Origin of the sequence: Variovorax sp. 679 (assembly GCF_003952185.1) — a bacterium.
Taxonomy (GTDB): Bacteria; Pseudomonadota; Gammaproteobacteria; order Burkholderiales; family Burkholderiaceae_C; genus Variovorax.
Genome location: NZ_RXFS01000006.1, coordinates 1 through 55,373, shown reverse-complemented (window position 1 = coordinate 55,373; position 55,373 = coordinate 1). Strand labels below are relative to the sequence as shown.

The following is a 55,373-nucleotide window of genomic DNA, read 5'->3' as shown; positions in this document are numbered from 1 at the left end:
CCTGCTCCTGCTGCACGGCTTTCCCGCCTCGTCCTTCATGTACCGCGGGCTGATCGAGCGGCTGGCCCATCGCTTCCACGTCATCGCGCCGGACTACCCCGGCTTCGGGCACAGCGACGCGCCCTCGGTCGTGGAGTTCAGCTACACCTTCGACCATCTCGCCGACATCGTCGGGAAATTCACTGGCCAGCTCGGCCTCGAGCGCTACGGCCTCTACATGCAGGACTTCGGCGGCCCGGTGGGATTCCGGCTGGCCAGCCGCCACCCCGAAAAGGTCGACTTCCTCGTGGTGCAGAACGCCAACGCCTACGAGGAAGGCCTGCCGGACGACTTCTGGGGCCTCGCCCGCGAGCTGTGGCGCGACCCGTCGCCGGCCAACTACGCGCGCATCCGCGAGGCTGCGATGTCCGACGAGGCACTGGCGTGGAACTACACCCACGGCGTGAAGGACGTGGAGCGCATCGACCCCGACAGCTGGCTGCTGCAGCGCGCCCTGCTCGCGCGCCCCGGCAACAAGGACGCGATGGCCGCGCTGCTGTACGACTACGGAAGCAACCTCTCGCTCTACCCCTCCTGGCAGGCCTACTTCAGGCAGCACCAGCCGCCGATGCTGATCGTCTGGGGCGCCAACGATGTGATCTTTCCGCCCTCGGGCGCCTATCCCTACCAGCGCGACCTCAGGCAGGTCGACTTCAAGCTGCTCGACACCGGCCATTTCGCGCTCGAGGAGCTGGGCGAGGTGATCGCCACCCACATCGAGCATTTCCACGATGCACTGAGCGCCTGAGGGCCGTCATGGAGTTGAACGTCGATGCGGCCGGGGCGCGGCCATGCCCCGAGCCGTCGATATCGGGCGCCCTGGCGCTGCTGTTCGCAGTCGCCTGCGGGCTCGCGGTGGCCAATGTCTACTACGCCCAGCCGCTGCTGGACACGCTGGCCGACACCTTCGGCATCCGGCCCGCCACGGTCGGCATCGTCATCACCATCACCCAGATCGGCTACGGCCTCGGGCTGCTGCTGGTGGTTCCGCTGGGTGACCTCGTCGACCGGCGGCGGCTGATCGTCGGGCAGTCGCTGCTGTCGGTGGTCGCGCTGCTGGCCGTGGCGCTGGCGCCCCGTGCGTCGATCCTGCTGCCGGCGATGGCCGCCGTGGGCGTGCTGGCCGTCGTCACGCAGGTGCTGGTCGCCTACGCCGCGAGCATGGCCGCGCCGGGCGAACGCGGCCGCGTGGTGGGCACAGTCACCAGCGGCATCATCATCGGCATCCTGCTGGCGCGCGCGGTCTCGGGGACGTTGTCGGATCTCTTCGGCTGGCGCTCGGTGTACCTTGCGTCGGCGGCGGCCACGCTGGTGGTCTCCGCCCTGCTGTGGATGGTGCTTCCGGCAAACACGCGGCCCGCGCCCGGCATCCCGTACCTGCAACTGATCCGCTCGGTGTTCGCGCTCTTCGCGCAGGAGCCCGTGCTGCGCATCCGCGCGGTGCTCGCGATGCTGATCTTCATGGCCGTCACCATGCTGCTGACGCCGATGGTGCTGCCGCTGACGGCGCCGCCCTTCTCGCTGTCGCACACGCAGGTGGGGCTGTTCGGCCTCGCGGGCGCGGCCGGTGCTCTAGGCGCCGCGCGCGCCGGCCGCCAGTCGGACCGTGGTCGCGCCCAGCGCACCACCTGCATCGGCCTGGTCGTGATGCTGCTGTCGTGGGCGCTCATCGCGATGTTGCCGTGGTCCATCTGGGCGATGGTGGCCGGCGTGGTCGCCATCGACTTCGGCCTGCAGTCGGTGCACGTGGCCAACCAGAGCCTGATCTACCGCGTGCGCCCCGAGGCGCAGAGCCGGTTGACCGCCGGGTACATGATCTTTTATTCCATCGGGTCGGCCACCGGCTCGATGGCCTCGACGATGGTGTACGCCCATGCGGGCTGGAACGGCGTCTGCATTGCCGGAGCCTTCGTCAGCGCCGTGGCGCTGGTGTTCTGGGCGCTGACCCGGCACCTGACGCCGCAGGACGCGAGTCCGTGATGCCCAAGACGCAGGCTCAGGCCGTCGTGACGAGCGGCGTGTTCTGCGCGGTGCGCAAGCCGAAGCGGTCCTGCGCCTGCTGCCGGTAGGCCGAGGGCGTCATGCCCTTTAGCTGGAGAAAGCGGCGGTTGAAGTTCGCGAGGTTCGCGAAACCCACCTCGTAGCAGATGTCGCTCACCAGCCGGTCGGACACCTGCAGCATCTCGCAGGCCTTGGCCACGCGCAGCCGCGTGACGAAGTCGGTGAAGGTGGCGCCCATGTGCCTGTGGAACCAGCGCGAGAAGCTGCTCTCGGCCATGTTGGCCACGGCGCAGACGGCCGGCAGGGAGAGCTCCTCCGTCAGGTGCCGGTCGAGGTAGTCGAGCACGCGGCGCATGCGGGTGTTGGCGCTCGGGTCTTCCCCGGCCGGGTCGGCGGTGCTGGAAATCTGGCGCCAGTCGGGCCAGCGGGCCAACTCGTGCAGCAGGCCGATGAACTCCGCCAGCCGGGCCATGCCCTCCTGCGCCTGCACGCGCAGGAAACGTTCGCGCACCAGCGAATGGATGCCGAAGAACTCGATGCCCAGTTTCGCCCGGTCGAGCATCGGCAGCACCGCGTTCAGCTCGGGGAACAGGTCGGTGCCCTTTCGCAGCGGCTCGTCGCGGAAGTGGATGACCATGCTGCGCTCTGTGATGCCCTCGGGCGGCACGTCGTGCGAGATCCAGGTGTGGGGCAGCCGGGCGCCCACCAGCGCCACGTAGCCGGGCTCGAAGCGGCCGATGTGGTCTCCCACGAAAGCGTCGCCGCTGCTGCGGTTGATGCACTGCAGCTCGTATTCGTCGTGGTAGTGCCAGCAGTCGAAGGGCCACGGCACGCCGTGCTGGAGGCAGCGCACCGAACTGCCGCCCGCGGGCTCGAAGCCCAGCCGCGGGTCGCGCATCAGTTCGTGCTCGAGTTCCGGTTTTCGCGCTGCGTTGTGCCTCATGGTTCGACAAGCCCTCGCGCGGTAGCCGGCGGCAATGGCCTCAGGGCCTCAGGCGCCGGCGACCTTCATGCGGTTCACCAGGACCGATCCGGTGGTCTTGGCGCCGAAAGTGTAGGCATCCGCCCCGATGGCTTCAATACCCAGCAGCATGTCCTTCAGGTTGCCGGCGATGGTGATCTCCTGCACCGGGAAGGCGATCTTGCCCTTCTCGACCCAGAAGCCGCTGGCGCCGCGCGAGTAGTCGCCGGTCACGTAGTTCACGCCCTGGCCCATCAGCTCGATCACGAACAGGCCCGTGCCCAGCTTGGCGAGCATGGCGTCGAGGTCGTCGGTGTGCTTCGTCAGGCGCGAGCTGAGCGTGAGGTTGTGCGAGCCGCCGGCGTTGCCGGTGGTCTTCATGCCCAGCTTGCGGGCCGAATAGGTCGAGAGGAAATAGCCTTCGAGGCGGCCGGCATCGACCACCTTGCGCGCCCGGGTGGTCACGCCTTCGTCGTCGAAGGGGGCGCTGCCCTTGCCGCGCAGGACGTGCGGATCTTCGGCCACGTCGACGTGCGCGGGCAGCACGGGCTTGCCCAGCGAATCGAGCAGGAAGCTGCTCTTGCGGTAGAGCGACCCGCCGCTCACGGCCTGCACCAGCGAGCCCAGCAGGCCCACGGCCAGCGGCGACTCGAACAGCACCGGGCATTCGGTGGTCTTGATCTTGCGCGACTTCAGGCGGCTGAGCGCGCGCTCGGCGGCGTAGCGGCCCACGGCCTGCGGGCTGGCCAGTTCGTCGGCCGAGCGCATCGAGCTGTACCAGGCGTCGCGCTGCATGTCGTCGCCCTTGCCGGCGATGGGCGCCACCGAAATGGAGTGCCGCGAACTGGCATAGCCGCCGCGAAAACCGTGCGTGTGGGCACTGAAGAAGTGGCTCTGCTGGGCCGAGACGCCCGCGCCCTCGCTGTTGGTGATGCGCTTGTCGGTCGAAAGCGCCGCCTCTTCGCACTCCAGGGCCAGTTTGGCGGCCTGCTCGCTGGTCACGTCCCAGGGGTGGAACAGGTCCAGCTCGGGGTGTTCCTTGGCGATGTCTTCCTCGTCCGGCAGGCCGCTGACGGGGTCTTCGGCGGTGAAGCGGGCGATGTCGTAGGCCGCCTGCACCGTCTGGGCGATGGCCGCCTCGGAGAAATCGGAGGTACTGGCGTTGCCGCGGCGATGGCCCACGTAGACCGTGACGCCCAGCGACTTGTCGCGGTTGCGCTCGACGTTCTCCAGCTCGCCCTTGCGCACCGAGACGCTCAGGCCGCAGCCCTCGGAGGCCTCGGCCCCGGCGTCGGTGGCACCGAGCTTCCTGGCGTGCGCCAGGGCCGTGTCGACCAGGTTTTCGAAGAAGGATCGGCTGTAGGCGAAGCCGGAATCGGCGCGCGAGGAGGATGTCGTCATGTGGTGGCTATGATACTTGCGCCCCCCATTTCCGGTTTTCCCCCCAGCTTCCCGCCGCGCGTTGCAACGCTGCACGGCGCGGCCCAGAATCCATCCCATGTCCCGCAAACCCAAAAAAGGCTATTACGTCCGCGGCCATTTCGTGGCCGAAGGCAGCGAGCTCGACCTCGAGCTCAAGCGCGAGCTCAAGGGCTCCGACGACGCCAGCCGCACCGATCTCAAGCGCGAAAGCGAAGAACTGCAGAAGCTGGGCGCCGAGCTGCTCACGCTGCGCGCCGGCCTGTTCGACGCGCTCCAGCTCGACGAGAAGCTGGTCGAGGCCATCGCCGAAGCCAAGCGCATCACCAATTTCGAGGGCAAGCGCCGCCAGATGCAGTTCGTCGGCAAGCTCATGCGCAAGCTGGAGCCCGAGGTGCTCGAAGCCGTGAAACAGGCCCTGTCCGAGCAGAACACCGTGCCCGCGGCCGAAGTCGCCGCCCTGCACGAGGCCGAGCGCTGGCGCGACCGGCTGATTGCCGACGACGACGCCCTCGGCGGCTGGATCGAAACCCATCCCGCCACCGACTCCCAGCAGCTGCGCGCCCTGGTGCGGCAGGCCCGCAAGGACATGAAGGCCGGCCCAGCCGGCGAAGCGCCGCGCCAGGGCAAGGCCTACCGCGAGGTGTTCCAGCTGGTGCGCGCCCAACTGGCGGTGCACGGCGGCGCCGACCACGCAGCGGCCGCAGCCGCTCAAGACCGGGAAGAAGACGCATGAGCGGCGAAGGTGCGTTCGATCCGGTCCGCATCGGCATCGTCTCCATCAGCGACCGCGCCTCCAGCGGCACCTACGAGGACAAGGGCCTGCCCTCGCTGAAAGAATGGCTCGGCCGGGCGCTGAAGAACCCCATCGAGTTCGAACCCCGCCTCATCCCCGACGAGGCGGAGCGCATCAGCGCCACGCTGATCGAGCTGGTCGACGCCGGCTGCTCGCTGGTGCTGACTACCGGCGGCACCGGCCCCGCCCTGCGCGACGTGACGCCCGAAGCCACGCTGGCCGTGGCGCACAAGGAAATGCCGGGCTTCGGCGAGCAGATGCGCCAGATCAGCCTGCGCTTCGTGCCCACTGCGATCCTCTCGCGGCAGGTGGCGGTGATCCGCGACAGGAGCCTCATCATCAACCTGCCCGGTCAGCCCAAATCGATCGCCGAGACGCTCGAGGGGCTGAAGGACACCGAAGGCGTGCAGGTGGTGCCGGGCATCTTCGCGGCCGTGCCCTATTGCATCGACCTGATCGGCGGGCCTTATCTGGAGACCGACGACTCGGTCTGCAAGGCATTCCGGCCGAAGTCGGCCATCCGCGCCCGCTGAAACTGCCCTCTACGGGGCTTGGTGCCCCTTGGCTTCCACGTCCTTCAGGCAGGCATTGATCGCCGCGTTCGACGCCAGGTCGTAGCAGCGTACGGCGGCCGCGCGCATCGCCTTCTGCTGCTCGTGGCGTTCCTGCGCGCTGTCGATCTGGTAGTTCATGAGCCACTTCATGGCAAACGCCAGCACGATGCCGAAGCCGATCGCCGCACCCACCACCGTCGAGCGCCATGTCCGGGTCCGGACCTGGGGCACAGCAGGCGCCGCAACCGCGCCGATGTCGAACGCCATGGGCGCCCGCGAGGACGATCCTCCATGGATCGCGCGCCGCCTGGGCTCGCGAGCCTCGGCCGTTCGGGTCGATGCGGAAGAAGACTTGGAGTGGCTGCTCATCGATCTGCGTGTCTTGAATCGCGCAGATTGTCCGACATCGGCGCCGCGCGACCGCAGCGCCCCTCCCCCTCGGGGTTCGGACTCAGGCCGGGGTCGGTCCGAACCCGTGGCTGTCCGCAGCCTGCTCGCAGGGCACCCGCTCGACCTGCACGGTCGAGTGGTGGATGTCGAAGCGCTCGGCCAGCATCGCGCGCAACTGTTGCGTCAAAGGCGCCATGTCGCCGGTCTCCGGCGTGCACACCACGTGCACGCTCAGGCTCACCTTGCCGCTGGACAGCGCCCACACATGCAGGTCGTGCAGGCTCGCGACGCCTTCGCTGCCCAGGAGCGCGCCTTCGACGGCGGGCAGGTCCACCTCGTCGGGCACGCCTTCGAGCAGCACGTTGAGGCTCTCGCGCAAAAGGCGCCAGGTGCGCGGCAGCACCCACAAACCGATGGCCACGGCGATCACCGAATCGACCCAGCCCCAGCCCGTGTAGCGGATCACGATGGCCCCGACGATCACGCCCACCGAGCCCAGCATGTCGGCCCACACCTCCAGGTACGCGCCCTTCACGTTGAGGCTCTCGTCCTTGCCGGAGGCCAGCAGCCGCATGCCGATGAGGTTGACGATCAGCCCGCCGGTGGCCACCAGCAGCATCATGGTCGACTGGATCTCGGCCGGCGCCGAAATGCGCCGGTAGGCCTCGTACAGCACGTAGATCGCCACGAAGAACAGCAGCACCGCATTCAACACCGCCGCCAGGATCTCGAAGCGGTAGTAGCCGAAGGTGCGCCGTCTGTCGGCCGGCCGCTTGCCGATCCAGATGGCGGCCAGCGAGATCGCCAGCGCCACCGTGTCGGTGAACATGTGCGCGGCATCGGACAGCAGCGCGAGGCTGCCCGACACCAGCCCGCCCACCACCTCGGCGACGAGATAGACCGAAGTCAGCAGCAGCGCCCAGCGCAGTGCCTTCTCGTTGCCGCCGGTGGCGTGCGAATGCTCATGTGCCATGGGAACCCCGGAGTGAAGGATCTGAAGGATCGAGCGGCGCGCCGTGGCTCTGCTGCTCCTTGCCCGGCTCCTCCACTTCGTCTTCGTCGCGACGGTGCGCGATGCGGTAGAGCAGCGGGAGCACCAGCAGCGTCAGCGCGGTGGACGACAGGATACCGCCGATCACCACCGTGGCCAGCGGCCGCTGCACCTCGGCGCCTGTGCCGGTGGCGATGGCCATCGGCACGAAGCCCAGCGATGCGACCAGCGCCGTCATCAGCACCGGCCGCAGGCGCGTGAGCGCGCCTTCCCGTATCGCTTCGTCCAGCGGCAGGCCGCCCTCGCGCAGGTTGCGGATGAACGAGATCATCACCAGCCCGTTGAGCACCGCCACGCCCGACAGCGCGATGAAGCCCACCGCCGCCGAGATCGACAGCGGAATGCCGCGCATCCACAGCGCCACGATGCCGCCCGTGAGCGCGAACGGAATGCCGGTGAACACCAGCAGGCCGTCCTTGATGTTGCCGAACATCGCGAACAGCAGCGTGAACACCAGCAGCAGCGACACCGGCACCACGATCTGCAGCCGCTGCGTGGCCGAGGCGAGGTTCTCATACTGCCCGCCCCACACGGTCCAGTAGCCGGTGGGGATCTTCACGTTGCGCATGGCATCTTCAGCCTCGGCCACGAAGGAGCCCAGGTCGCGGCCGCGAACGTTGGCGCTGACCACGATGCGGCGCTTTCCGTCCTCGCGGCTCACCTGGTTGGGGCCCGGTGCGATGTCGAGCGTGGCCACCTCGCCCAGCGGGATGAAGCTGGTGCGCAGTCCTTCGGCGCCCGCACCCTTGGGCAGGGCCACGGGCAGTCGCTTGATCGCTTCGAGGTCGGTGCGCAGGTTCTCGGGCAGGCGCACGATGATGTCGAAGCGCCGGTCGCCGTCGAACAGCGTGCCTGCCTCGCGCCCACCGACGGCGGCCGAGATCGCGTCCTGCACGTCGCCCACGTTGAGGCCGTAGCGCGCGGTCTTGCTGCGGTCGATGTTCACGGTGAGCATCGGCAGGCCGGTGGTCTGCTCGACCTTCACCTCGGCCGCGCCGGCGATCTTGCCCAGCACGCCGGACACTTCCGCCGCCGTCTTGTTCAGCACGTCCATGTCATCGCCGAAGATCTTCACCGCCACGTCGCTGCGCACGCCCGAGATCAGCTCGTTGAAGCGCAGCTGGATGGGCTGCGAGAACTCGTAGTTGTTGCCCGGCAGCTTCTCGACTTCTTCCTGCACCGCCGCGAGCACCTCGGCGCGCGTGCGGCGCGGCTTGGGCCATTCGCTCTCGGGCTTGAGCATGATGTAGCCGTCGGAGATGTTCGGCGGCATCGGGTCCGAAGCGATCTCGGCCGTGCCGGTGCGCGCGAACACGCGCTCGATCTCCGGAAACTTCGCCTTCAGCGTGCTTTCGAGCTGCTTCTGCATCTCGACCGACTGCGTGAGGCTGGTGCCCGGAATGCGCAGCGCCTGGATGGCGAAGTCGCCTTCGCTCAGGCTCGGCACGAACTCGGTGCCCAGCCGCGTGGCCAGCAGGCCCGACAGCACCACCGCAACGGCCGCGAAGGTGATGACCAGCGGCTTGGCGGACATGACGCGCGCCAGCAGCGGCTCGTAGCCGCGCTTGGCCCATGCCATCAGGCGGTTTTCCTTCTCGCTGACCTTGTTGCCGATGAACAGCGCCACTGCCGCCGGGATGAAGGTGATCGACAGGATCATCGCGCCCAGCAGCGCGATCACCACGGTGAAAGCCATCGGGTGGAACAGCTTGCCCTCGACGCCCGTGAGCGCAAAGATCGGCAGGTACACGATCATGATGATCAGCTGGCCGAACAACAGCGGCCGGCGCGCCTCCTGCGAGGCCGCGAACACTTCGTGGAAGCGCTCGCTGCGCGTCAGCGGACGGCCCTTGTGGGCCTGCGCGTGGGCCAGCCTTCGCACGCAGTTCTCCACGATCACCACCGCACCGTCGATGATGATGCCGAAGTCCAGAGCGCCAAGGCTCATGAGGTTGGCGCTGACCTTCTGGTTCACCATGCCGGTGAAGGTGAAGAGCATCGACAGCGGGATCACCAGCGCGGTGATGATGGCCGCGCGGATGTTGCCCAGGAACAGGAACAGGATCGCGATGACCAGCACCGCGCCCTCGAACAGGTTCTTCTTCACCGTGGCGATGGCCTTGTCGACCAGCACCGTGCGGTCGTACACCGTCACCGCCTTCACGCCGGCGGGCAGCGTGCGGTTGATTTCCTGCATCTTTTTATCGACGGCCTGCGACACGGTGCGGCTGTTCTCGCCGATCAGCATGAACACCGTGCCCAGCACCACTTCGCGCCCGTTGTCGGTGGCCGCGCCCGTGCGCAGCTCCTTGCCGATGCCGACCTCGGCCACGTCCTGCACGCGCAGCGGAATGCCGTTGGCGTTGCCCAGGATGACGTTGCCGATGTCCTCGGCCGACTTCACCTGCCCCGGCGCGCGAATGAGGTACTGCTCGCCGCGCTTCTCGATGTAGCCCGCGCCTACGTTGGCGTTGTTGCGCTCCAGCGCGAGCACGATGTCGCCCATGGTCAGGCCGTGGGCCAGCAGCTTGGCCGGGTCGGGTGCGATCTGGAACTCCTTGGCGAAGCCGCCGATGGAGTTGATCTCTGTCACGCCCGGCACGTTGCGCAGCTGCGGCTTGATGATCCAGTCCTGTATCTCGCGCAGGTCGGTGGGCGAGTACGGCTTGCCGTCGGCCTTCTTCGCGCCATCCTCGGCCTCGACGGTCCAGAGGTAGATCTCGCCCAGGCCGGTGGAAATCGGCCCTATCGCCGGCGAGATGCCGCGGGGCATGCTCTCCCGCGCGGACTGTATGCGCTCGTTGACGAGCTGCCGCGCGAAGTAGATGTCGGTGCCGTCCTTGAAGATCACCGTGACCTGCGAGAGGCCGTAGCGCGACAGCGAACGCGTCTGCTGCAGGCCCGGCAAGCCGGCCATGACGGTCTCGATCGGGTAGGTCACGCGCTGCTCGGTCTCCAGCGGGGAGTAGCCGGGCGCGGCGGTGTTGATCTGCACCTGCACGTTGGTGATGTCGGGCACGGCGTCGATGGGCAGCTTCTGGTAGCTGAAGATGCCGAGCGCCGCCATGCCGAACACGGCGAGCAGGACCAGCCAGCGCTGCTCGATGGAGAAGCGGATGATTCGTTCGAACATGCGGGCTTCCTCAGTGGGTGTGCGTGGCCGAGCTCTTGCCCTGCTGCGACTTCACGACGAAGCTGCCGCTGGCGGCATAGGCCGCGCCGGGCTTCAGCCCGCCGACGATCTCGATGCGCTTGCCGTCGCTGCGTCCGGTCTGAACATGCTGCGGCAGGAAGCCGCCGGGCACGCGCAGGAACACGGTGGGCTTCTCTTCCACGGTCTGCACCGCATCGGCCGCGACGGTCACGGGCGCCTCCGTCTCGGAGGCCACCAGCTCGACGTTCACGAAGAGGCCCGGGCGCCAGATGCCCTGCGGATTGGTCAGCGTGACGCGCGCGGTGGCAGTGCGCGTCTGCGCACCGATCAGCGAGCCCACGTACGAGACCTTGCCGGTGGCAGTCTGGTCGAAGGCGCTGGAGCGGATCTTCACCTGCTCGCCGATGCGCACCAGGTTCAGGTTGTTGGCGGCCACGCTGATCTCGGCCCACACGGTCGACAGGTCGGAGATGGTGAAGACGTTGACGGCCTCGCCCACCGATTCGCCGAGCGAGATGTGCTTTTCGACCACCATGCCGTCGAAGGGCGCGCGCAGCTCGTAGCGGCCCAGTGCCGACGAGCCGGGCGTGGCGCCCAGCGCCAGCAGCTTCTGGTTGGCGTTGGCCACCGCGATCTGCGCTTCCTGCATGGCCTGCTGGGCCTGCAGGTAGTCCTGCTGCGGCGAGATCTTTTCCTCCCACAGCTTCTTCTCGCGCTCGTAGGTGGAGCGGGCCAGCTCCAGCCGGCGCTGCGCCGACTGCAACCCGCTGCGCTGCTCGGAAAGCCCCGGGCTCGACAGCACCGCGAGCACTTCGCCGCGCTTGACCTGCTGGCCGAGGTTGGCCGACACGCTGTCGACCACGCCCGCCACGCGCGGCACCACGTGGGCCGTGCGGTCTTCGTTGAACTTGATCTCGCCGGGCAGCTGCAGCGACAGCTTGATGCGCGCGGGGCCGGCGTTCTCGATGGCGATGTCGGAAGTCTTGATCTGCTCGTCGGTGAAGGCGATCTTCTCCTCGTCTTCCTTGTGCGCAGCGGACTCCTTCTTCGCCGCATCCGCCGCCGCGGTCTTTTCGCCGCCCGTCTCCTTGGCTTCTTCCTTGCCCTTGCCTTCCTCGTGGTGCTCGTTGTCGGCATGGCCCTTGGCTTCGCCATGGCTGTGGTCGTGGTCCTTGCCCTCTTCCTTGCCTTGCTTGCCACCCTCTTCCTCGTGGTGCTCGCCGTCGCCATGGCCGGCAGCCTCCGAATGGCCGGCCGCCTCGGGCTTGGCGGGCGATGTGCGCAGGATCATCGCGCCGGCCCCCACGCCGAGCACGAGCACGGCCGCGATGGCGATCAACTGCTTCTTGCCGACACGCTCGGCGAAGGTCTTGCGTTCTTCTGTGTTCATGATCTGTGGAATTCCTTGCTTGCTTTTCAGCGCGCGACGGGCGCCGCCGCGGGAGAGATTTCGTCGCCTTCGTTGCCCAGCAGCCGGTCGAGGTCGCCGGCCGCGCGGTGCGCGTCGGCCAGCGCGAGCAGGTATTGCGCGCGCACCTGGAACAGCGTGCGCTGCGCATCGAGCGCTTCGAGGAAGCTGAACTTGCCGAGCTCGAAGCCCTTGGTGGCGGCCTTGTAGGCGCTCTCGGCACCAGGCAGCGCGTCCCGCTGCAGCGTCTCTGCAGTGGCATGCGCCGAGCGCAGGCGCTCGGTGGCCTGGGCCACGTCGGTGCCCAGCTGCAGCTCGGCAACGGCGAGGTCGTCGCGCGCCTTTTCCTCGCGACTCAGCGCCTCGGCGACGTTGCCCCGATTGGTGTCGAAGATCGGCAGCGGCACGGAGAGGCCGACAACCACCTGGTTGCGCCGGCTGCTGCTGGTCTCGCCATCGGAGGCCGGCACGCGCTTGGCGCCGAGCGAGACGGTCACGTCGGGAATGCGGCGGGCCCGCTCTAGGTCGGACAGCGCCTTGCGCCGCTCGACCTCGAGCCTCGCCTGCCGCACCACCGGCGCCTCGGCCATGCGGCTGGCCACGTCCTGCGCCGAAGCCATCGCCGGCAGCTGGTCGACCGCGCCATCCACCTGCGTGAAGCGCGGCGCCGGGTTGCCCCACAGCGCGGCCAGCTGCTGGCGCGCCGAACGCAGCGTGCCCTCGGCCTGCATGAGCTCGACCCGGATGCCTGCCTCGGCCACGCGCGCCTTGGTTTCCTCCAGAGGCGATACCTTGCCGGCCGCAACACGGTTGGTCGCCGCGCGCGTGGCCGTCTGCGCGAGGCCCACGGAGTCCTGCGCGAGCCGCAGGCGCTCCTGCGCGGTCAGCACGTCGAAAAAGGCGGTGACGGTGGCCGCGCGGATCTCGGCGCGGCGACCGGCCAGCGCCGACGTGGCCTGGTCGCGGGCGCGCTCGGCCGCCGTCACCCGGGCCGTGCGCTTGCCGCCCAGCTCGATGGGCTGGCTCAGCTGCAGCGTGGTGGTGCGGTTGTCGCGGCGCAGGTCTTCGAGCTGCGCGCCGAGCGTGGGGTTGGGCCAGGCGCCGGCCTGGACGATGGCGGCCTCGGTGGCCTCCTGCTCGCGCAATGCGGAAGACAGGCCGGGGTTGGCCTGCAGCGCCATCGAGACGGCATTGCGCAGCGTCAGCGGGCCGGCCGGCTCCAGCACGCGGGCGGCCGGGCCGGATTGCGCCGGTTGCGCCGGTTGCGCGGGTTGCGCGGGTTGTGAATATCGGGAACCGGCGGAGGCCTGGGCGACCTGCGAAAAAGCCGGGGGCGCCGCCATGGCCAAGACGGCCAGCGGCACGAAGAGCGTGCGCATCGAATTCTCCTGGGTTGCAAAACAACGGACGGACGAATTCGGCGAGAGCTCGGCTAGCTGATGGTGGGTATCAGGAAGGGGTTGTGTTCTCTCGCCGAATCAGGAGGCGAGAGACCAGTCGGGACGGACCGGAACGTCGGAGACATGCGAGGCGAAACGCTCGTCGGGCGTCGCGCGCAACGGCTGGGCCGCACGCGCCACGGACTCCACCGGCTCGCTCAGCGCATCGGCGTGCTGGGCGTGGCCGAAATGGCAGACCGCGCAGTCGCCGACCACGGCGTTGGGCTGGGTGCTGGAGTTCTTCTGCGCGCCCTCGCCGCTGTGGCTGCGGTCGGTGCCGCGGGTTTCGCTTTCGTGGTGGCCCCAGTGATCGGGCCGGCTGTCTCGCTCATGCTGGCAATACGCCGATGCCGACGCCCAGCTGAACTGGAACGGCAGCAGGACGAGCATGAAGATGAGGAACCAGCGGCGCATGGAGGCAAAAAGTATATCGACGGTGTGTGCCGGGCTTTCCGGCAATGGCCCTGCGAACTGCAGGCCCGGCGCACTGTATGACACCCGGGCGGGGCTTTGTCCGTCAATAGGATTACCAAAACGTAACCCGCGTATGGAAAGTGCTTCGCTACCATCTGGCAATGCGAATCCTTGTCATCGAAGACGAGCCCAAGCTGGGCGACTACCTCAAAAAAGGCCTGGAGGAGAACGGTTACGTCGTGGACATCGCCCGCGACGGCATCGAAGGCAAGTACCTCGCCACGGAGGGCGATTACGCATTGATCCTGCTCGACGTGATGCTCCCCGGCATCGACGGCTTCGCCGTGCTGCAGGCCATCCGACGCACCAAGAACGTGCCTGTGCTGGTGCTCACGGCGCGCGACAAGGTCGAAGACCGCGTGCAGGGCCTGCAGCAGGGCGCCGACGATTACCTCGTCAAGCCCTTCTCCTTCTCCGAGCTGCTGGCGCGCGTGCAGGCGCTGCTGCGCCGGGGCAAGCCGCAGGAATCCACCGTGCTGCGGCTGGCCGACCTGGAGGTCGACCTCGTCAGCCGCAAGTGCATCCGCAACCGCACGCGGCTTGACCTGACGGCCAAGGAATTCACGCTGCTGCTGGTGCTGCTGCGCCGGCGCGGGCAGATCCTCTCGCGCACCACGCTCGCCGAGCAGGTGTGGGACATGAACTTCGACAGCGACACCAACGTGGTGGAAGTGGCCATCCGTCGCCTGCGCAGCAAGCTCGACGACCCGTTCGAGGTGAAGCTGCTGCACACGGTGCGCGGCATGGGCTACGTGCTGGAAGACCGCTCCTGGTCATGAGCTGTCCTCCAGGCTTGCCCGCTTCGTGTGGCCTCCTTCCTCCTCGCCGGGGGCGATGCGCGCAGCCCGGCAAAGCCGGTTCCGCGGCATTCCACGAATGAGCCCCCGGCCCCAATCCCTCCAAAGCCGACTATCGCTCTGGTTCGCCGCGCAGACCCTGTTCGGGCTCAGCGTGATCTGCTTCGCCATCTACCTCGTCACGGCCTGGAACTTCGGGCAGAAGCAGGAGGAAGAGCTCGACCACAAGGCAGTGCTCGTGCAGCACCTGCTGACCGAGGCCGAGAAAGGCGGTGACCTCGCCTTCCTGCGGCACAAGCTCGAAGACTTCTTCTCCATGCAGGACGACGTGAGGCTGTCGATCTCGGCCGGCGGCAGGCAGCTCTTCGAATCGAGGCCCGCCGAGGGCGGCCGCTGGATGCTGCGCGACGTGGAAATACCCTGGACGCAGGCCGGCGCCACCACGCAGCTCTCGGTGCGCATCGGCGTGAACACCGCGCAGGAGATGCAGCTGCTGCGCCGGCTGGCCTGGACGCTGCTGGGTGCCGTGGTGCTGGGCACGGCGCTGGTGTCGCTCACGGGCATGTGGCTGGTAAGGCGGGGCCTGAAACCGCTGAAGACGCTCACCGAGCGCACAGCGGCCATGGCGCCCGACAAGGCCAACCAGCCCATCGACGCCGCGGCCTTCGCGGAAGAGCTTCGCCCCTGGATCACACAGTTCAACGCGCTGCTGCTGCGCGTGCAGCGCGCCTACGTGCAGCTCGAATCCTTCAACGCCGACGTGGCGCACGAGCTGCGCACGCCGCTGGCCAACCTGATCGGCTCCACCGAACTCGCGCTCACGCGGCCGCGCAGCAACGAGGAGCTGCAGACCGTGCTCGCGTCCAATCTCGAAGAGGTCGGGCGGCTCTCGGGCATCGTCACCGACATGCTGTTTCTCTCGCAGGCCGAGCGCGGCGCGCCGATGCGTAAGCGGGCGGTGACCAGCCTGGCGGCGCAGGCCGCCGACGTGATCGACTTCTACGACGCGATGCTGGAAGAAGCCGGCCTGCGCGCCGAGGTGCGCGGCGACGCCATGGCCGACGTCGATGCGGCACTGGTCCGGCGTGCGCTCTTCAACCTGCTGGGCAACGCGATCCGCTTCGCCGAGCCGGCTTCGACTATTCGCATCGAGATCGGAGAGGAAAACAGCGAAGAGTTCACCGTCGCGGTCGTCAACCGTGGCGCGCCGATCGACCCTGCCGCCCTGCCCCGCCTGTTCGAGCGTTTCTACCGCGCGGCGCAGGCCCGCGACGGCTCGACCCGGCACCACGGCCTGGGTTTGTCCATCGTGGAAGCCATCGCGCGCATGCACGGCGGGCGTGTGTTCGCGGCCAGCCACGGCGGCGAGACACGCATCGGCTTCACCGTGCGCAACAGCAACAACGGCGGCTAGGGCTTGGCGTGCGCGGCGTCGGCCGCGACTACCGCCTTGCGGCCGATGAAGAGATTGATCAGCGGCCCCGTCATGGCCGTGGTCACGAGCGCCATCACCAGCAGCATCGTGAACAGCTCGGGGCCGATCAGTCCTGCGTCGAGGCCGATCTTCATGACGATGAGCTCCATCAGCCCGCGCGCATTCATGAGCGAGCCGGTGGCCAGGCTGTCGCGCCAGCCGTAGCCCGCCATGCGCGCGCCGACCGCGCCGCCGGCGATCTTGCCCACGGTGGCGACGCCCACGATCAACAGCATTGCACCAAGGCTGGCGCCCGAGAAGGCATTGGCGGTGGTGCCCAGCCCCGCCAGCGCGAAGAAGAGCGGCATCAGCACGACGATGGAAATCGGCTCGATGCGCTCCGTGAGCGACTTCAGCAGCCGGTCGTCGCGCGGCAGGCAGGCGCCGAACAGGAAGGCGCCGAACACCGCGTGCAGGTGCAGCCACTCGGTGACCAGCGCCGTTGCCAGCAGGCCGAGCATCAGCGCCGCCATCACGGTGGTCGTGGGCTCGCCTTCGGGCGCCTTGGCGCGCAGCAGCCGTGCGAAGGCCGGCTTGAGCCCGAAGAACAGCGCCAGCAGCACCACCGCCATGCCCAGCGTGGTCTTCAGCAGGCCCTGGTAGCCCTCGCCCGCACCGACCAGCGCGACCACGAAGGCCAGGAGGATCCAGGCGAACACATCGACCACGGCCGCCGCACCCAGCGACAGCTGTCCGAAGGGCGTGCGCGTCATGCCTCGGTCCTTCAGGATGCGCGCCATCACGGGAAAGGCCGTGATCGACAGCGCCGCCGCGATGAACAGCGCGAAGGGCCAGAAGCCGACGCCTGCCGGCGCCAGCGTGGGATGCAGCGCCGGCGCAATGGCGATGCCCAGCGCCATCGGCACGACCACGCTCAGCACACCCACGTAGCCCGCCGAGCGAAGCTGCTCGCGCACGCCCTGCGAGGCCCGGAGTTCCAGGCCGACCACGAACATGAACAGCACCAGCCCCAGCGTCGAGAGCGAAGAGAGCCCCTGCAGCGACTCCTTCGAGAAGAGCTGCGCATGCAGCGAGGGAAACAGAGCGCCCATCACGACCGGCCCGAGCATCAGCCCCGCCGCCATCTCGCCGACCACGCCGGGCTGGCCCACATGCCGCAGCACCCATCCACACAGGCGCGCGGTCGCGAGGATCACGATGAGCTGCAGCAGGAGCGAAGTGACGGACATCTGGCAACGGGTCGGAGAGGAAATGCGGCCGATGTTAGTTTGAAGCAGCGTCACCGAGCCAGCGGTTCGCCCACTGGTTCAGAGGCGTGAGGCGCTTGACCAGCTCGCCGCCCGACTCGGTGAGCGCATAGCCCGCGTCGCCGAGCTCGACCACGCCGGCCGCGCGCAGCTCCTTGAGCCGGTCGTTCAACACCGAGGGCGACATGTCGTCCGTGCTCACGCGCAGCGCCCTGAAGCTCTGCGGCATGCCGTCGCGCAGCTCCCAGACGATGCGCAGCGTGCCCTTGCGGCCGAGCTGCTCCAGCAGCCGCATGATGGGTCGGCGCGATGCAGTGGGTTGTGCTTCTTCCATGCGTTGTCTCTCGGGTGATCGATGGCCGAGTGTACGCGCTTGCGCTACGCATTTCGTAGCGATAGACTCCGTTCGATCGCTACGCTTTCCGTAGCGATTTCAGTCCCCAGGTTTCAAGCCTTTCATCGAAGGAGCATCCCTTGATCGACGCAACCCCGACCCGCACGCCGCGAATCCCCCCGCTCGAAGCCCCCTACCCCGAGCCCATCGGCGGACTGCTCCAGCGCATGACGCCACCGCAGGCGCCCGAAATGCTGGCCCTGTTCCGCGTGATGGCGGTGAACCCGGGGCTGGCCGAGGCCACGCTCGGCCTGGGCCGCCACCTGCTGGGCCGCAAGGCGAGCATCAACCTGCGCGAACGCGAGATCGTGATCCTGCGCGTCTGCGCCCGCTGCGGCGCCGAATACGAATGGGGCGTGCACTGGACCGCCTTCGCCGACGCAGCCGGCCTGGGCGAGACGGAGCGGCGCGTGACGGCATCAGCGGACGGCGACCTCGCCCTGCTCGCACCGCGTGACCGGCTGCTGGTGTCGATGGTCGACCAGCTCCACGACACCGGCGACGTGGACGACACCCTTTGGGAGGCACTGAACGCACACTGGAGCCACGCCCAGCTGATCGAGCTGATGATGCTCGCGGGCTGGTATCACTCGGTGAGCTATGTGTGCAATGCGGCGCGCGTGCCGCTGGAGAAATGGGCTGCACGCTGGTGAAACAACGGCACATCGCGATGCGCTAACCTCCGCCAGTGGCGGGCATGCCCGCCGCGCGCAGAGGTCTCATTCGCCAAGCTACATACCCAAGGAGGGACATGCAGACACTTCTCAATATCGCGATCGGCTGGGCGCCGATGCTGCTCCTCATTGCCGTTTGGCTCTACCTCGTGCGCCGCACCGGCGGCATGAAGCAGTCGCAGTACTTCGACGAAATGCGCAACTACATGACAGCGCATATCGCCGAGACGAAGCGACTGAACGCCAACCTCGAACGCATTGCCTCCGTCCTCGAGGCCACCGCCGCAAAGCCCGGCAGCAACAACGGCTAGCAACTCACTTCGGCACGCGCATCAACCGCAACCCGTTCGCCACCACCAGCAGGCTGGCCCCCATGTCGGCGAACACCGCCATCCACATCGTCGCGCTGCCGAACACGGCGAGCACGAAGAACACGCCCTTGATACCGAGTGCCAGCGTGATGTTCTGCCACAGCACCGCATGCGCGCGGCGCGACAGGCGGATGGTTTCGGGAATGCGGCGCAGGTCGTCGTTCATGATGACCACGTCGGCCGCTTCCATCGCGGTGTCGGTGCCGGCGCCGCCCATCGCGAAGCCGATGTCGGCCTGCGCGAGCGCGGGGGCGTCGTTGATGCCGTCGCCGGTCATCGCGGCGGCGCCATAGCGCTGCTGCATCGCCTTGACGGCGTCGAGCTTCTCCTCGGGCAGCAGGTTGCCGCGCACGTCCTCGATGCCGGCGTGGGCGCCGATGGTCCTGGCGGTGGCGGTGTTGTCGCCGGTGAGCATCACGGGCACCACGCCTAGCGCCCGCAGTTCCGCCACTGCCGCCTGCGACGACTCCTTGATGGTGTCGGCAACCGCGAACAGCGCGAGCACGGCCTTTTCCGATGCCAGCAGCGTGACGGTGCGGCCCGCTTCCTCATGGCGCTTGAGCTCGGCTTCGAGCGACGGCGTGCACAGGCCACGCTCCTCGATCAGGCGGTGGTTGCCCAGCACATAGGACTGCCCCGCGTGCGTGGCCTGCACGCCGCGCCCGGGCAGCGCGGTGAAGTCGGCAACTTCGTCCTGTCCGCCCTTCAGACCTTCGGCGATGGCCTTCGACACGGGGTGGTCGGAGCGGCCCGCGATGCTGGCGGCAACGGCAAACACGGCCGCTTCATTGTTTGCATCGCCGATCAGCGACGACTCCACCAGCTTCGGCTTGCCTTCGGTGATGGTGCCAGTCTTGTCGAGCGCGACGGCCTTGAGCTTGCGCGCCTCCTCCAGGTACGTGCCGCCCTTGATCAGAATGCCGCGCCGCGCGGCCGAGGCCAGCGCGCTCACCACCGTGACCGGCGTGGAGATCACCAGCGCACACGGGCAGGCGATGACCAGCAACACCAGCGCCTTGTAGATGGACTGCATCCATGTCCAGTCCATGAAGAACGGCGCGAACACTGCGATGGCCAGTGCCAGCACGAACACGGTGGGCGTGTAGATGGAAGCGAACTTGTCGACGAAACGCTGCGTGGGCGCGCGCGAGCCCTGGGCCTCCTCGACCGCATGGATGATGCGCGCGAGCGTGGTGTTGGACGCCACGGCCGTCACGCGGAACTCCAGCGCGGCGGTCTGGTTGATGGTGCCCGCGAACACCGGGTCGCCGATGGTCTTGTCGACCGGAATGCTCTCGCCCGTGACTGGCGCCTGGTCGATGGCGCTGGTGCCTTCGGTGACGACGCCGTCCAGCGGCACGCGCTCGCCGGGGCGGATGCGTGCGACGGCGCCCAGTTCGACCGCGTTGGCCATCACGGTCTTCCAGCTGCCGTCGGCCTGCTTGACTTCAGCCTGCTCGGGCGCGAGCGCCAGCAGGCTCTGGATGGCGTTGCGCGCGCGGTCCACGGCGCGGGCTTCGATGAGCTCGGCGATCGCGTAGAGCGCCATCACCATCGCGGCCTCCGGCCACTGGCCGATGATGAAGGCGCCGGTGACGGCCACGGCCATCAGGGCGTTGATGTTCAGGCGCCCGCGCACCAGCGCCGCAAAGCCCTTCTTGTAGGTGTCGAGGCCCGCGAGGCCGATGGCGCCCAGCGCCAGCAGCATGCCGGCCGCCATGAAGCCCTTGCCCTCGAGCCCCATGAAGGAGATCGACTCGGCCGCGATGGCCAGCACCAGCGCGGCGACCAGCCGGGCCAGGCCCGTGCTCATGCCCGCGATGCGCGCGGGTGCGGCGGCAGCTTGGGCGCCTGCGGTGTCGCCCAGGGGTTCAGGCTTGAAGCCGGCCTTGCGGATGGCGGCAAGCGCCTCGGGCAGCGCGCCTTCGTCGGTAGTGATGGCCATGGTGCGCTCGCCGAGCCGGAAGCGCAGGGCCTTGACGCCCGCGACGGGCTCGAGCGCGCGGCGGATTTCCGATTCTTCGGTCGCGCAGTCCATGGTGGGAATGCGAAAGAGCAAGGCGCCCTTGGGCACATCGCCAAGGTCGGGCGCCAGCGGGATCGCGCCGTGGCTGCTGCTGCACCCGCAGCACGCGTCGGCGGCCTCGGCCTTCGGCTGCTCGTGCGCATGGTCGTGGCCGTGTCCCTCTTCGTGCGCATGCGAATGCGGGTGCGGATGGGAGTGCCCATGCGCGTGCGGCACGGGCTGCTTCAGGGCGTTCTGGTTCGTCATGGAATCGATTGGAAACCCTGAAGCAGGTGTAGAGTCAAACGCTTATTTCCACTCGTTCATTTGCCGCATCATGAAAATCGGTGAACTGGCCAAGGTCGCGAACACGCCTGTCGAAACCATCCGGTACTACGAGCGCGAGCAACTGCTGCCCGAGCCCGCGCGCACCGACGGCAACTACCGCATCTACGACGAAGACCATGCCCAGCGCCTGGGTTTCATCCGCCGCTGCCGCTCGCTGGACATGACGCTCGACGAGATCCGCAGCCTGCTGAAATTCCGCGACGCGCCCCAGGAAGACTGCGGCGAGGTCAACCAGCTGCTGGACGACCACATCGGCCACGTGGCCGCGCGCATCGCCGAGCTGAAGACGCTCGAGAAGCAATTGAAGGCGCTGCGCCAGCAATGCTGCGGCCCCGAATCGGCGAATGCCTGCGGCATCCTGCAGGAGCTGGACACCACCGCTCTCGCGCCCGAAACCTTCGGCCAGCACGCGGGCCACGTGCATGGCTCGCTGCACGGTACCGGAGCAAAACGCTCGGCCTGACTGAAAGACCGAAAGACACCGCGCAGGCACGACGCTACACTCCCTGCCCGATATGGCCCGCCGGCATTCCCTCCATCGCTGCCTGACCGCGTTTCTCGTGGTCATGTCTCTGCTGTTCTCGCAGCTGGCATTGGCGAGCTATGTCTGCCCGAGCCTGCCGGACACGAACTCGATGGCCGAAATGATGGCAACGGGCGCCCCATGCGAAGGCATGGACATGGCCCAGCCGGTACTGTGCTTCCAGCACGCTGCCGACATGTCGCTCTCCTTCGAGCCCGTGAAGCTGGCCACTCCCTCGTTGCCCGCCATCGTGCAGGTCGTGGTCATGCCGCTGGTGCTGGCATCGGAAGGCCATGCCGTTCCACGGCAGGCCGTGCCCGAGCGGCAGCATCCGCCGCCCGATCCCGTCTTTCTCTCCACGCTCAGACTCCGAGTCTGAAATCTCCGTCGACTGACTGGTGCTGGCGCGGCTCGTCCGCCTGCCAGCGATCACCTCGTTCGTCTGCGGAGTTTTCATGTCCATTCTTTTCCCGCGCGCGGCCGTGCTGGCCGTCGCGCTGCTGCCGTACCTTGCGACGGCGGCCCCCCTGTCCCTTGAAGAAGCGCTGGCCATTGCGGTCAAGCGCTCCGAATCCACCCGTGCCGCCCGTGCCGGCGCCTTGAGCGCCACAGAGGCGGCCCATTCCGCCGCCCAGCTTCCCGACCCCACGCTGCGCGTCGGCATCGACAACCTGCCCGCGACCGGCCCCGACCGCTTTCGCACGACTCGCGACTCGATGACGATGAAGCGCATCGGCATCAGCCAGGAATGGCTGTCCGCCGACAAGCGCGCCGCACGGCAGGCCGCTGCCGATGCGGCGGTCGGCCGCGAGACGGTGCTGGTGCAAGCGGCAGCGGCCGACACCCGCCGGCAGACCGCGCTCGCCTACATCGACGCCTTCTATGCCAATGAAAGCCTGAAGCTCGCCAAGCTCATGGAGCACCATGCGCACGAAGAGCTGGAGGCATCGCGTGCGCGCCTGTCCTCGGCCACGGGGAACAGCCAGGAGGCGCTGGCGCTGGCCAGCGCGAGAGGCACGTCCGAGGACGAGACGGCCGACGTCCTGCAGCAGCAAGGCGCGGCAGGCGCCGCCTTCCAGCGGTGGGTCGGCGTTATGCCCGACGAGCTGCAGCCGCCCGGCGCCATCGCACTGCCGACTGAAGAGGCCTACGTGGCCGCGCACCCCACTGTCTCAGCGATGCAGCGCGATCTCGAAGTGGCAAGGCGGACAGCGGCCGTCACCGCGTCCGACCGCAAGCCCAACTGGACCTGGGAGATCGCCTACGGCCAGCGCACCGGCTATTCCGACATGGTGTCGGTGGGCGTGAGCATTCCCCTGCCCGTCGCGCCCGGCGAACGGCAGGACCGCGACACGGCAGCCAAGCTGGCGCTGGTCGAGAAGGCCGAAGCCGATCTGGCCGAAGCGAGCCGGGCAGCGACCGCCGAGTACCGATCACTGCGCAGCGACGCGCAACGCCTGGAGCAGCGCATCGACCGCTACCGCACCGGCGTCGTCGTGCCTGCAGGCCAGAGAACGGCCGCGGCGACGGCTTCCTATAGCTCCGGCCAGGGCAGCCTCGTCTCCCTGTTCGAGGCGCGCCACGCCGAAGTCGAGGCGCAACGCAAGCTGCTGACGCTGCAGCGCGACCTTGCCAAGACCCAAATCCAACTGGCCTTCCGGCCGCTCACTGCCGAGGTGGCGCAATGAACAGAACCCGCATGATCGGCACCTCGCTGCTGGCCGCCCTGCTGCTCGCCACGAGCGCCTTCTACCTGGGCCGCAAGACGGTGCAGCCCGCCGATACGGCAGCCACCACATCGGCGGCCGACGGCCGCAAGGTCCTCTACTGGCACGACCCCATGGTGCCCGGCCAGCGCTTCGACAAGCCCGGCAAGTCGCCGTTCATGGACATGCAGCTTGTGCCCATGTATGCGGACAGCGCCACTGGCGCGGCCAACGGGGGCGGCGTACAGGTGAGCCCCACGGTCCAGCAGAACCTCGGCATCCGGTATGCCAACGTGCGACGGGCGGAAACTTCCACGTCCTTCGACGCGGTCGGCACCGTTCAATTCGACGAGCGGCTCAACGTCGCCGTGCAGACGCGCGTCGCCGGCTATGTCGAGCGCCTGTCGGTACGCGCGCCCATGGAGCGCGTGCGCAAGGGCCAGGCACTGGCGACCGTGTTCGCGCCGGAGTGGCTTGGGCCGCAGAACGAGTTTCTCGCGCTCAGGCGATCGGGCGTGGCCCCGGAACTCGTCGCGGCGGCTCGTGACCGCATGCGTGCCATGTCCATTCCCGACGAACTCGTCCGCCGCAGCGAGGAAAGCGGCACGGCGCAGGCGCGCTATGTGCTCTCCGCACCGTCCGACGGCGTGGTGGCCGAACTGGGCGTGCGCGAAGGCGTCGCCGTCACGCCGGGCATGACGCTGTTCCGCATCGCGGGCCTGGAGAAGGTGTGGGCCGTGGCCGAGATTCCGGAAGCACAAGCAGTGCGGCTCGTGCGCGGCCAGAAGGTGAAGGCGATGCTCCAGGCTGACGCGGCCCGCTCCTTCAATGGAACGCTCGACGAGATCCTTCCCGAGGTGAGCGGCTCGACGCGCACGTTGAAGGCCCGCTTCGAAGTCGACAACAAGAACGGCGGGCTCACGCCCGGCATGCTGCTGCGACTGCAGGTGGCCGGCCCCACGAGTACACGCCTGGTCGTACCGTCCGAAGCCGTCATCCGCACCGGCAAGCGCGCCGTCGTCATCGTGCGCAAGGCCGATGGCACATTTGAGCCACGCGACGTGTCGCTGGGCGCAGACCAGGGCGACGACACCGAAGTCGTCTCGGGCCTGAGCGAAGGCGACCAGGTCGTCGCCAGCGGCCAGTTCCTGATCGACTCGGAAGCCCGGCTGCGCTCGGTGCTCGGCAACATGGCGGCTTCGGAACCCGCAGCCACGCCGGCCGCGACGCTCCACAAGGCGGAAGGCAAGGTCGAGAGCGTGGCGCCCGATGGCATCACGATCTCGCACGGGCCCGTCGCAACGCTGAAGTGGCCGTCCATGACGATGGGCTTCGCGAAGGCGTCGCCGGATGCCTTCGCGGACATCAAGCCCGGCGACCGGGTCCGCTTCGAGTTCAAGGAAGGCGGCCCCACGGGCTATGAGCTGGTCTCCATCGAACGTGCGGAACGGGGCGCCAAGCAATGATCGCCGCCCTCATCCGCTGGTCGGTCGGCAACCGCTTCCTGGTGCTGATCGCGACCGTGTTCCTCGTGGCCGCGGGCTGGTGGTCCGTCGCCCGCACGCCGCTCGACGCGCTGCCCGATCTGTCGGACACGCAGGTCATCATCCGCACGCCTTTCCCCGGCAAGGCACCGCAGGTGGTCGAGGACCTCGTCACCTATCCGCTGACCACCACCATGCTCAGCGTGCCGGGCGCGAAGACGGTGCGCGGCTACTCGTTCTTCGGCGATTCCTTCGTCTACGTGCTGTTCGACGACAAGACCGACCCGTACTGGGCGCGCTCCCGGGTCGTCGAATATCTCAACCAGGTGCAGAGCAGGCTTCCCGCCGGCGCGAATGCCTCGCTGGGCCCCGATGCAACCGGCGTGGGATGGGTCTACGAGTACGCGCTGGTCGACCGCTCCGGCGCGCGCGACATCGGCCAGCTGCGCGCGCTGAACGACTGGTTCCTCAAGTTCGAGCTCAAGACGGTGCCCGACGTGGCCGAGGTCGCCAGCATCGGCGGCATGGTCCGCCAGTACCAGGTGGTGCTCGATCCCGACCGTATGCGCGCGCTCGGCATCACGCAGCAGACGGTGGTGGAGGCGCTGCAGAAGGCCAACCAGGCTTCGGGCGGCTCGGTCGTCGAGTTCGCCGAGGCCGAGTACATGGTGCGCTCGCGCGGCTACCTGCGTTCGCTGGAAGACTTCCGCAGCATTCCGCTTTCTGTGACGGGCGCCACGCCCGTGCTGCTGCGCGACGTGGCTACGGTGCAAGTCGGCCCCGAGATGCGCCGCGGCATCGCCGAGCTGGACGGTGAAGGCGAAGTGGCCGGCGGCGTGATCGTCATGCGCTCCGGCAAGAACGCCCGCTCGACCATCGAGGCCGTCAAGGCCAAGCTCGAAACGCTCAAGCCCAGCCTGCCGCCGGGCGTGGAGATCGTGCCCACCTACGACCGCTCGCTGCTGATCGACCGTGCCGTGGAAAACCTGCGCGGCAAGCTGGTCGAGGAGTTCGTCGTGGTGGCGCTGGTCTGCGCGGTCTTCCTGTTCCACCTGCGCTCGGCGCTCGTGGCGGTGGTGGCGTTGCCGGTCGGCGTGCTTGCGGCGTTCATCGTCATGCATTGGCAGGGCGTCAACGCCAACATCATGTCGCTGGGCGGCATCGCGATCGCCATCGGCGCGATGGTGGACGGTGCCATCGTGATGGTCGAGAACGTGCACAAGCACATCGAGGCTTTCGAGACGACGCAGGGCCGGCAGCCCACGGCAACGGAGCGGTGGCGACTGGTCGCCGACGCGTCGGTGGAAGTGGGGCCGGCGCTCTTCTTCTCGCTGCTGGTGATCACGCTGTCCTTCGTGCCGGTGTTCTCGCTCGAGGCGCAGGAGGGCCGGCTGTTCTCGCCGTTGGCCTTCACCAAGACCTACGCGATGGCGGCTGCGGCCGGCCTCTCGGTGACGCTGATCCCGGTGCTCATGGGCTACCTGATACGCGGGCGCATCCCGCACGAGGAGACCAACCCGGTCAACCGCTTCCTGATGGCGGCGTACCGGCCGGCGCTGGAACTGGTGCTGCGCTTTCCCAAGGGAACGCTCGCCGTTGCCGCGCTGCTGCTCGCGCTGACCGCCGTGCCACTGAGCCGGCTCGGCGGCGAATTCATGCCGCCGCTGGACGAAGGCGACCTGCTCTACATGCCGTCCGCGCTACCGGGGCTGTCGGTGTCGAAGGCCTCCCAGCTACTGCAGCAGACAGATCGGCTGATCAAGACCGTGCCGGAAGTCGCCCGCGTTTTCGGCAAGGCTGGCCGCGCCGACACCGCGACCGACCCTGCGCCGCTGGAGATGTTCGAGACCACCATCCAGTTCAAGCCCAGGTCGCAATGGCGCGAGGGCATGACGCCGGACAGGCTGGTCGAGGAACTGGACCGCGCCGTCAAGGTGCCGGGCCTCACCAACGTGTGGGTGCCGCCCATCCGCAATCGCATCGACATGCTGGCCACGGGCATCAAGAGCCCGGTGGGCATCAAGGTGGCGGGTGCGGACCTGGCCACCATCGATTCGCTGACCACGCGGATCGAGGCGGCGGTCAAGGGCGTGCCCGGCGTTTCGTCGGCGCTGGCGGAGCGGCTCACGGGCGGGCGCTACATCGACGTCGATGTCGACCGGCTCGCGGCGGCGCGCTACGGACTCTCGGTGGCGGACGTGCAGGCCGTGGTGTCGACGGCCATCGGCGGCGACAACGTCGGCGAGGTCATCCAGGGCCGCGAGCGCTACCCGATCAACGTGCGCTACCCGCGCGAGATCCGCGATTCGCTGGAGCGGCTGCGGCAGCTGCCCTTCGTGACCGACAAGGGCGCCCAACTGCTGCTGGGCGACGTCGCGCGCATCGCCGTCGTGGACGGCCCGCCGATGCTGCGCAGCGAGAACGCGCGGCTGTCGGGCTGGATCTACGTCGACGTGCGCGGCCGCGACCTGCGCTCGGCCGTCAACGACATGCAGGCGGCGGTCGACAAGGCCGTGAAGATGCCCGCGGGCTATGCGGTGTCGTGGTCAGGCCAGTTCGAGTACCTGGAGCGCGCGACCGAGCGGCTGAAGCTGGTGGTGCCGGTCACGCTGGCGGTGATCTTCGTGCTGCTGTACCTGCTCTTCAGGTCGTTCGTCGACGCGGCCCTCGTCATGGCTGCCGTGCCGTTCTCTCTCATCGGCGGCTTCTGGCTGATCTGGGCGCTGGGCCACTCGATCTCGGTGGCCACTGCGGTCGGCTTCATCGCGCTGGCCGGCGTGGCGGCCGAGTTCGGCGTGGTGATGCTGGTCTACCTGAAGAACGCGCTGGCGCGGCGCCTCGAGTCCGGCGAGCCGATGAACGACGAAACCCTGCTTGCTGCGATCCGCGAAGGCGCGGTGCTGCGCGTGCGGCCCAAGGCCATGACCGTGGCCGTCGTGATGGCCGGGCTGCTGCCCATCCTGTGGGGCAGCGGCACGGGCTCGGAGGTGATGACCCGCATCGCCGCGCCCATGGTGGGCGGCATGGTCACCGCGCCGCTGCTGAGCATGCTCGTCGTTCCCGCCGCCTGGTACCTGCTGCGCCGCCGTGGCCGTGCGGCGCGGCCTCTTGTTTCCCCAACCCCCAACCAAGGAGCTACCCAATGAAACCCGTGCATTCCCTCGTATTCGTGCTGCTCGCCGCATCGGCCGCCGTCGCGCAGGCGCAGATGTCGAAGGACGACATGTCGTCCATGAAGATGCCTGCGCCAAGCCAGCAGGCGGGCGTCATGATGACCGATGCGGTCGTCCAGAAGATCGACCCCGCCAAGGGCCTGGTCGTGCTCAAGCACGGCGACATCCCCAACCTCGCCATGCCGGCCATGACCATGGGCTTCGACGTGGCCGACAGGAAAATGCTCGACGCGCTGAAGCCCGGCGACAAGGTCCGGTTCCATGTGGAGGTCGTGAAGGGCAAGCCGACCGTGACGCAGATGGAAACAGCCCGCTGAGGCCCGCCGAGGGGGCCGTCCGCTACTTGCCGATGAGCTGCGTGAGCTTGTCGGCCTCGAAGCTCTCGTCGCGAGCGGCGTCGCCCGGCACGCAGTCCTTGCTGCCGGGCTGGGCCGACAGCTTCTCGATGGCCTGCCACAGCAGCGCGATCTGGTGTTCCTGGCCCGAGGCGTTGTCGATCAGGCCGCGCAGCGCCTGGCTCAGCGGGTCGTCGTTCTGCGTCACGCCGTAGGCCGAGAAGCCCATGCGCGAGGCGGTTTCCTCGCGCCGCGCGGCCGCTTCGGCCTCGATGATGCGCGCCGGGTTGCCCACCGCCGTGGCGCCCGCGGGCACCGGCTTGGTGACCACCGCGTTCGAGCCCACCTTGGCGCCGTCGCCCACCACGAAGCCGCCGAGCACCTTGGCGCCCGCGCCAACCACCACGTTGCGCCCCAGCGTCGGGTGCCGCTTCTCGCCCTTGTAGAGCGAGGTGCCGCCCAGCGTCACGCCCTGGTAGATGGTGCAGCCGTCGCCGATCTCGGCCGTCTCGCCCACGACGACGCCCATGGCGTGGTCGAAGAACACGCGCTCGCCGATCTTGGCCGCGGGGTGGATCTCGATGCCGGTGAGCCAGCGGGCCCAGTGCGCGATGAAGCGGGCGGGCCACTTGAAGCCATGGGTCCAACAGGCGTGCGCCCAGCGATGCAGCACCACGGCATGGAAGCCGGGGTAGACCGTGATCACTTCCCAGGCGCTGCGGGCGGCCGGGTCGCGTTCGAGGATGCACCGGATGTCGGCGCGCAGTCTGGAGAACATCGCTGCCTTATGCCTTCTGTCTGTTGTCGTTATATCGATAGGGGCCGGGCAGTCTAAAGCCGGGTGTCTTCGCGTACGGACGATGGGGTTTTAGTCAATCCGTCAGGAGCCAGCGCCGCCCTTGGGCGGACGCGTGGCATCGCTCATGGCCTTGGCAATCCCGCGCAGGATGTGGATTTCCTCCGGCGTGGGCTGCGCCCGGTTGAAGAGCTGCTGCAGCCTCGGCATGAGCTTCTTGGGCGCCTCGGGATCGAGGAAGCCGATTTCCACCAGGGAACGCTCCCAGTGGTCGAGCATGCCGGCCACGGCCTGCGCATCGGCCGCCTGCACGGGGTTGATGGCCTCGCGAACCTCGTAGCCGCCGAGCGCCAGCCGCCATTCGTAGGCGATCACCTGGATCGCCGCGCCCAGGTTGAGCGAGCCGAACTTCGGGTCGGTGGGGATGCTCAGGGCCACGTTGCAGCGGTAGACGTCCTCGTTCCGCATGCCGAAACGCTCGGAACCGAACAGGAATGCCACGTGCTGGTCGCCTTGCTTTACCAGGGGTTCCAGGTGCTCCCGCGGCGTGCGGGTGGGCGGGCCGAAGTCGCGCGGGATCATGGCCGTGGCGCACATGTGGGTCACGCCGTCGAGGGCCTCGTCGAGCGTCTCGACGATGCGGGCGTTGGCCAGCACGTCGAGCGCGCCGCTCGCGCGCTGGATGGTTTCCTCCCGCCGCAGCACGTTGGCCCAGCGCGGCGCCACCAGCACCAGGTCGGAAAAACCCATGGTCTTCATGGCGCGGGCGGCGGCGCCCACATTGCCGGCGTGGCTGGTCTGGATCAGGATGAAACGGGTGCGCATGAGGGGTTTGGAGACACTAACGGGCGGAGCCGGTAAAATCCCCCGATTCTCGCCGCCCGCATCGCCGGGCCGTCTCCGGGGCCTTCCCCACCGTTCTTCCCACAATCCAATGTCGTCCCCCAACCTGCATCCCATGCTCAACGTGGCCGTCAAGGCCGCACGCGCCGCCGGCGCAATCATCAATCGTGCCGCCCTCGACGTCGAGGCCGTGCGCATCTCCCAGAAGCAGGTCAACGACTTCGTCACCGAAGTCGATCACGCCAGCGAGCAAGCGATCATCGAGACGCTGCTCGGCGCGTACCCGGGGCACGGCATCCTGGCGGAAGAATCCGGCACCCAGTACGGCGCCAAGGACTCCGACTACGTCTGGATCATCGATCCGCTCGACGGCACCACCAATTTCATCCACGGCTTCCCGGTCTACTGCGTGTCCATCGCGCTGTCGGTGCGCGGCAAGATCGAGCAGGCCGTGGTCTACGACCCCACCCGCAACGACCTGTTCACCGCCACCAAGGGCCGCGGCGCCTACATGAACGAGCGCCGCATCCGCGTCTCGAAGCGCACGCGCCTCAACGAGTGCCTGATCTCCACCGGCTTCCCCTTCCGCACCGGCGACAACTTCAAGCAGTACCTGGCCATCATGGCGGACATGATGCCCCGCGCCGCCGGCCTGCGCCGCCCCGGCGCCGCCGCGCTCGACCTGGCCTACGTGGCTGCCGGCTTCACCGACGCCTTCTTCGAGACCGGCCTGAACCCCTGGGACGTGGCCGCCGGCTCGCTGCTGGTCACCGAGGCCGGCGGCCTGATCGGCAACTTCACGGGCGAGCCCGAGTTCATCGACCAGCGCGAATGCCTGGCCGGCGCCCCGCGCGTATACGGCCAGCTGGTGCCGCTGCTCGCCAAGTACTCCAAGTTCGCCAACGTGGACGACAAGCTGCGCGCCAGCGACCGCGTGCGCGCCGTGTCGGCGTCCACCAAGTCGAGCGCGGCCGACGCCTCGGTCGATCTCTACGCGCGCAGCACGGTGGTCGACTTCGCCGACGAAACGGCCGAAGGCGCCGCTCCCGCCGTGGCCGCGGCTCCCGCCCCCCGCAAGCTCACGCGCGTGCGCCGCGAAGCGCCCACCAACGGCATGCCCCCCGAGGGCAACTCCTCCGCCAAGTGACGATGCTGGGGCCCAGCAACGCAGCGCCCCGGGTCCGTGCCGCTCTGCGCATCGCGCTGAGCCACTACGTCGCGAGCGGGCTCACCGTCGCGCTGGGCCTGCTGTTCATCTCGGGCGGGGTCCATCTCTGGCTGGGCACCCTCGCGGCCTCGGCCGCCGCCACCGGCGTGATCGTCACCGCGCCGCCCGACCTGCCCGGCCCGCGCCGCGGCAAGTTCTTCCAGATGCTGCCGGCGCCGCTCATCGGCCTGCCGCTCTTCTTCGCCGTGCAGATGCTGCACAGCGCACCGATCCGCCTCGGGCTGCTGCTGGTGCCGGCCACCTTCGTCGCCTTCCTGGCCATGGCCTGGGGCAAGCGGGGCATCCCGATCGCCATCGCGGTGATGTTCTCGATGGTGTTCTCCATGGCCACGCCGCCGCCCTCCGGCATGGCCGACGCGATCGAGCGCACCTGGCACTTCGGCATTGGCGCGGGCCTGTACGTGATCTGGGCCACGCTCGCCAACCTGGCGCTCAACGGGCGCTTCCGCACCCAGTCGGTGGCCGACGTGCTGTATTCGCTAGCTGCGCTCATGCGCACCGAGGCCAGCCAGTTCCTGCCGCAGGACGAGACCCGCGACGTGCGCGACACCCCCGCGCCCATGCTCGGCCAGCTGCTGCGCGAGCAGGCTGCGCTGGCCGACCAGCTGCAGGCCACGCGCGACATCGTGCTCGAATCGCCGCGCACGCCACGCCGCCAGCGCCTGGCCGCCATGCTGGTGATCGTGCTCGAGATGCGCGACCAGCTGCTGGCCAGCGAGCTCGACCTCGACACCCTGCGCGCCCACCCCGCGCATGCCGACGCGCTCATCGAGATGCGCCGAGTGCTTGAAGAGCTTTCCGACGAGACCATCGCGCTTGCCGACGCCCTCATGATGGGCCGCCACCCCGACGCCGTGGCCGATCGCCGTCCGCGCCTCGCGGCCATCCACGTCTCGGCGGACGACAGCACCGCCAGCGGCGGCCACATCGGCCCCACCGCCGCCATGCTCGCGCGCGGGCTGGCCAGCCGCATCGGCCACATCAACGACGAGGTGCTGCGCCTGTCGGCCATGGCACGCGGCGACGCCGAGCCCAACCTCGCCGTGGTGCGCGCCAACTGGCAGCTCTTCGTGAGCCCCACCGACTGGTCGCTGCGCCCCTTCTTCACGCTGTGGAGCTGGGACCAGCCGCCGCTGCGCCACGCCATCCGCGCCGCGCTGGCCATCGCGGCCGGCTACGCCATCGCGGTGTCGATGCCCTGGGGCTCGCACGACTACTGGATCCTGCTGACCATCGTGGTCGTTCTGCGCGGCAGCCTCTCGCAGACGCTGGAGCGGCGCAACGCGCGCGTGGCCGGCACGCTGCTGGGCTGCGTGCTCGCGGTGGGGCTGCTGTCGGCGCACCCGTCGGCGCTGGCGCTGCTGGTCATCGTGACGGTGGCGCAGGCCATCGCGCACAGCTTCGCGGTGCGGCGCTACCTCATCACCGCAGTGGCCGCCACCGTGCTCGGCCTGGTGCAGGCCCACATGCTGAACGTGGGCGTGGCGCCGATCTTCGCGCTGTTCGAGCGCATCGCCGACACGCTGATCGGCGCGGCGCTGGCCTGGGGCTTCTGCTACGTGCTGCCCTCGTGGGAGCGTACGCAGATCCCGGCGCTGGTCTCGCGCGTGCTCACCGCGCAGGCACGGCATGCGCGGCTCGCACTCGGCCTCGGCCAGCTCAAGGCCATCGACAGCAGCCCCGAGCTCGAATGGCGCCTCGCGCGCCGCGAGGCCTACGACAGCCTCTCGGCGCTGGTGCAGGCGACGCAGCGCTCGCTCTCGGAGCCGCGCGCGGTGCAGCCGCCGCTGGAGCCGCTCGAGCACCTGCAGGCCCACAGCTACCAGCTTCTCGCGCAGCTCAGCGCCGTGAAGTCGATGCTGGTGCTGCGCCGAGACCGCCTCACGCCGGCTGAGGTCGAAGGCCCCATCAGCCGCACCGCGCAACGCATCGAGGCGGCCATCGGAACTATTCCCACCACCGGTCCCTCCCACCCCGAGAGCGCCGGTTCGACCACGGTCGGCGGCCCGATCCCCCTGCCCGACCCGTTCGACAACGACATCAGCCCCTGGCTGCTTCGCAGGCTCGACCTGGCAACGGCACTCGCCACGCAGCTGCGCGACGACGCGGCGCGCATTCTTCAACCTCTGAACGAGACAACAGAACAAGCGAAGACGACCACCGCCTGATGACCAAAGAGATACTCGCCCACCCCTGGTTCGGCACATGGGTTGCCATCCTCGTCGCCATTCCGCTCGCTCTCCTGGCTCACCGCATCGGCGGCCTTGTGCTGAAGCGCATCACCCGTCCCGCGCCCGCGGTGCACGCGATGGTGCTCAACTGCAATGCGCCGGCGCGGCTGGTACTGCCGCTGGTGGCGCTGCTGCTCATCCTCCAGGCCGCGCCGGAAGACCTGCGCTTCATCGGCAACTTGCGCCATCTGAACGGCCTGCTGCTCATCGCAGCCACCACCTGGCTCACGGTGAAGGCCATCAGCGGTTTCGCCGACGGCGTGCTCGCGCAGAACCCTTCCGACATCGCCGACAACCTGCAGGCCCGCCGCGTGCTCACGCAGACCCGCGTGCTGGCGCGCACCGCCATGTCGGTGGTCATCGTGGCCGGCGGCGCGATGATGCTCATGACCTTTCCGGGCGCGCGCCAGGTGGGCGCAAGCCTGCTGGCTTCGGCGGGCGTGATCGGCATCGTGGCCGGTCTCGCGGCCAAGCCGGTGTTCAGCAACCTCATCGCCGGCCTGCAGATCGCGCTGGCGCAGCCGATCCGCATCGACGACGTGCTGGTGGTCGAGGGCGAATGGGGCCGCGTCGAGGAAATCACCGGCACCTTCGTGGTCGTGAAGATCTGGGACGAGCGCCGGCTGATCCTGCCGCTCACCTACTTCATCGAGAAGCCGTTCCAGAACTGGACGCGGCATTCGGCACAGCTGCTGGGCGCCGTGTTCATCTACGTCGACTACGGCATGCCGCTCGCGCCACTGCGCGAGGAAGTCGAGCGCATCGTGAAGGCCGCGCCCGAGTGGGACGGCCGCTTCTTCAACCTGCGGGTCACCGACGCGACAGAGCGCACCATGCAGATCCGCGTGCTGTGCACGGCCGCCACCTCGGGCCTGACCTTCGACCTGCGCTGCAGCGTGCGCGAAGGGCTCATCGACTTCATGCAGCGCGAGTACCCGCAATTCCTGCCGAAGATGCGCATCTCGGCCGACAACTTCGCGGAACGCGAGCTGCAGCACCAACCGCAAGGGCAGGCCCCGGCCTGACGCGGCCTTGAAGCCAGTCCCCGGCCCACGCCACTCCGCGCTCACCCGGGGCCTGCTGTACGCCTTCGCGCTGCTGTGCCTGGTGCTGGGGCTCATCGGCGTGGTCGTGCCGGGCATGCCGACCACGGTGTTCATCCTGATGGCCGCCTGGGCCGCGGCGCGCAGCTCGCCCAGGCTGCACGCCTGGCTGCTGAACCACCGCCTCTTCGGCCCGCTGCTGCACAACTGGGCCAACGGCCGCACCGTGAGCCGCCGCGCCAAGTGGAGCGCGACCATCACGATGGCGGCATGCGCCGTGATCGTGTCGTTCACCGCGCACCGCGCATGGCTCGCCTCGCTGGCCATCGGGTGCATGGCCTGCGTGCTGGCGTGGCTGTGGTCGCGGCCGCTGCCTCCGCCGCCTTAAGCCTGGCGTTCCGGGTCAGGCGCGGTCACGGCGCGCGCCGGAATCGGCACCGACATCACGATCGAAGTGCGTGTCTCGCCCAGGTGGTTGATGCTGCTCACGAAGGCTTCGAGGTGCTCGATGTCGCGCGCCACCACCTTCAGCACGTACGAGTCCTGCCCCGTCACGTGGAAGCATTCGAGCACCTCGCTCCTGCCCTCGAGCAGCTTCAGCAGCCGCGCCTTGTCGGGCTGCGGCGTGGTCATGCCGACCAGCGCCATCACCGTGTAGCCCGCCTTGCGCGGCGGCACCACTGCGCGATAGCCGGCCAGCACGCCGGATTCTTCCAGCCGCTTCATGCGCTCCGAGGTCGAGGGCACCGACAGGCCCACCTGCCGCGCCAGGGCGGTGAGCGAGGTGCGCGCATCGGCCTGGAGCACTTCGAGGATCTGCCAGTTCTTGCTGTCGATTTCCATGGATTTCAGGCTCCGGCGATTGATTCGCCTTGAATTTCAGGCAAGAGGTGCATTCCGCCTGAGCTTCGCCATTTTCTTCAGGCGAAGAGGTAAAGACAATTTACAAATGGACTCTACCCTCTTCCTCAAGGCCCTCGTCATCGGCCTCTCCATTGCCGCGCCGGTCGGCCCCATCGGCCTGCTTTGCATCCAGCGCACCCTCGCGCACGGCCGCACCATCGGCTTTCTCAGCGGGCTGGGCGCCGCGCTGGCCGACGCCTGCTATGGCGCCATCGGCGCGCTGGGCGTGTCTGCCGTCATCGCGTCGATGGTGGCGGCACGGGTGCCGCTGGCGCTGGCCGGCGCGGCCTTCCTGGCATGGATGGGCGTTCAGCTGCTTCGCGCGCCGGTCGCCACGCAGGCCCGTCAGGCCGCGGACGCCACCACGCCGCTGAAGGCCACGCTGTCGGTCTTCCTGCTGACGCTGGCGAACCCGATGACGATCCTGTCCTTCGTCGCGGTGTTCGCCACCATCTCGACCGGCCACACCGGCGGCGGTATTCCGGCCGCGACGATGGTGCTCGGCGTGTTCCTTGGCTCCGCGCTGTGGTGGCTCGGGCTCTCGACGCTGGTGTCGTCGGTGCGGCACAAGCTGAGCGCCAAGACCATGCAGTCGATCAACCGGCTCTCGGGCGCGATCCTGCTGGCCTTCGCCGTCTATCAGCTCTCGACGCTGCTGCCGCGCTGAGCCTGTGCGGCCGGCTTGCGGCGCATCGGCGGAAGCTCCAGGTTCGTGAACGCGCGCAGCAGCCATTCGACCGGCCCGTAGACGAAACGGCCCAGCCACCAGCGGCTCAGCACGAGCTGCGCCGCGAAGATGACGAAAGCTATGCCCGTGGCGGCGAGCGGCCCCATGGTGCCGATCCAGCGCAGTCCGTAGGCCAGGAAGAGCCAAGCGCAAATCAGCGACTGCATCAGGTAGTTGGTCAGCGCCATGCGGCCCGCCGGCGCCAGCACGCCTTCGAGCACGCGACCGCGCGGCGTCATCATCAGCAGCACGAGCCCGGCCGCATAGGCTGCCGTAAGGAACGGTGCCGTCAGCAACGTAGCCGCGAGCCCGTAGAGCTCCCTGACCGTGTTGTCCAGCCGGATCGACGGGAAGGCATACACGGCCGCTCCCGGTACCCCGATGACCAGTCCCCACAGCAACATGCGCCGGAACAGCGGCCGGTACGCATCGGCATTCACGAAAAGCTCGCGCCGCCCCGCGATGAAGCCCGCGAAGAACATCGCCAGCGCGGTAGGCGCCTGCACCAGCCCGGTGATCCACCAGATCTGCGACAGCTCGCGCAGGTGCTGCACGATCACCGTGAGTGGCGTTCCCCGGTACGCAGCCAGCGCGGCGACCGCGTCCGCATAGGCGGTGCGCGTATCCGACGGAATGCCCGCCTTCTCCAGCAGAAGGCCGATGCCCGCCCACAGCAGCGAAGTGGCCAGCACCAGCCCGATGGCGCAGCGCGCCATGAAAACATCGCCGCGCCGCCGCAGCACAAGCAGCACCGCACCCAGCACCGCGTAGGTGGTGAGGATGTCGCCGTGGTACAGCACCACGGCATGCACCAGCCCCAGCACCCACAACCCCACCAGCCGCCGCCCCATGCGCGGCGCGAAAGCCTTGCCTTCGCGCTCGGCCGATTGCATCTGCAGCGTGAAGCTGTAGCCGAAGAGGAACGAGAACAGCAGGTAGAACTTGGTCTCGAAGACCAGCGTGCGCACGAGCAAGGCGGCACGCTCGAGCACCGACTGCGCCATCGGGTCCGGGATGCCCACGCCGTAGTAGGTCGAGGAAAAGCTCGCGATGTTCACCACGAGGATGCCGAGCAGCGCGAAGCCGCGCAGGGCATCGACCAGCGACTGGCGCTCGCGGCCTCGCGCGGCTCCGGGCTGCGCCGGGAGATTCGGTAACGACGACATGTTTTCTTTCTGCATGCCCTGCATGCGTCAGGCGGCGGTCAAGCCGCCGTCGATGACGAGCTCGCTGCCGGTCACGTAGCGCGACTCGTCGCTGGCGAGATAGAGGATGGCGTTGGCAACGTCGAGCACCGTGCCGGCATGGCCGAGCGGCACCGCGTTGCGCCCCGCCGCGCCGAGGACCGCGCGGCGCCAGAGTCTTTTCAAACCGCACGCCACGCCGCCGCCTTGCTGTTGCTGCTGCGCGCGGGCATTCGTGCTCCAGATCGGCGTGTCGATCACACCCGGGTGCAGCGAGTTGACCCGCACGCCGTTGCGCGCGCGGGCGCACTCCAGCGCCACCGACTTGGAGAGCATGCGCACGCCGCCCTTGCTGGCCGAGTAGGCCGACAGCCCCGCGTTGCCGACCAGGCCGGCAGTCGACGACATGTTGACGACAGAGCCTCCGCCCGAACTCGACATCAGCGGCACGCCATGCTTCAGGCCCAGGAACACGCCGTCGAGATTCACCGCGAGCTGGCGGCGCCAGTCTTCCACGCTCATCTCGAAGGTGCTGCCCGCGAGCGCGATGCCGGCGTTGTTCACGAGCACGTGCAACGCACCATGGGCGGCGACGACCACGTCGATCACCTCCTTCCACGCGACCTCGCTGCTCACGTCGTGCGCGACGAACATGGCGCGCCCGCCCGTGGCGCGCGCAAGGCTGGCGGTTTCCTCGCCGCCCTTCTCGTCGATGTCGGTGGCAACGACGGTCGCGCCCTCGGCGGCCAGCCGCAGCACGGCCGCGCGCCCGATGCCCGAAGCCGCGCCCGTCACCAGCGCCACCTTGCCGAACACTCGGCCGTTGGCGCGGTCCCAGGCGGGGCGCTGCGCCGGTGCGTATGCATGGAGGGACACCGGCGCAGAAGCGAAGGCGCTCATCGGGCGCTCCCGGCCTTCAGGAAGCGGCTCACCACGAGCCGCAGCATCGGAGCCTCGCGCTGCGGATCGAACCCCGCGTCCATGGCGAGGCGCGAGAACACGCCATCGATCAGCGCGACGATCCAGCTCGCGGCCTGTTCGGGGTCGAGGCTTGCGTCGACCTGCCCGCGCGCCATGGCGCCGCGCAGCAGCCTGGCGATGTCGGCGCGAGTCTGCGCGTCGCCGGCTGCCATCTGGGTGTTGATGGCCGGGTTGCGCGTCGCTTCTGCGGCGATTTCGAGCGCCAGCCGGGCGTAGGTCTTGTCGGCCGCGAAGGCCATTACCGCATCGAGAAAGTCGAGCAGCGCCTCCAGCAGGTCGGAAGACTCGTCGAGCGCAGCGAAGTACGCGGCGGTGTCGGCGCGCTCCTCTTCGACGATGGCCTCGACGATGGCGCTCTTGCTGTCGAAATAGTGGAAGAGGTTGCCGGGGCTCATGCCGGCCTCGGCGCAGATCTCGGCGGTGGTGGTGGCATGGAAGCCGCGCCGCGCGAAGCAATTGCCTGCGGCCTCCATGATCTGGCGGCGCTTGGCCTGCTGGCGTTCGGGGTCGATCTTTCTCATGGCGCTGACTTGGGGTGTGCGGTCATGCGCCAATTATTAGACTAACTAGTCGATCTATTTATTAAGAACCCCTGAAGCCTTCGGGGCAACCGGGTTCTTCCGCGCAGCCGCCACCTCGCGGATTGCCTCGATCAGCAGCCGCGCGCCCTCGCCCGGCGCGTCGCTGCGCCGCACGGTCAGCCCCACCGGCCCTTCGGTGCTCGTGGTGTCGATGGCCAGCCGCTTGAGTTCCCCGCGCGCGATCAGCTCTTCGACCGCGCCCTGCGGCGCGAACCACACGGCGTCGGAGCGCCGCAGCAGCCCCAGCACGAAGCTGGTGTCGGTGGCCTCTACCAGCCGGCCGGGCAGCGCCATGCCCTGCGCGATGAGGAAGGCATCGGCCGTGTGCCGTATCAGCGTGCCCGACACCGGCAGCACCAGCGGATGGCTTGCCAGCGCATCGAGCGGCGGCTTGCGCCGCGCCGCCAGCGGGTGCCCGGGCCGCGCCACCAGCAACAACGGTTCGCTGTAAAGCTGCTCGAAGGCCAGGTCGGCCATGGCCGAGGCCTGCGCGAGGCGGCCCAGCACCAGGTCGATTTCACCCTGGCGCAGCTGCGTCATCAGCTGCGCGTTGGTGCCGCTCACCACGCGCACCCGCAGCGCGGGCTGCGAGGCATGCAGCGTGGCGACCACCTCCGGCAGCAGGTTGGCCACCATGTTCGGCAGCGCGCCGACGGCCACGCGAAGCTGGTCGGCCTCGGGCTGGTCCATGGCCAGTCCCATCCCTTCGCGCAGCCCGCGCAACGCCGAGACGGCATGGCGCACCAGCACCTCGGCGGCCGGCGTGAGCTCCACGCCCCGGCGGCGGCGCAGCAGCAGCTGGCGGCCGACGATCTCCTCCAGCTCCGCAACCGTCTTGGAAACGGCCGGCTGCGTGAGCGACAGCGCCTTGGCGGCGCGCACGAGGTTTCGCTCCTGCGCCACCATCACGAGGCATTGCAGGTGGCGCATCTTCAGGCGCGCAAAGTTCATGGCTGACACGGCGTTTCCTTGGGAGAGTGGCTGCTTCAATATAACCAGCCGGAATAGCTGGCAGAAGAGCTTTCAGTTGTGCCGCCTCCGTCGCCCACCTAGAGTCGGCCGGATAACGGAGACAAGACGACATGACGACCACCGGTTCGCCCAGCACCTTCTTCGGCGGCACCCGCCGCCGCCTCGCCATTGCCGCAGCCTGCGCGGCGCTCGCTTTTGGAGCCACCGCCACCAGCGCCTTCGCGGCCGATGCGCCCTACCCCACCAAGCCGGTGAAGCTGCTCACCAACTTCCCGGCGGGCGGCCCCATCGACATCCTCGCCCGCGCGCTGGCCGACGCGCTGCAGAAGGACCTGAAGCAGCCCTTCATCGTCGACAACCGGCCCGGCGCGGGCGGCAACATCGGCGCCGACTTCGTCGCCAAGGCCCCGGCCGACGGCTACACGGTGCTGATGGGCATCGACAGCACCTTCACCATCAACCCGCACCTGTACGCCTCGATGCCCTTCGGGGCCAAGGACCTGAAGCCGCTGATGATCTTCAGCTCCTCGGGCCTGGCCTTCGGCGTGGCGCAGGGCGTTAAGGCCAAGACGCTGCCCGAGTTCATCACCCAGGCCAAGGCCGAGCCCGCCACCTTCAGCTCGGCCGGCAACGGCAGCCCAGGCCACATCGCCGCCGAAATCTTCGCCACCGAGACGGGCGCCAAGATCACCCACGTGCCCTACAAGGGCAACGCGCCGGCCGTGCTGGCGCTGATGGGCGACGAGGTGCAGGCCGGCATCCTGGCCACGCCGGGCCTGCTGCCGCAGATCCAGGCGGGCAAGCTGCGCGCGCTGGCCGTGACCGGAAAGCAACGCTCGCCGCTGTTGCCGCAAGTGCCCACCGTGGGTGAGCTGGGCCTGAAGGGACTGGAATTCGAGGTGCTCTACCTCGCCATGGTGCCCGCCGCCACGCCCGAGCCGGTGATGCAGACGCTGCGCGCCTCGCTGCAGAAGGCGATGGTGCTGCCCGAGATCAAGTCGCGACTTTCCTCCCTGGACATGGTGCCGCTCAGCGAAACCGGCAGTGCCGCCAGCGAGCACCTTGCGGCCAGCCAGGCGCGCTACGGGCGCATCGTCAAGGCCACGGGCATGAAGGTCGACTGAGCGGCGGGCGACGGCAATCGGGAGCGTTCGAGGGTTAGCCCGGGTGATGGTTGATTTGAACAATCGAGCAACGCGTCTTCAGAATCGTCCGCAACTGCGGATCCCGCGGCCATACTCGATTGCAATCGATCGCCATCGCCTGAACGACGAAGACAAGGACCTGCTCACCATGCTGTCGACCTCATCCCCCCGCCCCATCACCCGCCGTCTCGCCGGCCTGATGGCCATTGCCGGCCTCGCAACGGCTTTCGCCGGCAATGCCTCGGCGCAACAGCATCCGATGTTCGACACCCCGCTGCGCATCGTCGTCGGCTACGCCCCCGGCGGCGCCACCGACCGCGTGGCACGCATCGTGGGCGACAAGCTCACCTCCCGCCTCGGCGTGCCCGTGGTGGTCGACAACAAGCCCGGCGCCGGCGGCCGCCTTGCGGCGCAGCAGGTGAAGACCACCCCCGCCAACCAGAACGTGCTGATGCTCGCCAACCCCGCCGTGATGGTGGTGGCGCCGCTGGTCTTCAAGGACAACAACTACGACGCCGAGCGCGACTTCGTGCCCGTGTCGCACGTCAACGACTACAACTTCGCGCTGGCCGTGTCGCCCAACCTGCCCGTGCGCGAGCTGAACCACCTGCTCGCCTGGATGCGCGCCAACCCCGGCCAGGCCAACGTGGGCGTTCCGGCCACCGGCAGCCTGCCGCACTTCTTCGGCCTCATGGTGGGCGAGAAGGCCAAGGTGCAGACCCAGGTGATCGGCTATCGCGGCTCGGCCCCGCTGCTGAACGACCTGATCGGCGGGCAGATCCCCATCGCGGTGGACACCGAAGACGTGGTCGTGCCCCAGCACACCGCGGGCAAGGCACGCATCCTCGCCATCTCGGGCACCAAACGCTCGCCATTCGTGCCCGACGTACCCACCTTCAAGGAAGCCGGCCTCGACCTCGCCGCCACCGGCTGGAACACCTTCTTCGCGCCGGCCAGCATGCCCAAGGAGAAGGTCGAGCGCCTCGCCACCGTCATCCGCGAAGTCATGCAGGACCCGGACACGCAGCGCAAGTTCAAGGACTCGGGCATGACGCCCGTGGTGAGCACCCAGGCGCAGACCGCCGCGATGCTCAAGGCCTACCGCACGCAGTGGGCGCCGGTGGTGCAGAAGTCCGGCTACCAGCCCTGACCCATTCCTTCAGAGTTCAGAGAAGAGACCAAAGAGACACATGGCAAGACCCAACATCATCTTCATCGTGGCCGACGACCTCGGCTATGCCGACCTGGGCTGCTACGGCGGCCGCGACGCAGTGTTCGGCCCCGTCTCGCCGGTGCTCGACGGCCTTGCCGCCAACGGCCTGAAGCTCACCCAGGGCTACGCGAACTCGCCCGTGTGCTCGCCCACGCGCTTCGGCATGATCACCGGCCGCTACCAGTACCGCCTGCGCGGCGCGGCCGAGGAGCCCATCAACAGCAAAAGCCGCGGCAGCACCACCCTCGGCCTGCCCACCGACCACCCCACCCTGCCCTCGCTGCTGAAGGCCAGCGGCTACCAGACCGCCCTCATCGGCAAGTGGCACCTGGGCTACCCGCCCACCTTCGGCCCGCTGCGCTCGGGGTACGACGAGTTCTTCGGCCCCATGTCGGGCGGCGTCGACTACTTCACCCACTGCGACTCCACCGGCCGCCACGACCTGTGGTTCGGCGAGGAAGACAAGCAGGAAGAGGGCTATCTCACCGACATCCTCTCGAAGCGCGCGGTCGACTACGTGGAGCGCATGGCAAAGCAGGAAGCCCCCTTCTTCCTTAGCCTGCACTACACCGCCCCGCACTGGCCGTGGGAAACGCGCGACGACGCAGCCAAGGCCCCGAGCATCAAGGACAACCTGTTCGACCTGGCCGGCGGCAACATCAACGTGTACCGCCGCATGATCCATCACATGGACGAAGGCATCGGCTGGATCATGGCCGCGCTCGAGAAGCACGGCATGGCCGACAACACCCTGGTGGTATTCACCAGCGACAACGGCGGCGAACGCTTCTCCGACAACTGGCCACTGGTGGGCGGCAAGATGGACCTGACCGAAGGCGGCATCCGCGTGCCATGGATCGCGCACTGGCCCGCAGTGATCGGCAAGGGCGGCGAGAGCACCCAGCTGTGCATGACCATGGACTGGTCCGCCACCATGCTCGACGCAGCCGACGTGGCCGCGCACCCCGACTACCCGCTGGACGGCGTCTCGCTCATGCCCGTGCTGAAGGACGCGTCGAACAGCTTCCGCCGCCCGCTGCACTGGCGCATGAACCATCGCGGGCAGGAAGCCATGCGCGACGGCGACTGGAAGTACCTGAAGGTCGACGGCAACGAGTACCTGTTCAACATCCCCGGTGACGAACGCGAGCGGGCGAATCTGGCGAAGAAGGAGCCGGAGAGGCTGGCGGCGATGCGGGCGGACTGGCAGGCGTGGAATGCGACGATGCCGGCGATTCCGGAAGATGCGACCGTGAGCCTGGGGTACTCGGTCAAGGACATGCCGCAAAGGTAAGTTGGCCGAAGCGCGCAGAAAAGGTCAGCAGCTCCCCAAGCAGCAGGCCCTGCGCGCCTGACACTTGCGAACGTCAGCGCCAGCTCGGAGGTGGGCCACCGAATCGGGACAAGGCGATCGGCGGAGCGTCGTCGAACACCTGCCAGCGCAACTGCTCGGCGGCGACTTCATAAACGTGGACGCGGAACGCACACACAAAATGCCGCAGACGGGCCGCCTCTTTCCACACGGATTCGCGCGCGAGCACCGGTAACCAGGGGGAATCCTTAACTTCGTAGAGGCGGTTCGCCCGCAGGCCCAGAGAGACCAGTGGGTGGCCATCCCGCGCATCGCCGTTCCACATCTGCATGCGGGCCGCAGCGGCGTGCAGGAAGTCGATCCGGACGCTCGGGCCAGTCTCGGCGTTCAACACGCGAATACCGTCCACAGTTGCAGGAGACAGATCAACGTGGCAAGCCAAGCTGAGCCCAGTGGACTCCTGCGAGAAGTATTGATACAGCGAATTGGGCACCCATCGCGGTGCGTCCTCAAACTCAACGAGCGATGTATTGCGGTCAAGCGTCATGAGGTCATTCTGCTGCACGCGCTGGCGCAAATCACGCCTGCTCCAATGAGCGCAACGAACTCCAGCAGTGATCGCCAAGGGCGGCGACGGCGGAGCAGAAAACTACGCGTCCCGCTGGCCAAAGGTCAAAGTGGCGGAAGCCTGATCGCGCGGCAGCGCTGAGGGCGGGCGGCCCGCCAGCCGGCGACTCTCGCGTGCCAGGTGCGGCTGGTCGGCGTAACCGGCCTCAGCGGCCAGGCGGGCCAGCGGCGTCGATGGCTCCGCGCGCGCCAGCCGCAGAAAGCGCTGGTAGCGCAGCAGGCGTGCCAGCGTCTGCGGGCCGTAGCCGAAGTGCTTCACGAAACGGCGGCGCAACGTGCGCTCGGGCTGCTGCAGGCGCTCGGAGAGCCAGCGCAGCGGCGAGTCTTCGGGGGCCATGCCTGACTGCAGCAAGCGGAAGGCTTCGGCCATTGCGGCATCGGGCGTGAGGTTGGCGGCTGGCTGTGGCCGCGCAGCCACCCTTTGCACGAATTGGGCGGACGAATCCGCAGCGAGGCATGCCGCGGCGCGCGCACCCCACAGATCGCGCAGCGCAACGCGGCGATCCGCGAGCGCACTCATGTCGACGCCCAGCCACGCGGCCGCCGCGCCGGGGTGGAAGCGCAGGCCCAGCACCTGCGCGCCGGGGCGCAGCGCTTCGGCATGCGGTTGCCGGTCGGGGCCGGCCACGCGGACCACGCCATCGATCCACTGCAGGTCGATCGAGCCGTCGGGCACCACCAGCAGCGGCGATGTGCCGCCGGCATCAGCGGGCAGCACATGCATCCACTGGCAGGCAAAGATGCCGCGCAAGGAAGGCGGCACCGGGGCTTCGGCATAACGGCCGACCTCCTGCGCGAGCGGTGGCGTGGCCGTTTTGTTCAAGTCGGCGGACATGGCGTGGAGCAATCTCGGGGCTTCCATTGAACAACAACTGCGAAGCAGGAGCCCCCCGCATGAAAGCCCGTATTTCCGTTCTCACCATCTGCGTAGACGACCTGGAGCGCGCGCTGCGCTTCTACCGCGACGGCCTGGGCCTGGCGACGCCGGGCATCATCGGCCAGGAATTCGAACACGGCGCGGTCGCCTTCTTCGACCTGCAGCCCGGCCTGAAGCTGGCGCTGTGGCCGCGCGACAGCCTGGCGCACGACAGCGGCATCGCGCGCCGCGGCAACGCATCGCCCGACTTCACCATCGGCCACAACCTGCACAGCGAAGCCGAGGTGCAGGCCACGATGGCGCAGGCCGAGGCCGCCGGCGCGACCATCGTGAAGCCGGCACAGAAGACCTTCTGGGGCGGCTTCGCGGGCTACTTCCAGGACCTGGACGGGCATCTGTGGGAAGTGGTCTACAACCCGGCCTTCCTGCCGGAGGACTGAAACGGATGGGACGCCAGCACCTCGTGCCACACGGGCCGCGTCTTCAGCCACGAACGCACGAACTGAAACTCGCGCACCGGCCAGCGAACAGGCGGCATGGGCGGCGCGGCGGCCCCCGATGCCTTGCGGGCGATGGTGATGTGCGGCGCCCAGTCGTCATGGCGCCCCGACAGCCACGGTGCGAGCTGACGCACGACGGCCTGATGCAACCGGTCGAGCGCCGCGTTCGGCTGCGGGCGCACGATGGCGATGCCGTTGTGGGCCCAGACGCCGGACCAGTCCAGCAGCAGCTCGAAGTCTTCTTCCATGCGCAGCTCGCCCAATGCTTGGCGGATGCCTTCGACGGCGGCATCGCCCTGTGGCGAGATGTGGCACAGCGTCATGTGCAACCGGTGCGGCTTCGGCAAGCTGGGCTTTGGCTGCGTGCGCCAGACCCACTGCGCGCGGTGCTCGGCGATGGCGGCCTGCACCGCCTCGTCGGGCTTGAGCCAGGCGTAGAGCATTGGCATTTCCAGTCGCGCGCGGCGCGCGGCATCGGCGGGGGTGAAGGGCTCGATGTCCATGGTGGGGCTCATTGGACACTAGGCATGGGCGCGATGCTTGAACCATCGTGGGCAGGAAGCCATGCGCAATGGAGAGTGGGAGTACTTGAAGATGGACGGGAACGAGTACCTGCTCAACATCCCTCCTGTAATGAACGCGAGCGGGCGGATTGGCAGACTTGGAATGCGACCCTGCGTCTTAGGTACGCGGTTAAGGATATGCCGCAGAGGCGAAGGAAGAGCCGTCCCCACCCTTGGCAGGCGGCAACCTTGAAGTGATGGACGGTATATGGGCGAGTACCTCGCCCAATCGCGCTTCACTCAGTTACTGGTGATATCTGAGCCAGATTAATGCGTCGAGTTCTGCAATGTTCTTTGCGGGATAACCCTCGCGATCAGCCAAAGCCAACCGTAGGCATTGCGCCCAATACACGTACGCGGCCCCTTCAGAGGCACCCGCAAGCTTCTCGTAGCCGATGGCGGAACGGAACTCCTTCACCGGCTTGTTCATGACTGGGTACAGCTTCGGAAACCACTGGCACAGCATTTCAGTAAAAAAGGCCGTTCTGCTCCTCACCCCAAGACTCGCGAGCCGATCAATCTCCTGAGCAACAAGATCGTCACGATCCTCATCCTTCGCGTCGACTATACAAACCAGAGATTGGCTGAGCGCTCGAAAGTCGCTAGCTTTGCCTTGCCGCTCCCATCCCTTCGCTTGGAATCGATTACCCAAGCCCCAACCCCAGTGGTTCGGCAGGCGCTCGTAAAACTGGAGGTTGGTAATCCGACCCTGAGCACAATCCCTGAACAATCTCATCAAGCCAGGCTGGTGTTTCCTGAAAACAGCCATCTTTCCCCTGCGCTCTCGAAGTAACTCGGCGACCTCATGAGTGTCCGGCAACGGAAGTACCGAAGGCGACACGGCCTTTTTAGGATTCGTTCTTCGTGGCACCGGCTTAGCCTCGTCATAACCAGCAAGCCAATCTTCGTCAATCACCTCGCACTTTGATTCGACTCCTGTAACCCAAGCCGCCGCCTGGGCGAACTGCGCGGCAGATAGCTGCAGATAAATATTGGCTTCGTGATTCTTCGAGAACGCTGCAGAAGTGAGATTTGAGGATCCGACCAGAGCATGCATACCTCCATCCTTCTCACGCCAGAAAACGGCCTTTGGATGAAACCCATCAATCCGCTCCGCCGCCATGAATCGATTCTTCAGATTCGCCGGCAGCCACTGCATGACCTTCCGGCAAGCCAGCTTACGTGTTATTCCGAAGTCACGCCCAACAATAATTCTGAGCTTCTGGCAGTTCGAGCTCAGCCTGATTGAGGTATTCCAGTCAGTCAAGTATGCGGAGACGATGTAGAGTTCCACCGCACTCTCTAGCGCACGCGCGTATTGAGCATTCAAGCTCGCTCCAGTCGTTTGCGGCAACAGGATTAACACTGTCATCGTGGATACCCTTAAGCTCAAGATACCGTCTACCGACACGTGATCGAACCTCAAGAGAGTCTGCAGAAGTAGAGATATCTTCAAGACCCTATGGATCGAGGATCAGCACTACAAGAGTGGTGCGACGTTGCACCTCTCTGTCTTGTCCTGCTCTACTGCATAGGAGAGTGACCGCCTTCTACGCACCCATGCTTATTCGCGGTATCGCTCGTACTCATCCAAAAAAAGCCGCGCAGACTCGTCAATAAACTCTTGTCTTCGCTTCTGAAGATCCACTAACTTTTGGTAGATGCTTTTGTAGATGACTTGGTGAGCCTGATTCTTGATGGCTTGGTCGTCGTATACATCAAGCTCAACCGCTTCCTCGTGGAGAGTACGATCAACCAATCTCAGCAGGCTATCCTTGTCGATCTTGTCAATGGAGATGTAGTCACCATTCGCCGCCAAGAACTGTCCCATGCTTTCACTGACTCTTAATAGTTTCATAGCCTCGCCTTCTCGTTTCATAGGTGTCTATCCCAGCTTCTAGGGAATTCAACAACATCTCGTAGCTGTTGATCTCTAAACCATCCACCGAGGCCAAAGTCTTGTCCGTCGGATAACCAGAGAAGATGCGGTACTTTGGCACTCCGTTCTCCAAAACCTTGGTCGTGCACAGTACATAGTCAGCACCGACTGATGCTCCGACTGTGTTGTTGTGCGTAACCACTATGACGGGCATCGTCTCAGAAATGCTCTTGAGCATCTGGTTGACTTCTCCCTTAAGGAAAAGGTTATCGAAAGAAGACTCTGGTTCGTCTATCAGCAAGAGGTCATAGTTCTGCGCATCCGCGATTTCTTGTAGCAACCTGAATTCAGATCTTTCTCCGCCCGAAACCTCATAGCCATCTTTGTTTAGGATGCGATAGCTGATTTTCGTGAACAGCTTGTATAGATCCGCAGAAGGCAAGCTCTCGTTTTGCTTTAGTTCGCGAAGATAGTCATAGGCACTGCCGTACTTGCGAAACGCGTCGCCGAACGCCAGCTTGGTCCCGCTGACGGCCTTGATCTCTCCGGCACTGCTGTACGAGTTTTTTCTTGCTTCTATCCTGAAGCCCTGAAGAGAATCTTTGAAGATGATCTGATCCCTTTTGAGAAAATCAACGATCTCTGAAAATCGCGCCACTCGCTTCTTATCCATCGTCATGGCATAGAGGTCAACATCCTGAATCTGCGTTGCAGAAGTCCGAATCTTTAGTCCCTGTTTGATTTCCTTCACGAGCCCATTGACGGCTCGCTTCTTCTCCGCATCCAGCATCTTTGCCCACAGAGCCTCGATCAACTCAACAGCCAACCGCTTCAACGCAGCCAGATCAACGTGCTTTTCAATGATCTGACGGTATTCGATGTTCTCGATTACTTGGCGCACGGACTCGATGAGGGTTTGAAGTGTGGATGTATTCCCAACGGAGAACTCAACTTCATCGAACAAGGCTGCTTTCGAGAACGCGTCTTGGCGATCTGCTTCCTCTGCCGACCTCATGAGCGTGTCCAAGTAGCTAGTGACTTCGCGGTCGTTCGCAGCCAAGTCCACTTTGACAACCTGATCGATCACACGCTTTAGGCCCGCCAAATACTGGTCAACGAAGGCACTTCGCCTCCGCTCAATATTGCTCTTGAACTCGCGCTCATAGCCAACATCGTTCTGCTGGACGAGGGAAAATTGCTCGATGTACTTAACACTCTTGATTGTGTTGCTGATCTCATTAAGCATATGAGTTTTGCCGGTTGAGCGAGCACCCAATAGGACATTCAGACCAGTGGAGAGCTTCTGACCATCGTCAAACACCTGCCATAGCTTGTTCCCATCACGCTCAGACAGAGCGACTTTGGCTTTGTCTTGCAGACAGCTCTTCAGGGCCTCCAACGTCAGCGTGCCGCAATCGATGAATGTTTGCCTTGTCGGCAGCTTCATCATGTCGACCGACATTCTCGAATCGCTGAAGAGCACCGGGGTTAACTTGGCAGCATCTTTGATATTTCGCACAAATTTCTTTGCGCTATCTACCTCACCGGCACAGATATGAGGTCTAAGCTTCTCCAGTGTCTCTCCGGTGATGGATGGCCCCTTGTCATAGTGCGGGATGAGGAGGTAGTTCTGAAGATTTCCGAAGATCTGGATTAGCTCTTCGACAGTAATGCTGTCCCCTCTTTTAGTAATCCGTTGCGATACCTGAGTCGCCTTGGAATCGAAATCTTCGAGATCCGAAGGTCGAGCGATAACAAGAAGATGCCCATTTCCAACATTGATTTCGATGCCTGGGAACACCGTGGCAGTCAATGCTTCTTGAATCCGCCGAAACTGCTCGACGTCAAAGACATCATGATTGGTGACAGCTACACCGTCCAATTTCGCTTCGGCGACATACTTTATGAAGCTCTCAAGACTGAAGGTGAATGACCTATCACTGATAGTTGAGATAGTGTGGATATGCAGATCAATTTTCTTCAACATCACCTCCGTCCAGTGATCTTGCTAAAAATCCGAGCCTTCAAGGCTAAGGATTACTTCTCTCGCATCCAGAGTAAAACCGCGCCATGCCCCCCATCGTCTTCATGCGTGTGCCGCGGGACAAACGACCTTGGTCAACTCGGTGTGCTTACCCTTGCATTCCAAATGCCTCGGTGCCCGCAGGAAGATTGATTGAAGAACAATACTTCGCAATTCGCCGAGCAGGTTGTCGAACGGATACCAGAACCAGGAATCGCCCACAGCAAGCGTCGTGGGCGATGCGCCTCTCATCAGGGCATCTTGGTGCCCGTAGAACAAGTTTGGGATCGGCATGGGAACCCTCCTCGGCGCGACATTAGCGGAGAGGAAAGTTCTAGAGCATCCCGTCTTTGTGGGATGCCTTGGGCCAGCAGCCGATCCTGGCCTTCTTCGCTTCTCCTGTTCTCCTTCAACAAAATCCCCGCCTCCTACGCCAAACCCACCGCCATCCGGAGTATGTGATCCAGTTGCTTCTTCCCCCTCCTCTGCAATCCGGCGGCACTCATACGCCAGGCCCAGTTCGCCTGCTGGCCCGTGTCAGTGCCAGAAGCAAGAAGAGCGGAATAAAAGCCAGAAACAGCGACTGAGGTGCAATCCAATGCTCAAGCAAACCACCCAGCAGCCCGCCGAACACGCCACCACTTGGCCCCGCAAGTGCATTGATCGATGCCGCCTGGCTGAACCCGATCGTCTCGCCCAGCAGGGCAAACTCAGTGAGATTGATGATCTGCAGCAATCCGAGGCCGCACCCTAGTAGCGCCGCAAAGACGTATGCCTCAGCCGCCTCACGCGAAACGGCAAGCCCCACCAACGCCCCCACAACCAGAAGTCCGCCCACAGCACAGCTTTCGCGGGGGTATCGGACCACCAGTCGTCCCGCCGCCACGAGCGTCAATACAAAGGCGACTCCCTGTGCAGCAACCACAAAGCCAGCCGTGCGCTCCGGCAAATGCAAGTAGCGCAAGACGATGATCACGATGTAGAAGGCGAAGTAGGCGTTCAGCGACTGGATGGAGAACTCCCAGATCGCAACGCGCTGCGCTGGCGCCCCCTTGAACAGTTGCGCGAGCGATTCCCGTTTGCCGGATTGACGCTGCCTGGGCGCCAACTGCCCACTACGGCCGATGCCAAGCAAGAACACCACGATGTTCAAGCCGAAGATGACTGCAGCCCCCCAGAAAGCCATCACCGGCCCATGCAGAGGGAACAGCGTAGTGGCCAGGACCGCACCCAGAAATGTCATGCCGATCACGTGAGCCGCCCGAAACCACCCGGCGCGTTGCTTGCCCAACTCCCGCAGCCGACTCATGAAGATGGTGTTGATCGACACGAACCGAGGAGGCATTGCCAGGCTCGAGGCCGCAGTGAACAACAGCAGGGCCCAGAAGGTCGGTACCAGTGGCGTGAGCAAACAGATGGCCATGCCCCAGACCGACCCCAGGACAAACACGACACGCGCCCCGTAGGCATCGACCCAGCGGCCGGCCGAGGTTGCCAGTACCAGCATGCCGATGCTCTGAGAGACGGCCACGGCGGCAAGCATCCACCCACTCGCATCCATCCTTACCGCGTACAGCGTCGTGATGACTCTGGAGTAGCCGATGCTCAACCCCATCAGCAGCGACAGGCAGATCAGTCCACCCAGAAAGCTGCGGGTAGAAACGGTAGAAGCACCGGCCTGAACACTCTGGGCAGTCATGCGATCAGCGACGACTGCTCACTGCTCGTGAGGCCGGCTCTTTGCCCCGTCCGAAGCTGTCGGCACATCTCCCACGATAGTGACGCGCCGCATCACGCGTGTTCTGTCGCCGTAGTCATTGATTGCGTAGTGCTGTGTGGAACGGTTGTCCCACATGGCCACGTCGCCAGGAGCCCAATGCCACCGGACGGTGTTCTCCAACCGCGTGACGTGCGCTTGAAGAATCTCGTAGAGCCGGTCTGAGTCGTAGGTATTGCAGCCAACGAAGCGCTGCGCATAGTGGCCAAGCAGCAGGCTTTTCTCGCCGGTGTCGGGATGCACATGCACGACGGGGTGCTCGCTCTTGATTACCTGGGCTGCATATTGCCGTCGATATTTCTTGGCCGTGTCGTCATGAAGGAGTTCAACTCGACTCGCGGCGTAGTCGAAGTCGTTTCCATGCACGGCCCAAAGCTCTTCAGCCAGTGCCTTGAGGTTGTCGGGCAGATGCTCATAGGCGGCCACCGTGTTGGCCCAGACCGTATCGCCGCCGAGATCCGGCAGCGTCACTGCGCGCAGGATGGAAAGCTTGGGCGGACGCAGATCGAAGGTGACGTCGGTATGCCAGGAGTTGGCCCGCCCTCCCCTATGAGAGTGGAGCTCGAGAATCGTCGGCTCGTCCTGGGTGGCAACCGTCGGATGGCTCACGATTTCGCCGAAGTTCTGCGCGAAATCCCGGTGTGACTGGTCTGTGATCTGGTGTTGATTTCTGAAAAACAGCACGCGATGCTTCAGGAGCATTTCATAGACGAAATCGACCTCCTCGCTGGACATCTCGCTTCGGATGAACATGCCCCGCAGCTCGGCCCCGAGGCCTCCTGAAAGAGGAACAACCTGTACAGGCTCTTCCTTTGCAACTGTCGCAACGTCCCTCATATTCCATTTCCCTCAATGACTTTATTTGTAATGAAGCATTGAATTCAAGGCCGCATCACATTTGGCCTTGATTTCAAATATCGCCTGCGTCTCTGTTGTTTTCTTCTTTTTCTCGCGGACGAAAGAAATGGCGGCCTGCATTGCTGCCTGGTATCGCGCCAGGAACTCCTCTGAATCGTTCTCGGGAAGTGACACCATGTATGCGCAAAACTCCCGGTCGGCGATGAACCTGTCGAGCGGTGTCACGGTGGCCGAAGTTGCAACCGCAGCCCAGCAAAATCCAGCGAACAGGAGTGCCGTTTTTTTAATCATTCATCACCATCTTCAAAACCCTGTGCAACAGCAACTTTTCGCAGCGAATCCTATTTGACGGACATCGGCACGAGCAAACAAATAGTGCTTATGAAGCGCATAACGACTCGTGATCGAGGCCTTCGACGGGCCTGCGAATTTCGCCGTCGCGTAAACTGATCTTTCGTGGATCAGCAGATAGCTGCCGGGGGAGAAGGACAATGAAACGGGATGACCAGTCGCACCCGGCAACGCGCTCAGGTGCAGACGACGATCTTGCGGATCGCAAAAGCATGCTCAGAGGTCGCCTGCTCGCGCCCGAGTTGCTGCGTGCCTTTGTTGCGGTGGTCGAGTGCAACGGCTACACGCCAGCGGCGCGCTACCTGCATCGCACTCAAGCCGCAATCAGCCAGCAGATCGCGAGACTCGAGGATTGCGTCGGCTTCGATCTGTTCGAGAAGCCCAAGCGGCAGTTGAAGCTGACAGAGCAAGGCAAGGTGCTGCTCGACTACGCCCGTCGCCTGCTGTCCTTGAACAACGAGACGATGGAGAAACTCCGCCCCGGAGTGGTCAGCGGAACGGTCCGGATGGGCGCAACGAATTTCTACGCCACAAGGGTGCTTCCTTCCCTGCTGGCCGAGTTCTCGGATATCTATCCGGCCATTCACATTGACCTGGAAGTCGGCATCGCGGATGAGATGCAAAGAAAGCTTGGGCCGGCATTCGATCTCACGATCAACGCCTTCCAGGGAGGCGAGGGAAACGGCGTCCTGCTGCGCAAAGACCCAGTGGTCTGGGCAGTTTCGAAAAAAGCAGCCCCGCATAGCAAGCAACCCGTTCCCTTGGCACTTCTTCCCAAGGGCTCGCTTCTCAGACGATGGGCGGAAGAAACCCTCACGGCCGCTGGAAAGCGCTGGGTGGTGGTGCAGGAGAGCTCAAGCGTGGAAGTCCTCAGGGCCTCCGTTCTGGCCGGGCTGGCAGTCGGCGTTTTCCAGGAAGCGACGATCAGCGATGTGGCGGAGATACGCAGCCTTGGGCCGGAAGACGGCTTTCCCTCTCTGCCGTCTTCCGAGATGTGGCTGGAGCGTGCGAATCGCGAGTTGCCACGGGCGGCGAAGTGCCTGTACGAGTTCCTGCTGGAGCAGTTGCCTCCGTGGGAGTAGGCGGACATGTCAAGCCGGAACTGCTGGAGACGCAGCCACGCTACGCAAACGCAGGCGTGACTGCGCCCGTCTTCTACCCTCTGCTACTCGCCTCCAACAACATCTCCGCCTCCCGAGCCAGATCAGAGGCGATCCAGAGCATGTGGTCCCGGTGCTTCTCCCCCGCCTCCTCGAACCACCCGTTGCCGTCGCCATAACAGCACCACAGCAGCGAGTTCAACTGCGCCAGCTTGATTTCGAGTAATTCCCTTGCCTCGTCGGGCGTCGGGGCGGGCGCCGTGGGCTTGGTGGTTGTGCCGCGCGTGGTGTTGCTGCTGCGGCGGGAAGATTTGGGCGTGGAACGCCCGGCCATAATTCGCGTAGCCATTTGGTGTGCTGTCCTTCGAGGTTATGCACGTCATGTGGTCAGACGGTCAGGGTGTTCACGCGCCCTGGCCGTCGCCTTTTGTGCCTCACGTTCGCACCAGTGCACCGAGGAGCACCGGCAACCCGCCGTGAGGTAGGCGGTTCATCAGTTCACTTGGTCAGCTGCTGGGGAGAGTTCCTTTCACGATCAGTGTTCGTCGCCCACAAGGAGGGGCGTCTTGCGGCAGGGGCATTCACTGTAGAGAAGTGAAGCCGCGCAAGAGAAAAAGATTTCGTCGAGGATTTCTCGAATCAGCGAGATATCTGCCGGGGCGCTGTTGCGAGACACAAAGCTCTGACAGTTGGGCACTGTTGCTCGCCGAAATGCGAGCACATGAGGCGATCTCGTCTTGACGTTCAGACAGGCCGGAAATGTGCTGCGCTGTCTGGATTCGCGAGGCGCGCGTTTCGCGCGGAATCCGCGATACCAGAGAATCTGCTGATGAACATCGTCTGCGACCTCTTTCTTCCGACTCCAGTGCAAGGAGACACCCCTTGGTTGAAGAGGTTGACGCTAGTTCATCGTGAGTTTGTTCCACAGCCGGAACGGGCATATGTTGGCTTCCTCGGCCTGAACGCCTCCAGACTCATCGCCGTCGCCCACGTCACTATGGCTCGCAAGGATGGAATTGCGATCTTGAACATTCCTGTTCGGTACAGGGACTCGACGCGTCTGAGTGAGGCTGAGGCGATGGCCGTTGCATCGCGTCAGCACCCGGAATGGAGGTTATCGATGAAGGCAAAGTACCCTGGTCTTGAGAACCCGATGTTCTATGCCTTCTCATACAGCCCGGTTGACCCTGAACCGTCAGACGACGATCGTGCAGGCGGAGGCAACGTCGCAATCGACTCGCTTGACGGCCACGCATGGCTCGGAGACGAGATGGGGATCTATCACTACGACTATTGCAATCTGCTTTGACGGCAGTTGCTTGTCAAAAGCGGAACTCCAGCCTCAGAGAGACAAGAGGGTACGTCGCCCACCTTATCGACAACATGTGTGACGAAATACAGATTCCGAGCGAGACCGTCTGCTTTGAGCAGCGCAACTGGGATGCTGTCTTCGATGCAGTTAGCAGGCAAACCGAATCTGT

54 protein-coding genes (1 of these 54 running past the window's edge) are annotated in these 55,373 nt (G+C 66.2%); 25 read left to right on the top strand and 29 right to left on the bottom strand.

Going from position 1 to position 55,373, the window contains the following annotated elements:
• Positions 1–787, top strand: the 3' portion of a protein-coding gene (locus tag EJO71_RS16095; RefSeq protein ID WP_125950057.1) for an alpha/beta hydrolase. It extends 80 nt beyond the left edge of the window; only the last 787 of its 867 coding nucleotides appear in the window; its start codon lies off the left edge, out of view; its stop codon occupies positions 785–787.
• 8 nt (positions 788–795) lie between these two features.
• Positions 796–2,019, top strand: coding sequence for an MFS transporter (locus tag EJO71_RS16090; RefSeq protein ID WP_125950058.1), 1,224 nt, complete (start codon positions 796–798; stop codon positions 2,017–2,019).
• A gap of 16 nt (positions 2,020–2,035) precedes the next feature.
• Here the strand turns inward: EJO71_RS16090 and EJO71_RS16085 are convergent, their stop codons facing one another.
• Both EJO71_RS16085 and pmbA read right to left on the bottom strand, forming a co-directional pair.
• Positions 2,036–2,983 carry an AraC family transcriptional regulator gene (locus tag EJO71_RS16085; RefSeq protein WP_125950059.1) on the bottom strand — a complete coding sequence of 316 codons (948 nt, stop codon included), beginning with the start codon at positions 2,981–2,983 and terminating at the stop codon, positions 2,036–2,038.
• Between the two features lie 48 nt (positions 2,984–3,031).
• Complete coding sequence (gene pmbA, locus EJO71_RS16080) at positions 3,032–4,402, bottom strand: metalloprotease PmbA (protein ID WP_125950060.1); 1,371 nt, start codon at positions 4,400–4,402, stop codon at positions 3,032–3,034.
• Positions 4,403–4,499: 97 nt separating this feature from the next.
• Between pmbA and yjgA the strand changes: the two genes are divergently transcribed.
• Both yjgA and mog read left to right on the top strand, forming a co-directional pair.
• Positions 4,500–5,156, top strand: coding sequence for a ribosome biogenesis factor YjgA (yjgA, locus tag EJO71_RS16075; protein WP_125950061.1), 657 nt, complete (start codon positions 4,500–4,502; stop codon positions 5,154–5,156).
• Complete coding sequence (mog, locus tag EJO71_RS16070; RefSeq protein WP_125950062.1) at positions 5,153–5,749, top strand: molybdopterin adenylyltransferase; 597 nt, start codon at positions 5,153–5,155, stop codon at positions 5,747–5,749. Before yjgA ends, mog begins: the two co-directional genes overlap by 4 nt.
• A gap of 9 nt (positions 5,750–5,758) precedes the next feature.
• On the opposite strand, the gene EJO71_RS16065 is transcribed toward mog, so the two are convergent.
• The 6 genes from EJO71_RS16065 to czcI form a co-directional block, all read right to left on the bottom strand.
• On the bottom strand, positions 5,759–6,139 hold the full coding sequence (locus EJO71_RS16065; protein ID WP_125950063.1) for a hypothetical protein: 381 nt from the start codon (positions 6,137–6,139) through the stop codon (positions 5,759–5,761).
• An 82-nt stretch (positions 6,140–6,221) separates the two neighbouring features.
• Positions 6,222–7,133 (bottom strand): cation diffusion facilitator family transporter, encoded by a 912-nt coding sequence (locus EJO71_RS16060; protein ID WP_125950064.1) that lies wholly within the window; start codon positions 7,131–7,133, stop codon positions 6,222–6,224.
• Positions 7,123–10,344 carry a CusA/CzcA family heavy metal efflux RND transporter gene (locus EJO71_RS16055; RefSeq protein WP_125950065.1) on the bottom strand — a complete coding sequence of 1,074 codons (3,222 nt, stop codon included), beginning with the start codon at positions 10,342–10,344 and terminating at the stop codon, positions 7,123–7,125. The genes EJO71_RS16060 and EJO71_RS16055 overlap by 11 nt, the downstream gene beginning before the upstream one ends.
• Positions 10,345–10,354: 10 nt before the next feature.
• Complete coding sequence (locus EJO71_RS16050; protein WP_125950066.1) at positions 10,355–11,755, bottom strand: efflux RND transporter periplasmic adaptor subunit; 1,401 nt, start codon at positions 11,753–11,755, stop codon at positions 10,355–10,357.
• A gap of 26 nt (positions 11,756–11,781) precedes the next feature.
• A complete protein-coding gene (locus EJO71_RS16045) occupies positions 11,782–13,152 on the bottom strand; it encodes a TolC family protein (RefSeq protein ID WP_125950067.1) in 1,371 nt (456 codons plus the stop codon).
• 99 nt (positions 13,153–13,251) lie between these two features.
• Positions 13,252–13,626, bottom strand: coding sequence for a cation efflux protein, CzcI family (gene czcI / locus EJO71_RS16040; RefSeq protein ID WP_125950068.1), 375 nt, complete (start codon positions 13,624–13,626; stop codon positions 13,252–13,254).
• Positions 13,627–13,787: 161 nt separating this feature from the next.
• Here czcI and EJO71_RS16035 point away from each other — a divergent pair, with 161 nt between their 5' ends.
• Together EJO71_RS16035 and EJO71_RS16030 are read left to right on the top strand one after the other, a co-directional pair.
• Positions 13,788–14,465, top strand: coding sequence for a heavy metal response regulator transcription factor (locus tag EJO71_RS16035; protein WP_125950069.1), 678 nt, complete (start codon positions 13,788–13,790; stop codon positions 14,463–14,465).
• 97 nt (positions 14,466–14,562) lie between these two features.
• Positions 14,563–15,897, top strand: coding sequence for a heavy metal sensor histidine kinase (locus EJO71_RS16030; RefSeq protein WP_125950070.1), 1,335 nt, complete (start codon positions 14,563–14,565; stop codon positions 15,895–15,897).
• On the opposite strand, the gene EJO71_RS16025 is transcribed toward EJO71_RS16030, so the two are convergent.
• Positions 15,894–17,147, bottom strand: coding sequence for a cation:proton antiporter (locus EJO71_RS16025; RefSeq protein WP_125950071.1), 1,254 nt, complete (start codon positions 17,145–17,147; stop codon positions 15,894–15,896). The two genes, EJO71_RS16030 and EJO71_RS16025, sit on opposite strands and share 4 nt — an antisense overlap.
• Before the next feature lie 34 nt (positions 17,148–17,181).
• A complete protein-coding gene (locus tag EJO71_RS16020; RefSeq protein WP_125950072.1) occupies positions 17,182–17,499 on the bottom strand; it encodes a helix-turn-helix domain-containing protein in 318 nt (105 codons plus the stop codon).
• A 140-nt stretch (positions 17,500–17,639) separates the two neighbouring features.
• Here EJO71_RS16020 and EJO71_RS16015 point away from each other — a divergent pair, with 140 nt between their 5' ends.
• Together EJO71_RS16015 and EJO71_RS16010 are read left to right on the top strand one after the other, a co-directional pair.
• Positions 17,640–18,212, top strand: a complete 573-nt coding sequence (locus EJO71_RS16015) for a carboxymuconolactone decarboxylase family protein (RefSeq protein ID WP_125950073.1) — start codon at positions 17,640–17,642, stop codon at positions 18,210–18,212.
• 98 nt (positions 18,213–18,310) lie between these two features.
• Entirely contained in the window at positions 18,311–18,544 is a 234-nt protein-coding gene (locus tag EJO71_RS16010) for a hypothetical protein (RefSeq protein WP_125950074.1), read from the top strand.
• Between the two features lie 4 nt (positions 18,545–18,548).
• Here EJO71_RS16010 and EJO71_RS16005 read toward each other — a convergent pair whose 3' ends face one another.
• A complete protein-coding gene (locus EJO71_RS16005; RefSeq protein ID WP_125950075.1) occupies positions 18,549–20,876 on the bottom strand; it encodes a heavy metal translocating P-type ATPase in 2,328 nt (775 codons plus the stop codon).
• A gap of 70 nt (positions 20,877–20,946) precedes the next feature.
• On the opposite strand from EJO71_RS16005, the gene cadR reads away from it, so the two are divergent.
• The 6 genes from cadR (at position 20,947) to EJO71_RS15975 (ending at position 28,160) form a co-directional block, all read left to right on the top strand.
• Positions 20,947–21,420 carry a Cd(II)/Pb(II)-responsive transcriptional regulator gene (gene cadR / locus EJO71_RS16000; protein WP_125950076.1) on the top strand — a complete coding sequence of 158 codons (474 nt, stop codon included), beginning with the start codon at positions 20,947–20,949 and terminating at the stop codon, positions 21,418–21,420.
• A gap of 103 nt (positions 21,421–21,523) precedes the next feature.
• Positions 21,524–21,859, top strand: a complete 336-nt coding sequence (locus EJO71_RS15995; protein ID WP_240651440.1) for a hypothetical protein — start codon at positions 21,524–21,526, stop codon at positions 21,857–21,859.
• A 76-nt stretch (positions 21,860–21,935) separates the two neighbouring features.
• Positions 21,936–23,168, top strand: a complete 1,233-nt coding sequence (locus EJO71_RS15990; protein ID WP_125950078.1) for a TolC family protein — start codon at positions 21,936–21,938, stop codon at positions 23,166–23,168.
• On the top strand, positions 23,165–24,652 hold the full coding sequence (locus EJO71_RS15985) for an efflux RND transporter periplasmic adaptor subunit (RefSeq protein WP_125950079.1): 1,488 nt from the start codon (positions 23,165–23,167) through the stop codon (positions 24,650–24,652). The genes EJO71_RS15990 and EJO71_RS15985 overlap by 4 nt, the downstream gene beginning before the upstream one ends.
• A complete protein-coding gene (locus tag EJO71_RS15980) occupies positions 24,649–27,816 on the top strand; it encodes an efflux RND transporter permease subunit (RefSeq protein ID WP_125950080.1) in 3,168 nt (1,055 codons plus the stop codon). Before EJO71_RS15985 ends, EJO71_RS15980 begins: the two co-directional genes overlap by 4 nt.
• The gene (locus EJO71_RS15975) at positions 27,813–28,160 is read left to right on the top strand and encodes a copper-binding protein (RefSeq protein ID WP_240651441.1); all 348 of its coding nucleotides are present in this window, start codon (positions 27,813–27,815) and stop codon (positions 28,158–28,160) included. The genes EJO71_RS15980 and EJO71_RS15975 overlap by 4 nt, the downstream gene beginning before the upstream one ends.
• A 22-nt stretch (positions 28,161–28,182) precedes the next feature.
• Here EJO71_RS15975 and cysE read toward each other — a convergent pair whose 3' ends face one another.
• Positions 28,183–28,989, bottom strand: a complete 807-nt coding sequence (gene cysE / locus EJO71_RS15970) for a serine O-acetyltransferase (RefSeq protein ID WP_346428058.1) — start codon at positions 28,987–28,989, stop codon at positions 28,183–28,185.
• A gap of 69 nt (positions 28,990–29,058) precedes the next feature.
• On the bottom strand, positions 29,059–29,799 hold the full coding sequence (locus EJO71_RS15965) for an RNA methyltransferase (RefSeq protein WP_125950082.1): 741 nt from the start codon (positions 29,797–29,799) through the stop codon (positions 29,059–29,061).
• 109 nt (positions 29,800–29,908) lie between these two features.
• On the opposite strand from EJO71_RS15965, the gene EJO71_RS15960 reads away from it, so the two are divergent.
• The 4 genes from EJO71_RS15960 to EJO71_RS15945 are packed head-to-tail and all read left to right on the top strand — an operon-like array spanning position 29,909 to position 34,707.
• Positions 29,909–30,964, top strand: coding sequence for an inositol monophosphatase family protein (locus tag EJO71_RS15960; RefSeq protein ID WP_125950083.1), 1,056 nt, complete (start codon positions 29,909–29,911; stop codon positions 30,962–30,964).
• Positions 30,965–30,966: 2 nt separating this feature from the next.
• Positions 30,967–33,213: an FUSC family membrane protein gene (locus EJO71_RS15955; RefSeq protein WP_125950084.1), complete on the top strand. Its 2,247-nt coding sequence runs from the start codon at positions 30,967–30,969 to the stop codon at positions 33,211–33,213.
• Positions 33,213–34,301 carry a mechanosensitive ion channel domain-containing protein gene (locus tag EJO71_RS15950; protein ID WP_125950085.1) on the top strand — a complete coding sequence of 363 codons (1,089 nt, stop codon included), beginning with the start codon at positions 33,213–33,215 and terminating at the stop codon, positions 34,299–34,301. The genes EJO71_RS15955 and EJO71_RS15950 overlap by 1 nt, the downstream gene beginning before the upstream one ends.
• Positions 34,302–34,308: 7 nt before the next feature.
• Positions 34,309–34,707 (top strand): YbaN family protein, encoded by a 399-nt coding sequence (locus tag EJO71_RS15945; RefSeq protein WP_125950086.1) that lies wholly within the window; start codon positions 34,309–34,311, stop codon positions 34,705–34,707.
• Here EJO71_RS15945 and EJO71_RS15940 read toward each other — a convergent pair.
• On the bottom strand, positions 34,704–35,162 hold the full coding sequence (locus EJO71_RS15940; RefSeq protein WP_125950087.1) for an Lrp/AsnC family transcriptional regulator: 459 nt from the start codon (positions 35,160–35,162) through the stop codon (positions 34,704–34,706). The two genes, EJO71_RS15945 and EJO71_RS15940, sit on opposite strands and share 4 nt — an antisense overlap.
• 106 nt (positions 35,163–35,268) lie before the next feature.
• On the opposite strand from EJO71_RS15940, the gene EJO71_RS15935 reads away from it, so the two are divergent.
• A complete protein-coding gene (locus tag EJO71_RS15935) occupies positions 35,269–35,889 on the top strand; it encodes a LysE family transporter (RefSeq protein WP_125950088.1) in 621 nt (206 codons plus the stop codon).
• Here the strand turns inward: EJO71_RS15935 and EJO71_RS15930 are convergent.
• Genes EJO71_RS15930 through pcaQ form a run of 4 tightly spaced genes read right to left on the bottom strand, consistent with a single transcriptional unit; the run spans position 35,862 to position 39,646 of the window.
• A complete protein-coding gene (locus EJO71_RS15930; protein ID WP_125950131.1) occupies positions 35,862–37,115 on the bottom strand; it encodes a DUF418 domain-containing protein in 1,254 nt (417 codons plus the stop codon). The genes EJO71_RS15935 and EJO71_RS15930 overlap by 28 nt on opposite strands.
• A gap of 27 nt (positions 37,116–37,142) precedes the next feature.
• Entirely contained in the window at positions 37,143–38,033 is an 891-nt protein-coding gene (locus tag EJO71_RS15925) for an SDR family oxidoreductase (protein WP_125950089.1), read from the bottom strand.
• On the bottom strand, positions 38,030–38,635 hold the full coding sequence (locus EJO71_RS15920) for a TetR/AcrR family transcriptional regulator (RefSeq protein ID WP_125950090.1): 606 nt from the start codon (positions 38,633–38,635) through the stop codon (positions 38,030–38,032). Before EJO71_RS15920 ends, EJO71_RS15925 begins: the two co-directional genes overlap by 4 nt.
• A gap of 54 nt (positions 38,636–38,689) precedes the next feature.
• Positions 38,690–39,646 (bottom strand): pca operon transcription factor PcaQ, encoded by a 957-nt coding sequence (gene pcaQ, locus EJO71_RS15915; protein ID WP_125950091.1) that lies wholly within the window; start codon positions 39,644–39,646, stop codon positions 38,690–38,692.
• Positions 39,647–39,777: 131 nt separating this feature from the next.
• Between pcaQ and EJO71_RS15910 the strand changes: the two genes are divergently transcribed.
• From EJO71_RS15910 to EJO71_RS15900, 3 genes are all read left to right on the top strand, one after another.
• Positions 39,778–40,791 (top strand): tripartite tricarboxylate transporter substrate binding protein, encoded by a 1,014-nt coding sequence (locus EJO71_RS15910; RefSeq protein WP_125950092.1) that lies wholly within the window; start codon positions 39,778–39,780, stop codon positions 40,789–40,791.
• 169 nt (positions 40,792–40,960) lie between these two features.
• The gene (locus EJO71_RS15905) at positions 40,961–41,962 is read left to right on the top strand and encodes a Bug family tripartite tricarboxylate transporter substrate binding protein (RefSeq protein ID WP_171022533.1); all 1,002 of its coding nucleotides are present in this window, start codon (positions 40,961–40,963) and stop codon (positions 41,960–41,962) included.
• 40 nt (positions 41,963–42,002) lie between these two features.
• Positions 42,003–43,319 (top strand): sulfatase-like hydrolase/transferase, encoded by a 1,317-nt coding sequence (locus EJO71_RS15900; RefSeq protein WP_125950093.1) that lies wholly within the window; start codon positions 42,003–42,005, stop codon positions 43,317–43,319.
• Positions 43,320–43,392: 73 nt separating this feature from the next.
• On the opposite strand, the gene EJO71_RS15895 is transcribed toward EJO71_RS15900, so the two are convergent.
• Positions 43,393–43,884, bottom strand: a complete 492-nt coding sequence (locus tag EJO71_RS15895; protein ID WP_125950094.1) for a hypothetical protein — start codon at positions 43,882–43,884, stop codon at positions 43,393–43,395.
• Positions 43,885–43,986: 102 nt separating this feature from the next.
• A complete protein-coding gene (locus tag EJO71_RS15890) occupies positions 43,987–44,799 on the bottom strand; it encodes a helix-turn-helix domain-containing protein (protein ID WP_164546849.1) in 813 nt (270 codons plus the stop codon).
• Between the two features lie 59 nt (positions 44,800–44,858).
• Between EJO71_RS15890 and EJO71_RS15885 the strand changes: the two genes are divergently transcribed.
• On the top strand, positions 44,859–45,281 hold the full coding sequence (locus EJO71_RS15885) for a VOC family protein (protein WP_125950096.1): 423 nt from the start codon (positions 44,859–44,861) through the stop codon (positions 45,279–45,281).
• Here EJO71_RS15885 and EJO71_RS15880 read toward each other — a convergent pair.
• From EJO71_RS15880 to EJO71_RS15845, 8 genes are all read right to left on the bottom strand, one after another.
• Complete coding sequence (locus EJO71_RS15880; protein WP_164546850.1) at positions 45,251–45,844, bottom strand: 2'-5' RNA ligase family protein; 594 nt, start codon at positions 45,842–45,844, stop codon at positions 45,251–45,253. The genes EJO71_RS15885 and EJO71_RS15880 overlap by 31 nt on opposite strands.
• A gap of 304 nt (positions 45,845–46,148) precedes the next feature.
• Positions 46,149–47,276, bottom strand: a complete 1,128-nt coding sequence (locus tag EJO71_RS15875) for a phospholipase D family protein (RefSeq protein WP_125950098.1) — start codon at positions 47,274–47,276, stop codon at positions 46,149–46,151.
• A 192-nt stretch (positions 47,277–47,468) separates the two neighbouring features.
• On the bottom strand, positions 47,469–47,735 hold the full coding sequence (locus EJO71_RS15870) for a hypothetical protein (RefSeq protein WP_206169083.1): 267 nt from the start codon (positions 47,733–47,735) through the stop codon (positions 47,469–47,471).
• 4 nt (positions 47,736–47,739) lie between these two features.
• Positions 47,740–49,770 carry a hypothetical protein gene (locus EJO71_RS15865; RefSeq protein ID WP_206169027.1) on the bottom strand — a complete coding sequence of 677 codons (2,031 nt, stop codon included), beginning with the start codon at positions 49,768–49,770 and terminating at the stop codon, positions 47,740–47,742.
• Positions 49,771–49,869: 99 nt separating this feature from the next.
• Entirely contained in the window at positions 49,870–50,100 is a 231-nt protein-coding gene (locus EJO71_RS15860; RefSeq protein WP_125950099.1) for a hypothetical protein, read from the bottom strand.
• Between the two features lie 208 nt (positions 50,101–50,308).
• Positions 50,309–51,505, bottom strand: a complete 1,197-nt coding sequence (locus tag EJO71_RS15855) for an MFS transporter (protein ID WP_125950100.1) — start codon at positions 51,503–51,505, stop codon at positions 50,309–50,311.
• An 18-nt stretch (positions 51,506–51,523) separates the two neighbouring features.
• On the bottom strand, positions 51,524–52,420 hold the full coding sequence (locus tag EJO71_RS15850; RefSeq protein ID WP_125950101.1) for a TauD/TfdA family dioxygenase: 897 nt from the start codon (positions 52,418–52,420) through the stop codon (positions 51,524–51,526).
• A gap of 21 nt (positions 52,421–52,441) precedes the next feature.
• Positions 52,442–52,732 carry a hypothetical protein gene (locus tag EJO71_RS15845; RefSeq protein WP_125950102.1) on the bottom strand — a complete coding sequence of 97 codons (291 nt, stop codon included), beginning with the start codon at positions 52,730–52,732 and terminating at the stop codon, positions 52,442–52,444.
• 200 nt (positions 52,733–52,932) lie between these two features.
• Between EJO71_RS15845 and EJO71_RS15840 the strand changes: the two genes are divergently transcribed.
• The gene (locus tag EJO71_RS15840; RefSeq protein WP_240651442.1) at positions 52,933–53,874 is read left to right on the top strand and encodes a LysR substrate-binding domain-containing protein; all 942 of its coding nucleotides are present in this window, start codon (positions 52,933–52,935) and stop codon (positions 53,872–53,874) included.
• 73 nt (positions 53,875–53,947) lie between these two features.
• Here the strand turns inward: EJO71_RS15840 and EJO71_RS34600 are convergent, their stop codons facing one another.
• Complete coding sequence (locus tag EJO71_RS34600; protein WP_206169028.1) at positions 53,948–54,241, bottom strand: hypothetical protein; 294 nt, start codon at positions 54,239–54,241, stop codon at positions 53,948–53,950.
• Between the two features lie 480 nt (positions 54,242–54,721).
• On the opposite strand from EJO71_RS34600, the gene EJO71_RS15830 reads away from it, so the two are divergent.
• On the top strand, positions 54,722–55,201 hold the full coding sequence (locus EJO71_RS15830) for a hypothetical protein (RefSeq protein WP_125950103.1): 480 nt from the start codon (positions 54,722–54,724) through the stop codon (positions 55,199–55,201).
• The last annotated feature ends 172 nt before the right edge of the window (positions 55,202–55,373 follow it).

Excerpts from the sequence above, each read along its gene's own strand:
- EJO71_RS16025 (WP_125950071.1), bottom strand. The coding sequence starts at position 17,147 with ATGTCCGTCACTTCGCTCCTGCTGCAGCTCATCGTGATCCTCGCGACC.
- EJO71_RS15935 (WP_125950088.1), top strand. The coding sequence starts at position 35,269 with ATGGACTCTACCCTCTTCCTCAAGGCCCTCGTCATCGGCCTCTCCATT.
- EJO71_RS15895 (WP_125950094.1), bottom strand. The coding sequence starts at position 43,884 with ATGACGCTTGACCGCAATACATCGCTCGTTGAGTTTGAGGACGCACCG.
- EJO71_RS15830 (WP_125950103.1), top strand. The coding sequence starts at position 54,722 with ATGAACATCGTCTGCGACCTCTTTCTTCCGACTCCAGTGCAAGGAGAC.
- EJO71_RS15980 (WP_125950080.1), top strand. The coding sequence starts at position 24,649 with ATGATCGCCGCCCTCATCCGCTGGTCGGTCGGCAACCGCTTCCTGGTG.
- EJO71_RS15845 (WP_125950102.1), bottom strand. The coding sequence starts at position 52,732 with ATGATTAAAAAAACGGCACTCCTGTTCGCTGGATTTTGCTGGGCTGCG.
- EJO71_RS15905 (WP_171022533.1), top strand. The coding sequence starts at position 40,961 with ATGCTGTCGACCTCATCCCCCCGCCCCATCACCCGCCGTCTCGCCGGC.
- EJO71_RS16065 (WP_125950063.1), bottom strand. The coding sequence starts at position 6,139 with ATGAGCAGCCACTCCAAGTCTTCTTCCGCATCGACCCGAACGGCCGAG.
- EJO71_RS15900 (WP_125950093.1), top strand. The coding sequence starts at position 42,003 with ATGGCAAGACCCAACATCATCTTCATCGTGGCCGACGACCTCGGCTAT.
- EJO71_RS16030 (WP_125950070.1), top strand. The coding sequence starts at position 14,563 with ATGAGCCCCCGGCCCCAATCCCTCCAAAGCCGACTATCGCTCTGGTTC.
- EJO71_RS15985 (WP_125950079.1), top strand. The coding sequence starts at position 23,165 with ATGAACAGAACCCGCATGATCGGCACCTCGCTGCTGGCCGCCCTGCTG.
- EJO71_RS15950 (WP_125950085.1), top strand. The coding sequence starts at position 33,213 with ATGACCAAAGAGATACTCGCCCACCCCTGGTTCGGCACATGGGTTGCC.
- EJO71_RS16090 (WP_125950058.1), top strand. The coding sequence starts at position 796 with ATGGAGTTGAACGTCGATGCGGCCGGGGCGCGGCCATGCCCCGAGCCG.
- EJO71_RS15840 (WP_240651442.1), top strand. The coding sequence starts at position 52,933 with ATGAAACGGGATGACCAGTCGCACCCGGCAACGCGCTCAGGTGCAGAC.
- EJO71_RS16045 (WP_125950067.1), bottom strand. The coding sequence starts at position 13,152 with ATGCGCACGCTCTTCGTGCCGCTGGCCGTCTTGGCCATGGCGGCGCCC.
- EJO71_RS15920 (WP_125950090.1), bottom strand. The coding sequence starts at position 38,635 with ATGAGAAAGATCGACCCCGAACGCCAGCAGGCCAAGCGCCGCCAGATC.
- pmbA (WP_125950060.1), bottom strand. The coding sequence starts at position 4,402 with ATGACGACATCCTCCTCGCGCGCCGATTCCGGCTTCGCCTACAGCCGA.
- EJO71_RS15930 (WP_125950131.1), bottom strand. The coding sequence starts at position 37,115 with ATGTCGTCGTTACCGAATCTCCCGGCGCAGCCCGGAGCCGCGCGAGGC.
- EJO71_RS16050 (WP_125950066.1), bottom strand. The coding sequence starts at position 11,755 with ATGAACACAGAAGAACGCAAGACCTTCGCCGAGCGTGTCGGCAAGAAG.
- EJO71_RS15870 (WP_206169083.1), bottom strand. The coding sequence starts at position 47,735 with ATGGGACAGTTCTTGGCGGCGAATGGTGACTACATCTCCATTGACAAG.
- EJO71_RS16020 (WP_125950072.1), bottom strand. The coding sequence starts at position 17,499 with ATGGAAGAAGCACAACCCACTGCATCGCGCCGACCCATCATGCGGCTG.
- EJO71_RS15855 (WP_125950100.1), bottom strand. The coding sequence starts at position 51,505 with ATGACTGCCCAGAGTGTTCAGGCCGGTGCTTCTACCGTTTCTACCCGC.
- cadR (WP_125950076.1), top strand. The coding sequence starts at position 20,947 with ATGAAAATCGGTGAACTGGCCAAGGTCGCGAACACGCCTGTCGAAACC.
- EJO71_RS15910 (WP_125950092.1), top strand. The coding sequence starts at position 39,778 with ATGACGACCACCGGTTCGCCCAGCACCTTCTTCGGCGGCACCCGCCGC.
- pcaQ (WP_125950091.1), bottom strand. The coding sequence starts at position 39,646 with ATGAACTTTGCGCGCCTGAAGATGCGCCACCTGCAATGCCTCGTGATG.
- czcI (WP_125950068.1), bottom strand. The coding sequence starts at position 13,626 with ATGCGCCGCTGGTTCCTCATCTTCATGCTCGTCCTGCTGCCGTTCCAG.
- EJO71_RS15965 (WP_125950082.1), bottom strand. The coding sequence starts at position 29,799 with ATGCGCACCCGTTTCATCCTGATCCAGACCAGCCACGCCGGCAATGTG.
- EJO71_RS15880 (WP_164546850.1), bottom strand. The coding sequence starts at position 45,844 with ATGGACATCGAGCCCTTCACCCCCGCCGATGCCGCGCGCCGCGCGCGA.
- EJO71_RS16055 (WP_125950065.1), bottom strand. The coding sequence starts at position 10,344 with ATGTTCGAACGAATCATCCGCTTCTCCATCGAGCAGCGCTGGCTGGTC.
- EJO71_RS15850 (WP_125950101.1), bottom strand. The coding sequence starts at position 52,420 with ATGAGGGACGTTGCGACAGTTGCAAAGGAAGAGCCTGTACAGGTTGTT.
- EJO71_RS16010 (WP_125950074.1), top strand. The coding sequence starts at position 18,311 with ATGCAGACACTTCTCAATATCGCGATCGGCTGGGCGCCGATGCTGCTC.
- EJO71_RS15995 (WP_240651440.1), top strand. The coding sequence starts at position 21,524 with ATGTCTCTGCTGTTCTCGCAGCTGGCATTGGCGAGCTATGTCTGCCCG.
- EJO71_RS34600 (WP_206169028.1), bottom strand. The coding sequence starts at position 54,241 with ATGGCTACGCGAATTATGGCCGGGCGTTCCACGCCCAAATCTTCCCGC.
- mog (WP_125950062.1), top strand. The coding sequence starts at position 5,153 with ATGAGCGGCGAAGGTGCGTTCGATCCGGTCCGCATCGGCATCGTCTCC.
- EJO71_RS16035 (WP_125950069.1), top strand. The coding sequence starts at position 13,788 with ATGCGAATCCTTGTCATCGAAGACGAGCCCAAGCTGGGCGACTACCTC.
- EJO71_RS16085 (WP_125950059.1), bottom strand. The coding sequence starts at position 2,983 with ATGAGGCACAACGCAGCGCGAAAACCGGAACTCGAGCACGAACTGATG.
- EJO71_RS16005 (WP_125950075.1), bottom strand. The coding sequence starts at position 20,876 with ATGACGAACCAGAACGCCCTGAAGCAGCCCGTGCCGCACGCGCATGGG.
- EJO71_RS15960 (WP_125950083.1), top strand. The coding sequence starts at position 29,909 with ATGTCGTCCCCCAACCTGCATCCCATGCTCAACGTGGCCGTCAAGGCC.
- yjgA (WP_125950061.1), top strand. The coding sequence starts at position 4,500 with ATGTCCCGCAAACCCAAAAAAGGCTATTACGTCCGCGGCCATTTCGTG.
- EJO71_RS15925 (WP_125950089.1), bottom strand. The coding sequence starts at position 38,033 with ATGAGCGCCTTCGCTTCTGCGCCGGTGTCCCTCCATGCATACGCACCG.
- EJO71_RS15865 (WP_206169027.1), bottom strand. The coding sequence starts at position 49,770 with ATGTTGAAGAAAATTGATCTGCATATCCACACTATCTCAACTATCAGT.
- EJO71_RS15940 (WP_125950087.1), bottom strand. The coding sequence starts at position 35,162 with ATGGAAATCGACAGCAAGAACTGGCAGATCCTCGAAGTGCTCCAGGCC.
- EJO71_RS15885 (WP_125950096.1), top strand. The coding sequence starts at position 44,859 with ATGAAAGCCCGTATTTCCGTTCTCACCATCTGCGTAGACGACCTGGAG.
- EJO71_RS15860 (WP_125950099.1), bottom strand. The coding sequence starts at position 50,100 with ATGCCGATCCCAAACTTGTTCTACGGGCACCAAGATGCCCTGATGAGA.
- EJO71_RS15975 (WP_240651441.1), top strand. The coding sequence starts at position 27,813 with ATGAAACCCGTGCATTCCCTCGTATTCGTGCTGCTCGCCGCATCGGCC.
- EJO71_RS15955 (WP_125950084.1), top strand. The coding sequence starts at position 30,967 with ATGCTGGGGCCCAGCAACGCAGCGCCCCGGGTCCGTGCCGCTCTGCGC.
- EJO71_RS16060 (WP_125950064.1), bottom strand. The coding sequence starts at position 7,133 with ATGGCACATGAGCATTCGCACGCCACCGGCGGCAACGAGAAGGCACTG.
- EJO71_RS15890 (WP_164546849.1), bottom strand. The coding sequence starts at position 44,799 with ATGTCCGCCGACTTGAACAAAACGGCCACGCCACCGCTCGCGCAGGAG.
- EJO71_RS15875 (WP_125950098.1), bottom strand. The coding sequence starts at position 47,276 with ATGACAGTGTTAATCCTGTTGCCGCAAACGACTGGAGCGAGCTTGAAT.
- EJO71_RS15990 (WP_125950078.1), top strand. The coding sequence starts at position 21,936 with ATGTCCATTCTTTTCCCGCGCGCGGCCGTGCTGGCCGTCGCGCTGCTG.